59 protein-coding genes, 5 tRNA genes and 1 riboswitch (1 of these 65 only partly in view) are annotated in these 55,324 nt (G+C 44.0%); of the genes, 30 read left to right on the top strand and 34 right to left on the bottom strand.

Going from position 1 to position 55,324, the window contains the following annotated elements:
- Nucleotides 1-200, top strand: the 3' end of a protein-coding gene (locus tag C7457_RS06605) for a hypothetical protein (RefSeq protein WP_121171291.1). 271 nt of this gene lie to the left of the window's left edge; the window shows 200 of its 471 coding nt (coding positions 272-471); its start codon lies beyond the left edge, outside the window; its stop codon occupies nucleotides 198-200.
- A gap of 100 nt (nucleotides 201-300) precedes the next feature.
- On the top strand, nucleotides 301-1,092 hold the full coding sequence (locus tag C7457_RS06600) for a DNA adenine methylase (RefSeq protein WP_170137379.1): 792 nt from the start codon (nucleotides 301-303) through the stop codon (nucleotides 1,090-1,092).
- Between the two features lie 310 nt (nucleotides 1,093-1,402).
- Here C7457_RS06600 and C7457_RS06595 read toward each other — a convergent pair.
- Both C7457_RS06595 and C7457_RS06590 read right to left on the bottom strand, forming a co-directional pair.
- A tRNA-Asn gene (locus tag C7457_RS06595) sits at nucleotides 1,403-1,478 on the bottom strand.
- Nucleotides 1,479-1,553: 75 nt separating this feature from the next.
- Nucleotides 1,554-1,648: transfer RNA gene (locus tag C7457_RS06590), tRNA-Ser, on the bottom strand.
- A gap of 122 nt (nucleotides 1,649-1,770) precedes the next feature.
- On the opposite strand from C7457_RS06590, the gene rplM reads away from it, so the two are divergent.
- The 5 genes from rplM to C7457_RS06565 all read left to right on the top strand — a co-directional run bounded on the left by rplM (nucleotide 1,771) and on the right by C7457_RS06565 (nucleotide 3,856).
- On the top strand, nucleotides 1,771-2,199 hold the full coding sequence (rplM, locus tag C7457_RS06585) for a 50S ribosomal protein L13 (protein WP_121171287.1): 429 nt from the start codon (nucleotides 1,771-1,773) through the stop codon (nucleotides 2,197-2,199).
- A 12-nt stretch (nucleotides 2,200-2,211) separates the two neighbouring features.
- Nucleotides 2,212-2,622 (top strand): 30S ribosomal protein S9, encoded by a 411-nt coding sequence (gene rpsI, locus C7457_RS06580; protein ID WP_121171285.1) that lies wholly within the window; start codon nucleotides 2,212-2,214, stop codon nucleotides 2,620-2,622.
- Entirely contained in the window at nucleotides 2,594-3,643 is a 1,050-nt protein-coding gene (argC, locus tag C7457_RS06575) for an N-acetyl-gamma-glutamyl-phosphate reductase (RefSeq protein ID WP_211321824.1), read from the top strand. The genes rpsI and argC overlap by 29 nt, the downstream gene beginning before the upstream one ends.
- A 54-nt stretch (nucleotides 3,644-3,697) precedes the next feature.
- Nucleotides 3,698-3,773 (top strand) — tRNA-Val (locus C7457_RS06570).
- A 4-nt stretch (nucleotides 3,774-3,777) separates the two neighbouring features.
- Nucleotides 3,778-3,856 (top strand) — tRNA-Asp (locus C7457_RS06565).
- A 129-nt stretch (nucleotides 3,857-3,985) separates the two neighbouring features.
- On the opposite strand, the gene C7457_RS06560 is transcribed toward C7457_RS06565, so the two are convergent.
- Nucleotides 3,986-4,273: a hypothetical protein gene (locus tag C7457_RS06560; protein ID WP_121171281.1), complete on the bottom strand. Its 288-nt coding sequence runs from the start codon at nucleotides 4,271-4,273 to the stop codon at nucleotides 3,986-3,988.
- 62 nt (nucleotides 4,274-4,335) lie between these two features.
- Here C7457_RS06560 and guaA point away from each other — a divergent pair, with 62 nt between their 5' ends.
- The 4 genes from guaA to C7457_RS06540 are packed head-to-tail and all read left to right on the top strand — an operon-like array spanning nucleotide 4,336 to nucleotide 7,715.
- Nucleotides 4,336-5,892 carry a glutamine-hydrolyzing GMP synthase gene (gene guaA / locus C7457_RS06555; protein ID WP_121171279.1) on the top strand — a complete coding sequence of 519 codons (1,557 nt, stop codon included), beginning with the start codon at nucleotides 4,336-4,338 and terminating at the stop codon, nucleotides 5,890-5,892.
- A gap of 3 nt (nucleotides 5,893-5,895) precedes the next feature.
- Complete coding sequence (nadA, locus tag C7457_RS06550) at nucleotides 5,896-6,807, top strand: quinolinate synthase NadA (RefSeq protein ID WP_121171277.1); 912 nt, start codon at nucleotides 5,896-5,898, stop codon at nucleotides 6,805-6,807.
- Between the two features lie 2 nt (nucleotides 6,808-6,809).
- Nucleotides 6,810-7,262, top strand: a complete 453-nt coding sequence (locus tag C7457_RS06545; RefSeq protein ID WP_170137378.1) for a hypothetical protein — start codon at nucleotides 6,810-6,812, stop codon at nucleotides 7,260-7,262.
- 36 nt (nucleotides 7,263-7,298) lie between these two features.
- On the top strand, nucleotides 7,299-7,715 hold the full coding sequence (locus C7457_RS06540) for an NIL domain-containing protein (RefSeq protein ID WP_121171273.1): 417 nt from the start codon (nucleotides 7,299-7,301) through the stop codon (nucleotides 7,713-7,715).
- Nucleotides 7,716-7,737: 22 nt separating this feature from the next.
- Here C7457_RS06540 and C7457_RS06535 read toward each other — a convergent pair whose 3' ends face one another.
- The 7 genes from C7457_RS06535 to C7457_RS06500 all read right to left on the bottom strand — a co-directional run bounded on the left by C7457_RS06535 (nucleotide 7,738) and on the right by C7457_RS06500 (nucleotide 15,263).
- Entirely contained in the window at nucleotides 7,738-9,027 is a 1,290-nt protein-coding gene (locus C7457_RS06535; RefSeq protein WP_121171271.1) for a carbohydrate porin, read from the bottom strand.
- Between the two features lie 302 nt (nucleotides 9,028-9,329).
- Nucleotides 9,330-11,441, bottom strand: a complete 2,112-nt coding sequence (gene feoB, locus C7457_RS06525) for a ferrous iron transport protein B (RefSeq protein WP_121171267.1) — start codon at nucleotides 11,439-11,441, stop codon at nucleotides 9,330-9,332.
- A 1-nt stretch (nucleotide 11,442) separates the two neighbouring features.
- A complete protein-coding gene (locus C7457_RS06520) occupies nucleotides 11,443-11,667 on the bottom strand; it encodes a FeoA family protein (RefSeq protein ID WP_121171265.1) in 225 nt (74 codons plus the stop codon).
- Nucleotides 11,664-11,888, bottom strand: a complete 225-nt coding sequence (locus C7457_RS06515; protein WP_170137377.1) for a FeoA family protein — start codon at nucleotides 11,886-11,888, stop codon at nucleotides 11,664-11,666. Before C7457_RS06515 ends, C7457_RS06520 begins: the two co-directional genes overlap by 4 nt.
- A 149-nt stretch (nucleotides 11,889-12,037) precedes the next feature.
- Nucleotides 12,038-12,733 carry an orotidine-5'-phosphate decarboxylase gene (gene pyrF / locus C7457_RS06510; RefSeq protein ID WP_121171261.1) on the bottom strand — a complete coding sequence of 232 codons (696 nt, stop codon included), beginning with the start codon at nucleotides 12,731-12,733 and terminating at the stop codon, nucleotides 12,038-12,040.
- Between the two features lie 15 nt (nucleotides 12,734-12,748).
- Nucleotides 12,749-14,032 (bottom strand): homoserine dehydrogenase, encoded by a 1,284-nt coding sequence (locus C7457_RS06505; protein ID WP_121171259.1) that lies wholly within the window; start codon nucleotides 14,030-14,032, stop codon nucleotides 12,749-12,751.
- A gap of 10 nt (nucleotides 14,033-14,042) precedes the next feature.
- Nucleotides 14,043-15,263 (bottom strand): aminotransferase class I/II-fold pyridoxal phosphate-dependent enzyme, encoded by a 1,221-nt coding sequence (locus tag C7457_RS06500; protein WP_121171257.1) that lies wholly within the window; start codon nucleotides 15,261-15,263, stop codon nucleotides 14,043-14,045.
- Between the two features lie 54 nt (nucleotides 15,264-15,317).
- Nucleotides 15,318-15,501: riboswitch (cobalamin riboswitch) on the top strand.
- A 32-nt stretch (nucleotides 15,502-15,533) separates the two neighbouring features.
- Here C7457_RS06500 and C7457_RS08730 point away from each other — a divergent pair.
- Genes C7457_RS08730 through C7457_RS06475 form a run of 7 tightly spaced genes read left to right on the top strand, consistent with a single transcriptional unit; the run spans nucleotide 15,534 to nucleotide 21,431 of the window.
- A complete protein-coding gene (locus C7457_RS08730) occupies nucleotides 15,534-16,283 on the top strand; it encodes an ABC transporter substrate-binding protein (RefSeq protein ID WP_147422187.1) in 750 nt (249 codons plus the stop codon).
- Complete coding sequence (locus tag C7457_RS06495; RefSeq protein WP_121171255.1) at nucleotides 16,271-17,176, top strand: FecCD family ABC transporter permease; 906 nt, start codon at nucleotides 16,271-16,273, stop codon at nucleotides 17,174-17,176. The genes C7457_RS08730 and C7457_RS06495 overlap by 13 nt, the downstream gene beginning before the upstream one ends.
- Entirely contained in the window at nucleotides 17,163-17,864 is a 702-nt protein-coding gene (locus C7457_RS06490; protein ID WP_170137376.1) for an ABC transporter ATP-binding protein, read from the top strand. Before C7457_RS06495 ends, C7457_RS06490 begins: the two co-directional genes overlap by 14 nt.
- A 2-nt stretch (nucleotides 17,865-17,866) precedes the next feature.
- Entirely contained in the window at nucleotides 17,867-19,657 is a 1,791-nt protein-coding gene (locus C7457_RS06485) for a TonB-dependent receptor plug domain-containing protein (protein WP_121171251.1), read from the top strand.
- A 37-nt stretch (nucleotides 19,658-19,694) separates the two neighbouring features.
- Entirely contained in the window at nucleotides 19,695-20,291 is a 597-nt protein-coding gene (locus tag C7457_RS06480) for an NAD-dependent epimerase/dehydratase family protein (protein WP_121171249.1), read from the top strand.
- Nucleotides 20,291-20,467, top strand: a complete 177-nt coding sequence (locus C7457_RS08785; protein ID WP_170137375.1) for a hypothetical protein — start codon at nucleotides 20,291-20,293, stop codon at nucleotides 20,465-20,467. Before C7457_RS06480 ends, C7457_RS08785 begins: the two co-directional genes overlap by 1 nt.
- Nucleotides 20,460-21,431: an HpcH/HpaI aldolase/citrate lyase family protein gene (locus C7457_RS06475; protein WP_121171247.1), complete on the top strand. Its 972-nt coding sequence runs from the start codon at nucleotides 20,460-20,462 to the stop codon at nucleotides 21,429-21,431. The genes C7457_RS08785 and C7457_RS06475 overlap by 8 nt, the downstream gene beginning before the upstream one ends.
- Here the strand turns inward: C7457_RS06475 and C7457_RS06470 are convergent.
- The 7 genes from C7457_RS06470 to argH are packed head-to-tail and all read right to left on the bottom strand — an operon-like array spanning nucleotide 21,406 to nucleotide 27,809.
- Nucleotides 21,406-22,317, bottom strand: coding sequence for a selenium metabolism-associated LysR family transcriptional regulator (locus tag C7457_RS06470; RefSeq protein WP_121171245.1), 912 nt, complete (start codon nucleotides 22,315-22,317; stop codon nucleotides 21,406-21,408). The genes C7457_RS06475 and C7457_RS06470 overlap by 26 nt on opposite strands.
- 13 nt (nucleotides 22,318-22,330) lie before the next feature.
- Nucleotides 22,331-22,657: a hypothetical protein gene (locus C7457_RS06465; protein WP_121171243.1), complete on the bottom strand. Its 327-nt coding sequence runs from the start codon at nucleotides 22,655-22,657 to the stop codon at nucleotides 22,331-22,333.
- Between the two features lie 32 nt (nucleotides 22,658-22,689).
- On the bottom strand, nucleotides 22,690-23,307 hold the full coding sequence (locus tag C7457_RS06460) for an alpha/beta fold hydrolase (protein WP_121171241.1): 618 nt from the start codon (nucleotides 23,305-23,307) through the stop codon (nucleotides 22,690-22,692).
- Nucleotides 23,304-24,602, bottom strand: a complete 1,299-nt coding sequence (locus C7457_RS06455) for a S41 family peptidase (RefSeq protein WP_121171239.1) — start codon at nucleotides 24,600-24,602, stop codon at nucleotides 23,304-23,306. The genes C7457_RS06460 and C7457_RS06455 overlap by 4 nt, the downstream gene beginning before the upstream one ends.
- Entirely contained in the window at nucleotides 24,599-25,543 is a 945-nt protein-coding gene (locus C7457_RS06450; RefSeq protein WP_121171237.1) for a transketolase family protein, read from the bottom strand. The genes C7457_RS06455 and C7457_RS06450 overlap by 4 nt, the downstream gene beginning before the upstream one ends.
- Before the next feature lie 10 nt (nucleotides 25,544-25,553).
- Nucleotides 25,554-26,417 carry a transketolase gene (locus tag C7457_RS06445; protein WP_121171235.1) on the bottom strand — a complete coding sequence of 288 codons (864 nt, stop codon included), beginning with the start codon at nucleotides 26,415-26,417 and terminating at the stop codon, nucleotides 25,554-25,556.
- A 9-nt stretch (nucleotides 26,418-26,426) separates the two neighbouring features.
- Nucleotides 26,427-27,809 carry an argininosuccinate lyase gene (argH, locus tag C7457_RS06440; protein WP_121171233.1) on the bottom strand — a complete coding sequence of 461 codons (1,383 nt, stop codon included), beginning with the start codon at nucleotides 27,807-27,809 and terminating at the stop codon, nucleotides 26,427-26,429.
- Nucleotides 27,810-27,883: 74 nt separating this feature from the next.
- Between argH and guaB the strand changes: the two genes are divergently transcribed.
- Entirely contained in the window at nucleotides 27,884-29,350 is a 1,467-nt protein-coding gene (guaB, locus tag C7457_RS06435) for an IMP dehydrogenase (RefSeq protein WP_121171231.1), read from the top strand.
- 12 nt (nucleotides 29,351-29,362) lie between these two features.
- On the opposite strand, the gene C7457_RS06430 is transcribed toward guaB, so the two are convergent.
- Together C7457_RS06430 and C7457_RS06425 are read right to left on the bottom strand one after the other, a co-directional pair.
- On the bottom strand, nucleotides 29,363-29,914 hold the full coding sequence (locus tag C7457_RS06430; protein ID WP_245939604.1) for an HNH endonuclease: 552 nt from the start codon (nucleotides 29,912-29,914) through the stop codon (nucleotides 29,363-29,365).
- Nucleotides 29,915-29,951: 37 nt separating this feature from the next.
- Complete coding sequence (locus tag C7457_RS06425) at nucleotides 29,952-30,176, bottom strand: hypothetical protein (RefSeq protein WP_121171229.1); 225 nt, start codon at nucleotides 30,174-30,176, stop codon at nucleotides 29,952-29,954.
- A 56-nt stretch (nucleotides 30,177-30,232) separates the two neighbouring features.
- Between C7457_RS06425 and truD the strand changes: the two genes are divergently transcribed.
- The 8 genes from truD to C7457_RS06385 all read left to right on the top strand — a co-directional run bounded on the left by truD (nucleotide 30,233) and on the right by C7457_RS06385 (nucleotide 40,423).
- Nucleotides 30,233-31,294, top strand: a complete 1,062-nt coding sequence (gene truD / locus C7457_RS06420; RefSeq protein ID WP_170137374.1) for a tRNA pseudouridine(13) synthase TruD — start codon at nucleotides 30,233-30,235, stop codon at nucleotides 31,292-31,294.
- 43 nt (nucleotides 31,295-31,337) lie between these two features.
- Nucleotides 31,338-32,939, top strand: a complete 1,602-nt coding sequence (gene serA, locus C7457_RS06415) for a phosphoglycerate dehydrogenase (protein ID WP_121171224.1) — start codon at nucleotides 31,338-31,340, stop codon at nucleotides 32,937-32,939.
- 420 nt (nucleotides 32,940-33,359) lie between these two features.
- Nucleotides 33,360-35,132: an autotransporter outer membrane beta-barrel domain-containing protein gene (locus tag C7457_RS06410; protein ID WP_170137373.1), complete on the top strand. Its 1,773-nt coding sequence runs from the start codon at nucleotides 33,360-33,362 to the stop codon at nucleotides 35,130-35,132.
- Nucleotides 35,116-35,577, top strand: coding sequence for a curli production assembly/transport protein CsgE (locus C7457_RS06405; protein ID WP_245939609.1), 462 nt, complete (start codon nucleotides 35,116-35,118; stop codon nucleotides 35,575-35,577). Before C7457_RS06410 ends, C7457_RS06405 begins: the two co-directional genes overlap by 17 nt.
- A gap of 14 nt (nucleotides 35,578-35,591) precedes the next feature.
- Entirely contained in the window at nucleotides 35,592-36,008 is a 417-nt protein-coding gene (locus tag C7457_RS06400) for a curli assembly protein CsgF (RefSeq protein WP_170137371.1), read from the top strand.
- Between the two features lie 53 nt (nucleotides 36,009-36,061).
- Complete coding sequence (locus tag C7457_RS06395; protein ID WP_121171215.1) at nucleotides 36,062-37,066, top strand: CsgG/HfaB family protein; 1,005 nt, start codon at nucleotides 36,062-36,064, stop codon at nucleotides 37,064-37,066.
- 161 nt (nucleotides 37,067-37,227) lie between these two features.
- Nucleotides 37,228-39,798 carry an ankyrin repeat domain-containing protein gene (locus tag C7457_RS06390; protein WP_121171213.1) on the top strand — a complete coding sequence of 857 codons (2,571 nt, stop codon included), beginning with the start codon at nucleotides 37,228-37,230 and terminating at the stop codon, nucleotides 39,796-39,798.
- A gap of 103 nt (nucleotides 39,799-39,901) precedes the next feature.
- A complete protein-coding gene (locus C7457_RS06385) occupies nucleotides 39,902-40,423 on the top strand; it encodes a hypothetical protein (RefSeq protein ID WP_121171211.1) in 522 nt (173 codons plus the stop codon).
- Here the strand turns inward: C7457_RS06385 and C7457_RS06380 are convergent.
- The 13 genes from C7457_RS06380 to mazG form a co-directional block, all read right to left on the bottom strand.
- A complete protein-coding gene (locus tag C7457_RS06380) occupies nucleotides 40,392-41,432 on the bottom strand; it encodes a tetratricopeptide repeat protein (RefSeq protein ID WP_121171209.1) in 1,041 nt (346 codons plus the stop codon). The two genes, C7457_RS06385 and C7457_RS06380, sit on opposite strands and share 32 nt — an antisense overlap.
- Nucleotides 41,413-42,879, bottom strand: coding sequence for an SPOR domain-containing protein (locus C7457_RS06375; RefSeq protein WP_121171207.1), 1,467 nt, complete (start codon nucleotides 42,877-42,879; stop codon nucleotides 41,413-41,415). Before C7457_RS06375 ends, C7457_RS06380 begins: the two co-directional genes overlap by 20 nt.
- Nucleotides 42,864-43,490 carry a helix-turn-helix domain-containing protein gene (locus tag C7457_RS06370; protein WP_121171205.1) on the bottom strand — a complete coding sequence of 209 codons (627 nt, stop codon included), beginning with the start codon at nucleotides 43,488-43,490 and terminating at the stop codon, nucleotides 42,864-42,866. Before C7457_RS06370 ends, C7457_RS06375 begins: the two co-directional genes overlap by 16 nt.
- A gap of 27 nt (nucleotides 43,491-43,517) precedes the next feature.
- Nucleotides 43,518-44,294: a porin family protein gene (locus tag C7457_RS06365; protein WP_147422185.1), complete on the bottom strand. Its 777-nt coding sequence runs from the start codon at nucleotides 44,292-44,294 to the stop codon at nucleotides 43,518-43,520.
- An 86-nt stretch (nucleotides 44,295-44,380) separates the two neighbouring features.
- Nucleotides 44,381-45,304: a Holliday junction branch migration DNA helicase RuvB gene (ruvB, locus tag C7457_RS06360; protein ID WP_121171201.1), complete on the bottom strand. Its 924-nt coding sequence runs from the start codon at nucleotides 45,302-45,304 to the stop codon at nucleotides 44,381-44,383.
- Nucleotides 45,301-45,849, bottom strand: a complete 549-nt coding sequence (gene ruvA / locus C7457_RS06355; RefSeq protein ID WP_121171199.1) for a Holliday junction branch migration protein RuvA — start codon at nucleotides 45,847-45,849, stop codon at nucleotides 45,301-45,303. The genes ruvB and ruvA overlap by 4 nt, the downstream gene beginning before the upstream one ends.
- The gene (gspN, locus tag C7457_RS06350; RefSeq protein WP_121171197.1) at nucleotides 45,849-46,577 is read right to left on the bottom strand and encodes a type II secretion system protein GspN; all 729 of its coding nucleotides are present in this window, start codon (nucleotides 46,575-46,577) and stop codon (nucleotides 45,849-45,851) included. The genes ruvA and gspN overlap by 1 nt, the downstream gene beginning before the upstream one ends.
- The gene (gspM, locus tag C7457_RS06345; RefSeq protein WP_121171195.1) at nucleotides 46,574-47,128 is read right to left on the bottom strand and encodes a type II secretion system protein GspM; all 555 of its coding nucleotides are present in this window, start codon (nucleotides 47,126-47,128) and stop codon (nucleotides 46,574-46,576) included. The genes gspN and gspM overlap by 4 nt, the downstream gene beginning before the upstream one ends.
- Nucleotides 47,118-48,332, bottom strand: a complete 1,215-nt coding sequence (locus C7457_RS06340) for a hypothetical protein (RefSeq protein WP_121171193.1) — start codon at nucleotides 48,330-48,332, stop codon at nucleotides 47,118-47,120. Before C7457_RS06340 ends, gspM begins: the two co-directional genes overlap by 11 nt.
- A complete protein-coding gene (gspK, locus tag C7457_RS06335; protein ID WP_121171191.1) occupies nucleotides 48,329-49,201 on the bottom strand; it encodes a type II secretion system minor pseudopilin GspK in 873 nt (290 codons plus the stop codon). The genes C7457_RS06340 and gspK overlap by 4 nt, the downstream gene beginning before the upstream one ends.
- The gene (gene mtnA, locus C7457_RS06330; protein ID WP_121171189.1) at nucleotides 49,179-50,240 is read right to left on the bottom strand and encodes an S-methyl-5-thioribose-1-phosphate isomerase; all 1,062 of its coding nucleotides are present in this window, start codon (nucleotides 50,238-50,240) and stop codon (nucleotides 49,179-49,181) included. Before mtnA ends, gspK begins: the two co-directional genes overlap by 23 nt.
- Complete coding sequence (locus tag C7457_RS06325) at nucleotides 50,240-50,722, bottom strand: universal stress protein (RefSeq protein WP_121171187.1); 483 nt, start codon at nucleotides 50,720-50,722, stop codon at nucleotides 50,240-50,242. The genes mtnA and C7457_RS06325 overlap by 1 nt, the downstream gene beginning before the upstream one ends.
- A gap of 27 nt (nucleotides 50,723-50,749) precedes the next feature.
- Nucleotides 50,750-51,544 (bottom strand): nucleoside triphosphate pyrophosphohydrolase, encoded by a 795-nt coding sequence (gene mazG / locus C7457_RS06320; RefSeq protein ID WP_121171185.1) that lies wholly within the window; start codon nucleotides 51,542-51,544, stop codon nucleotides 50,750-50,752.
- Between the two features lie 66 nt (nucleotides 51,545-51,610).
- Here mazG and cysS point away from each other — a divergent pair, with 66 nt between their 5' ends.
- From cysS to radA, 3 genes are read left to right on the top strand one after another with little or no spacing between them, the layout of a single operon-like run.
- Entirely contained in the window at nucleotides 51,611-53,026 is a 1,416-nt protein-coding gene (gene cysS / locus C7457_RS06315) for a cysteine--tRNA ligase (protein ID WP_121171183.1), read from the top strand.
- 2 nt (nucleotides 53,027-53,028) lie between these two features.
- Nucleotides 53,029-53,178 (top strand): hypothetical protein, encoded by a 150-nt coding sequence (locus tag C7457_RS08780; protein WP_170137370.1) that lies wholly within the window; start codon nucleotides 53,029-53,031, stop codon nucleotides 53,176-53,178.
- 34 nt (nucleotides 53,179-53,212) lie between these two features.
- Nucleotides 53,213-54,529, top strand: a complete 1,317-nt coding sequence (gene radA / locus C7457_RS06310; RefSeq protein WP_121171389.1) for a DNA repair protein RadA — start codon at nucleotides 53,213-53,215, stop codon at nucleotides 54,527-54,529.
- Here the strand turns inward: radA and C7457_RS06305 are convergent.
- Together C7457_RS06305 and C7457_RS06300 are read right to left on the bottom strand one after the other, a co-directional pair.
- Nucleotides 54,530-54,624: transfer RNA gene (locus C7457_RS06305), tRNA-Sec, on the bottom strand.
- Between the two features lie 12 nt (nucleotides 54,625-54,636).
- Nucleotides 54,637-55,299 (bottom strand): histidinol phosphate phosphatase domain-containing protein, encoded by a 663-nt coding sequence (locus tag C7457_RS06300; RefSeq protein ID WP_121171181.1) that lies wholly within the window; start codon nucleotides 55,297-55,299, stop codon nucleotides 54,637-54,639.
- Nucleotides 55,300-55,324 lie beyond the last annotated feature (25 nt).

The following is a 55,324-nucleotide window of genomic DNA, read 5'->3' as shown; positions in this document are numbered from 1 at the left end:
TTACCACAGTGATTTTAACTTTCATACTCTTTTTCTACTTTGCGAAGGGAGAATTCACAGGAAGTCAGAAAGACATCGTGATTTACATCCTTGGGGTTCTCTCTACCATAACCACACAAGTTTTCGCTTTCTATTTCGGGTCTTCTGCTGGCTCAAAAGAGAAGACGGAAATACTCAAAAAGTTAAACACTAAGCCCTAAGGAGACCTCCCCCTTGTCTTCCTGTCGCTCTCCTCCCGCCTTAGCTCCCTTTTCCCCTATGCCTTTTTTTCACCAGCAAAACCCAGAAGGAGGTTGTATTATGCTCCCATGGATTGGCGGCAAAAATAGGCTTGCGAAATGGATAATCTCTCACTTCCCGCCAGATTACCGAAGGATGACTTATGTGGAGGCTTTCGGAGGAGCAGGCTGGGTTCTATTCAAGAAAGAACCTTCCCTTGTAGAGATTTACAACGACAATGATGAACTCCTTGTCAATCTTTTCGTTGTTTTAAGAGACCATTTCCAAGAGTTTAGAAGAAGAGCATACAGAACCCTCCACTCAGGACGCCTTTTCCAGATGGCAACTCAACAGATTAAGGAAGGGTATTTCAAAGACAACATAGACAAGGCAGTCTGTTACGCCATTGTGGTAGTGCAATCTTTCTCCGGAACCCAAAACAGCTGGGGATACTACATCTCTGCAAACATGAGAAAAAGCAGTAGTACAAGATGGTTACCGTTCTTAAGAAGGCTAAATCAAATCAGATACAGACTTTCTACCGTTCAAATAGAGTGTTTGGATTTCCGAAAGGTCATAGAGAAATACGACACTCCTAATACTCTCTTCTACCTTGACTCACCATACGTCCAAAAAGAACATTACTACCGGACAGGCTTTACAGAGAGGGACCACAGAGACCTTGCAGAAATCCTGAAAGACATCAAGGGAAAGTTTGTTCTTTCTTACTATCCTTGCGACCTTGTAGAAGAGTTGTATAAAGACTTCAATTGGCACACAAAAGAAGTTTCCAAGTCAAGTTATGGAATTACTGAATTTTCAAAGGCGAGGAGCCGCCCACAAGGGACGGAACTCCTCATAAAAAACTTTTGAAGAACCTCCGCTGTCCCCTTTTTTGTTGTGACAAGAAAAGTCGTTTATAGTTATAATCTAACTTTACCTATCCTTCAAAGATTGACTAAGTCAAAGCCTTTCTCGAGAGTGGTTGCAGGATATATAACCTGCTTAGATTAAAATATCACGTTTCATCACAGGACACAGGGGAAATGGAACAGGTATCTTTTGTAATGTGCTAATATTAATTGATGGATTTGATTTTGCTGGAAAATAATATGCCATGATATATTATGATACGTTGTTTCATTTTTTCTTGCAAATATAATAATGATAACAAAAATGAAAATGGCTCCCCGGGCCGGGCTCGAACCAGCGACCTGGTGGTTAACAGCCACCCGCTCTACCAGCTGAGCTACCGGGGAGCTTTGCTATGGAGTAATATAGGCAACCCCTTCTATCTTGTCAAGGGGTTTTTAACTTTCCTTATTCACTTTTTATGGCGGAGGGGGCGGGATTCGAACCCGCGGTACCCCTTGTGGGGGTACACACGATTTCCAATCGTGCCCCTTCAGCCAGGCTCGGGCACCCCTCCTTGCACAGAGAAATATAAGGAATTTATTCGTGGTTGACAAGATAGTTTTCCTTTAGTAAATTTCCGCTGCCCGCTACATTTTCGGCGTTTTCACCAAAACGCCACTAACGGAGGAAGTTAAAATGAAGACCTTTATGCAGAGGAAGGAGGACGTCCAGAGGGATTGGTACCTGGTAGATGCCACAGGTAAAACTCTCGGTAGGCTTGCATCTGAAATTGCAAAAATCTTAATGGGTAAGCACAAGCCTACTTACACTCCTCACGTTGATGGAGGAGACTTTGTCGTAGTTGTTAACGCTGAAAAGATCTTTGTAACCGGTAAAAAGCTGGATAAGAAGATCTACTACAAGCACACTCTTTACCCTGGAGGTCTTAAGGAGACTCCTTTAAGGAAGATGCTCCAGGAAAAGCCTGAAGAGGTTATAAGGCTAGCAGTTAGAGGTATGCTTCCAAAGAACAAACTTAGAGATAGAAGAATGAGGAGGCTCAAGGTTTATGCTGGTCCTGAACATCCCCACAAAGCCCAGAACCCTAAACCTATTGAGCTTTAATGGAGGAGTGTAATGGCCGAGGTTAGATATTACGGAACGGGAAAGAGGAAAACTGCTGTTGCAAGGGTTTGGCTTATTCCAAACGGTGAGGGAAAGATCATCGTTAGGCTTTCTAAGAAAAAAGAGGTTCCTGCTGAAGAGTACTTTGGAAGACTTGCCCTCTTGAAGATTATGCAGCAGCCTTTTGATGTTACTGGAACAAACGGAAGGTTTGACGTTCTCTGTACAGTTAAGGGCGGTGGGAAGTCAGCTCAGGCTGATGCCGTTAAGTACGGTATTGCTAAGGCTCTTCTTGCCTTTAACCCTGAGTTAAGGCCTACCCTTAAGAAGGCTGGATTCCTTACTAGGGATGCTAGGATTAAAGAAAGGAAGAAGTACGGTCAAAGGGGAGCACGTGCAAGGTACCAGTGGTCCAAGCGTTAAAGTTGGAATTATCGGTGGTTCAGGGTATACGGGGGCGGAACTTCTCCGCCTCCTTTTGTTTCACCCTTATGTGCAAGTTGTTTCGGTTACTTCCCGCCAGTATGAAGGAAGGCTGGTTACAGAGGTTTTCCCCCACTTTTTAAAGAGTCCCTACGAGGAACTTTCCTTTGAGTCTTACAACCCTGAAAAAATCTCATCTGAGTGTGACGTAGTGTTCTGCTGTCTTCCCCATAGGGCTTCGTTTCCCGTTGTAAAGGAGCTCTTCCACCTAAACCCAAGCCTTAAGGTTATAGACTTTAGTGCCGATTTTAGGTTTAAAAATCCTGAAACTTATGAGGAAGTTTACGGGGTTAAGCACGAGGCAAAGGGGCTCTTCACAGAGGCAGTTTATGGGCTTCCTGAACTCTTCAGGGAAGAGATTAGGGGAAAGAGGTTAGTTGCTAATCCTGGGTGTTACCCTACGAGCATAATTCTTGCCCTCTATCCGGCGGTTAGAGAGAGAGTCTTAGATACAGGTTTTCCAGTTATTGCTGATAGTAAGTCTGGAGTTTCAGGAGCAGGTAGAAAGGCAACCGTTGATTTTACGTTCTGTGAGGTGAATGAGACCTTTAAAGCATATGCACTTAATGGCCATAGACACGGTCCAGAGGTAGCCGAGAAGCTTAGTCTTTCTTCATTTAGGTTTACTCCCCATCTAGTTCCTATGAACAGAGGAATCCTCTCTACCGTTTACTTTAAATCTAAGGTAGGACTTAATGAGCTAAGGGAAATATACAGGAAAGTTTATGAAGGGGAGTACTTTGTAAGGCTAAGGACTACTCCTCCTAAAACTTCAGACGTTGCCGGGACGAACTTCTGCGATATTTACGTTGCCTACGATGAGTCTGCAGATTTAGCAGTTGTTGTTTCTGTTATAGATAACATCGGGAAAGGTGCTTCCTCTCAAGCAGTTCAGAATATGAATATACTGTTTAACTTCCCTGAAAATACGGGTCTTAAACTTTTTAGTCAGTGGATTTAATAAAAAACTATTGACACTTCCCGATTGATGGCCTATATTTTCCAGCGTCAGGTTGGGCGGATAGCTCAGCTGGGAGAGCGCCAGCCTTACAAGCTGGAGGTCACAGGTTCGATCCCTGTTCCGCCCACCACTGCGGGGACGTAGTTCAGTTCTGGTTAGAACGCCGGCCTGTCACGCCGGAGGTCGCGGGTTCGAGTCCCGTCGTCCCCGCCACTTTAAAATCAAAATTAAAAAGTCCTACAATCCCCTTCTTAGGAGACCTTTTTGGATACAAAGCTCCTTGAGTTAATAGTAGTATTTCTGATAGGTTTTATAACTTCAATGATTTTTCTCTATTTTGTTTTAAAGAAACTTTAAGGCTTTTATTTCCAAGCTTACTACAGCTACAGTTAGAAGTTGAATCCCTACCGCAAAAAGAACTTCGTAGTATTTGATTTTCTTTGCAACTGGAATAGTTACTGAGGCTACTGGAATAACCGTAAGTGCCACTAATATTGGTTCTTTGAAGTTTTCCTCACAGGTTATGTATGAAAATCCAGCAAACCAGCATATTATAAATGATTCCAGCTTTACTGCTTTGCAAATGAGAATTACTGTTAGCAAAGTTAACAGAAGCAGCAAAAATTCCATATGTTCTTCTCTGTTTAACTTCTTATAATACAATTTACCAAACCATAGATTCTGGAGAGGTTATGACTGTTAAGGACATTCACGAAAGTAAGATTCTAATTTTAGACTTTGGTTCACAGTACACTCAGCTTATAGCAAGGAGATTGAGGGAGAAGCACGTTTACTGTGAGATTCACCCCTACAATACTCCTATTGAAAAGATTAAGGAGTTTAAGCCTAGAGGAATTATCCTTTCTGGAGGACCTGCAAGCGTTTACGCTCCCGATTCTCCAAAGGTAAGTAAGGAGCTCTTTGAGCTTGGAGTTCCCGTCTTAGGAATTTGCTACGGTATGCAGTTAATTACTTACCTCTTTGGTGGAGAGGTTGTAAGGGCTGAAAGGCACGAGTATGGAAGGGCGGAGCTCCAAGTTCTTGACCATTCAGACCTCTTTAAAGGCCTTCCAGATAAATTTACAGTTTGGATGAGCCACGGAGATAGGGTCTTGAGGATTCCTGAAGGTTTTGAACCGATAGCTAAAACAGAGAACGCCCCTTATGCTGCAATAAGGAACAGGGAGAGAAAAATCTACGGGGTTCAGTTTCACCCTGAGGTAAAGCACACCCAGTATGGAGACAAAATTCTTGAGAACTTTGCAATTGAGATATGTGGATGTGAGCCAACTTGGACTATGGAGAACTTTATTGATTATGAAATTAAAAAGATTAGAGAAACTGTTGGAGATAAGAACGTAATCTGTGCCCTATCTGGAGGAGTTGATTCTTCAGTTGTTGCAGCTCTCCTTCACAGGGCAATAGGCGACCAGCTTTATCCGATTTTCGTTGATACGGGGCTTTTAAGGAAAGGAGAGAGGGAGAGCGTAGAGAGGACTTTTAAAGAGAAGTTCCACATGAAGAACTTTAAGGTTGTTGATGCATCTGAGCTCTTCCTTGAGAGGTTAAAGGGAGTTACAGACCCTGAGCAGAAGAGGAAGATAATCGGCCACACCTTTATAGAGGTCTTTGAAAAAGCTGCTAAAGAGATACCCAACGCCGAGTTCCTAGCCCAAGGGACCCTCTACCCAGACGTAATTGAGAGCGTTTCAGTTAAAGGTCCTTCAGCCACTATAAAGTCCCACCACAACGTTGGAGGTCTTCCAGAGAGGTTAAACTTTAAGCTGATTGAGCCTCTGAGGGAGCTCTTTAAAGACGAAGTGAGGGAGCTTGGAAGGGAGCTCGGGCTTCCGGAGGAAATCATTAAGCGCCAGCCATTCCCCGGCCCCGGCCTAGCAATAAGGATTATCGGAGAAGTTAAGCCTGAGTACCTGAAAATCTTAAGGGAGGCTGATGCAATAGTCCTAGAGGAGATTAAGAAGGCAGGCCTTTACGATAAGATCTGGCAGTCTTTTGCTGTTTTCCTTCCAATTCAGACAGTTGGAGTTATGGGAGACGTTAGGACTTACGATTACGTGATTGCCGTAAGGGCTGTTGAGAGCGTTGATGGAATGACTGCCGACTGGGTTAAACTCCCTTACGACCTTCTTGAGAGGATCTCTAACAGGATTATTAATGAAGTTGAGGGAGTTAATAGGGTTGTCTACGATATTACTTCTAAGCCTCCAGGTACTATTGAGTGGGAGTAGAGAATGGAAAGAGAAGTTTTTATTGATAGGGTAAGTGAGCTAAAAAAGGAGAAGAAGGCAGTAATCCTTGCCCACTACTACGTTGATGGTCTTATTCAGGACGTTGCCGATTTCGTTGGTGATTCCCTGGAACTTGCAAGGAAGGCTAAAGAGGTTGATGGAGAGATTATCCTCTTCTGCGGTGTTTACTTTATGGCTGAAACTGCAAAGGTTTTAAACCCTGATAGGAAAGTTCTAATTCCCTACTATAAGGCCGGCTGTTTAATGGCAGATATGGCAATAGCCGAAGAGCTGAAAGAATTTAGGGAGAATAACCCTGATTATACGGTTGTTACTTACGTTAACAGCTCAGCAGGCGTTAAGGCCCTTTCAGATGTATGCTGTACCTCTGCAAATGCCGTTAAAATCGTTGAGAGTTTAGAGGGTGATAAGATCCTCTTCGTTCCCGACAGAAACCTTGGCTCTTTCGTAGCTGAGAAGATAAAGGGTAAAGAGGTAAAACTCTGGGAAGGTTACTGCCCGGTTCACCAGAAACTTAACCCTGAGCAGGCGAGGAGGGTTAAGGAGGAAAACCCTGATGCCGTTTTCGTAGTTCACCCTGAGTGTAGGAAAGAGGTTAGGGATATTGCAGACTTTGTTGGCAGTACGTCTCAAATTGTAAAGTTCGTTAAAGGTACTGATGCAAAGAAAGTTATAGTTGGAACTGAAATGGGAACGATTCACCAGCTTAAGAAACTTAGACCTGACGTTGAGTTTATCCCTGCCTATCCCGATTTTATCTGTGATCAGATGAAGATGATTACTCCTGAGAGAGTTCTGAGAGCTCTTGAAAGGGAACAGTTTGAGGTTTCCGTTCCGGAGGAGGTAGCTGAAGGGGCAAGGAGGGCGATAGAGAGGATGCTTGAAAGGAGCTGAGGATGAAAGAGTTTAGAGTTAAGCAAGACTTAATGTTCGTTTTTGTTCCGTTAGCTTTTGACCTTCTTTTGTTTGTTGGAGCTCTCGTCTTCACCGGCGGTTTCTGGAGAGTTTCCCTAGTTCTACTATCTCTCATCTTTGCCGGTATAGTCCTTTGGCAGTCAAGACCGATCCTTAAGGCCTTTGAGCTGATAGTTACTCCGAAGGAGGTAATTGTAAAGGACTTTAGGGGGAATATCGTTAGAAGATTGGAGTGGAAAAGGATTGAAGCAGCCGTTGCAGGCTATAAAAAGACCTGGCTTCTCTATACCTACAGTTTTTACTTTAGAGTTAAGGGAGATGAGGACCTGCTCTTTGCTTTAATCTCGAGAGTTCCTGGGTTGGCCGGGAAGTTCCAACAGTTTGTAAGGGTATTTGTGAGGAAAAAAGTTCCCGTTCAGGTTGTAAAGGCTTAGTTTTAAGGAACATTCCTATTTAAAAGGAGTTGGAAATTGAAGGAGACCTCTACAAGGCTCGTTCTCCACTTTCCAAAGGAAACATGGGATAAACCAGTTATCTATAAGCTCGTTAAAGATTACGACTTAATTGTTAATATCCTTAGAGCAGAAATACTCCCTAAAATGGAAGGTTCGGCGGTTATAGAGCTTCGTGGAGACAGGAAGAAAATCGGTGAGGCCGTTAAGTTCCTAAGGAGTTTAAAGATAAAAATTAAGCCTTTGGAGCTTGACATCTTCAGGGAAGATGAAAAGTGCGTTCACTGTGGAGCCTGTATAGCCCCATGCCCCACAAATGCCTTTTACCTTGATAAAAAGACCTTCAGAGTTGAATTTGACAAGGATAAGTGTGTAGGGTGTGGCCACTGTATTCCTGCCTGCCCGCTCAGGATTATCTACTCAGCTGAGTTTTAAAGGGGCCGGAGGCCCCAAAAGTTTAGAATGAGAATTCGGCCCTTACCATTCCGGCAAAGATGTTGTCATTATCAGAGTTTCCGTGAGGGTTTGTTACAAACTGAAAATCCGGAGTAACTGCAAAGTTTTCTGAAATCTGGAGCCTGTAGTAGCCTTCAAAGTGGTATTCAATATCGTCGTTCTCTAACTTATCGTTTGGAACAACTGCAGCTAATCCAAGGCCTAAAGTATCGTTCGGCCTTGATTTTATAAGCCCTGTAATACTGATTCCTGCCGAGTAGAACTGTTCAACTTCGTAAACGTCATCGTTTGCCCATGAAGCCCTTGCAAACACCCCTAAGTTCTCTGTAACCATCTGGTCAACTGAAATTCCAACTCCCCAGCCGTCATCTGTTGAGGGTTTCTTTGCTTGATTATCTGTAGGTTGGCCAATCTTTATGTGATCTGCAGAGTCGTCCCAGAAGTATAGCCTGTAGTTTCCAGGAAGTCCGTTAAATTCGGCTGAGTATTTCAGTTGAACTGCGTAGAATGGATTATCAAATACGTCATCGTAAACGCTCTTTTCCTTCGTTACCCATTCTCTTCCATCCCATTTGATCTTAGTTGATTGATTGCTCTGAATAAGGGCTGAAATCTCAAAGTTTTCAGCTGGAGAGAAGGTTAAGGCAATTAGTGGTGCGTACTCATCTTCACCGTCAACTATAGGGTTGTTTACGAAGGGTTTTCCTACAAACTGAGCAGCCTCATCGTTTGCAAACTCGTTATCGTCAATAAAGGCAAGGGGTTCTGTTTTACCGACTGTTAAAGAGAGCTTTCCGTTGAAGAGCTCGTGGGTGTAGTAAGCTTCAAGTAAGTTAAAGGTGTTATCCTCCGGGTTATCGTCTGCAATTGTGTTGAGATTTGCAAAGAGATTTTCTGCTAAGTCTTTGTCTGCTCCCGTTCCCTCTCCGGCGTGGAGCCTCATGTAGAACTCTCCGTTCTCGTGAGGTTTAAATGAGAGTTCAAGGTCTGCAACATAGCCACTTCCGGATGGATTTGAGAAGTTCTGATTATCTATTTCATCAACGTCTGCTCCCTGATAGTAGACTACAGCTCCTCCGTGGATCTCAAGACTTCCGAGCTTCTCCTTTAGCTCTTCTACTTCATTTGCGATCTTTTCCTCATTTTCGGACTTTTCCTTTAACTTCTTCTCAAGGAGCTCTACCCTCTGCTTTAGAGTTTCCAGCTCCTCTAAGAGTTTCTGGTCTGAGGGAAAAGCCGGAGCTGAGAAAGTAATCAGTGAGAGGGTTGTTAAGGTTAGTAGTTTCTTCATTCTGCTTACCTCCTTAGTGTGTTTTTATACTCAAGATGGATTTTCCTCTTAAAAGGGAGAGGAAACCTGTCGGTTTCCTCAGGAGAAGAGCATGAAGGGGAAGTGGGGAGGTGCCCGCTTTTACAGTGCAGACAGTTACCGTTGCAAGTTTTGTTAGACTTAATTTGCTTAAGTATTAGTAATCCCGAAGTTATCCCGATGAGTAGTATGAAGATCGTTTCCATAATCAGCTCCTAATAATACTAGTTATTTACTAAGTATGAATAAACCGCGCTAATTTTACTAAATGTGTAATAACCTGATTACTGAACTCCTATTAATCTGCCAAGTGTATACAGGATTGTTGAAACTGAGTAAGGGATCAGAGTAGTAAGAATTATTGAGGTAACCGTTAGCTTTAAGCCAAACTCTTGGTAAATTGCTCCTAAGGTAACTATGCAGGGTATCCACAGGAGGCACAGAACCATGTAGGAAAAGGCCGATAGGGGAGTGAAGGCCTTGGATATGGCCTTTGTAACCGGTCCTTCTTCACTTTCAATTTCAAAGACTCCGGTTTTAAAGCTGCCGAACATTGCAACAAAAGAGTCTTTTATAGCCTGGACAAGGCCTACTACTTGTTCCTTTAGGTCTTGAGTGAAGGATATTTTTTCCTCTTCTACCTCTCCCTCCTCTCCTACCCCATAGAGCTGTCCAAGGGCGCCTACTACAACTTCTTTTGCTATGGTTCCGGGAATAAGGGCTGCAACAGGCTCCCAGCTTTTAATTCCTGTCGAGTAGAAAAGGGGAGCAATTGCTGAGGCCGTTTTGCCCAAAACCGTATCCTTTGGAGGAGCCCCGTATGGAACGTTTATTAGAGTCCAGAGTAGAACCATTGCCGCTGCAATTACCGTTCCTGCCTTCTTTAAGAAGGCTCCAAGCCTTACAGATATTGATGTCCAGAGCATCTTTAAAGTTGGGATTCTGTAAGGGGGGAGCTCCATAACGAAGGTTTCAGCGCTACCCTTAAAGAAGAACTTCTTAAGGAAAATACCAACTATGGTAGCAACAACAATTCCGATTATGTACATTGAGAAGACGACTTCTGCCTGATACTTCTTAAAGAAAACTGCCGTAAATAGGGCGTATATTGGAAGTCTTGCCCCGCAGGACATAAATGGAATAAGGAGAGCTGTTAGCTTTCTGTCCCTTTCGTTTTCAAGTGTCCTCGTTGCATAAACTGCAGGAACGTTGCACCCAAAACCGATTATCATGGGAACGAAAGATTTACCGGGAAGCCCTATTACTCTCATTAGCCTGTCCATTACAAAGGCTGCTCTTGCCATGTATCCACTTTCCTCTAAGAGGGCGAGGAAGAAGTAGAGGAAGAGTAATAGTGGAACAAACGTTAGTACTGTTCCAACTCCTCCAATTATCCCGTCAATAATTAGTGACTGAAGCCAATCTGGAAACCCTGAAATAGCGGCAGAAACCCACTTTGCAATAAAATCGTTTACAAATCCGTCGGTCCAGTCAATTAAAGGTCCGCTGCCGTCAAAGGTCAGCTTGAAGACGAGATACATAATAAAAAGAAAGATAGGAATTCCTAATAATCGGTTTAAAAAAATAGCGTCCAAGATATCTGTTAAGGTCCTCTTCTTTTCAACTGGTTCCTTCAGAGTCTGTTTTAAAACTCCCCTTATAAAGCCGTACCTTTCCTCTGCTACCACAGAGTCTCCACTCTCTCCAAAGAACTCCTCAAGTTCCTGTAAAACTCTTTCCACTGCTTTTGCAGATTCAGAACTTAACTCCTTGAAAATAAGCTCGTCTCCCTCAAGGAGTTTAAGGCTGGCCCACCTCTTCGGCATGCCTTTTGGAACAAATGGTTCAACTTTCTTAACGAACTTTTCAAGGTCTTCACTGTAAATCGGTGGTCTTGGAAGTGAAACTTCACCTTGGGTAATTAGCCTAAGGAGCTCCTTTGTTCCCTCTCCTTTTGTAGCAACAGTTGGTACTGCTTTAACTCCAAGGAGTTCCTCAAACTTATCCAAGTTTAGGCTATAACCAAGTGATCTAAACTCATCCCAGACGTTTAAGGCGATAACTGTAGGAATTCCAAGCTCTAAAATCTGGGTTGTTAAGTATAAATTCCTTTCAAGGTTTGTGGAGTCAACCACGTTAACTATTACGTCAGGCCTTTCTTTAAGGAGGAACTCTCTTGTTATCCTCTCCTCTATCGTAAAAGGGCTTAAGCTGTAAACTCCGGGAAGGTCAACGAGGTAGAGCTCCTTTCCATCTACCTTAACTGTTGCCTCCTTCTTTTCAACTGTAACCCCCGGCCAGTTTCCGACCTTTAACTTCGTTCCCGCAATTGCGTTTATAAGTGCTGTTTTTCCGACGTTCGGGTTTCCTACGAAGGCAACCTTTAACTTATCCATCTTAAATTACCTCCACCTCTACGTTTTCTGCTTCTTTCTTCCTTAATGAGAGCTTTGTGCCCTTTACTCTTATCTCTATGGGATCTCCAAGGGGAGCTACCTTTTCGACGGTTATTACCTCTTCCTTAATCAGCCCCATAGCTCTTAACCTTCTTGAGAGTTCTTGACTTGATTTAACCCTAACTACTTTTGCCCTTTGGCCTACTTTTAACTGGGATAGCTTCATCTTTCCTCCTCCACAAAAACTTTACTTGCTATTCCAAATCCAAGACCTATCCTTGACTCTCCTACCCTTACTAAGACCGGTCCTCCTTTAGTGTTTAAAACTTTCAACTTCGCTCCGGGGTAAATTCCAAGGGAGCTTAACCTTTCAAGAGCTCTCCTCCCTCCTTTGATTTCCTTTACCCTTACTTCTTTACCGTCTTTGCAGAAGGGGAGCGGAACCAATCTTTCCTCCTTTGTTAGGATAAACTAACTTTTCTTGGTAAGTTGAATATTAATAGTATCTCTTTACTCTGTCAAGGTTTTAAAAAAAGACAATAGCATGTAGGAAGAAAAGGCGCTTTGGAAGGTAATTAAGAAGAGAGTTTTTATTTTTACTGGAGCTCCTCTAAAATCCTTTCTGCGGCTTCTTTAGGATTCTCTGCTCTCGTTATTGGCCTTCCAACTACTATAAAGTCTGTTCCGAGCTCTTTGGCCATTTTCGGAGTTACTACCCTCTTCTGGTCATCCTTCGCCGCCCACAGAGGGCGAATTCCTGGAGTTACGGTTATAAAGTCCTCCCCTAAGTTGTTTTTTATTAACCTTACCTCTTTAGCCGAACATACTACTCCATCAAGGCCTGCTCTTTTAGCAAGCTCCGCAAGTCTTAAAACTTCCTCGTTCAGGGGTTTTTCTATCCCAACTTCCCTTAAATCCTCCTCCTTCATGCTGGTTAGAACCGTTACGGCAATTAGAAGGGGCTTTTCTACTCCGAGTTTTTCTGCATACTCTCTGTTAAACTCGGCCACTTCCCTCATAAGCTCAAAGCCCCCGAGGGCGTGGAGGTTGTACATAAATACTCCAGCCTCAACTGCGACCCTTGCAGCCGACTTTACAGTGTTTGGAATGTCGTGGTACTTTAGGTCAAGGAAAACCTTTTTACCCGTTGAGGAAATTTCTCTTACAACGTCAATTCCAGCCCTTGAAAAGAGCTCCAGCCCAACTTTGTAGTATTTGACAGAATCTCCCAGCTCCTTAACGAGTTTAAGTGCTTTCTCTTTACTATCAAAATCAAGGGCTACTATGAGCATTTTCCTCTCCTTCTATTAGAGCTCCTCTATCATGCAGACAAAAGTTGGCTTTAAAATTACGTCAAGCTGGTCTATCTCTTTAACTGCAAGGTCAATGTCCCTCTTCTTTGCCGGGTGGGTTGTCATTACTACCGGAACTCCACCGTTAAAGTCAATACTCCTTTGAAGGGCCATCTTTATGCTTATCTGGTATTTACCGAGTATTAGGGCAATCTTGGCTAAAACCCCGGGTCTATCAACTGCGGTAAACCTTAAATAAAAACTTGAGACAAACTGGTCCGGCTCCTTGATCGGTAAAGAACCATCTCTAAAGAGACACTCAGGAATGGAGAAGCTATTACCCACTGCTAAATCAACTATGTCGCTTACAACGGCGCTTGCAGTTGGTTTCTGGCCTGCTCCCTTTCCGTAGTAGAGGGTTTCTCCGACAAAGTCCCCCTCTATTAAGCAGGCATTGAAGACTCCGTTAACGCTTGAGAGGATGTGTTCTTCAGGTATCATTGTCGGGTGAACTCTCACCTCTAAGGAGCCGTCAACTTCCTTTGCTACTGCAAGGAGCTTAACAGAGTATCCGAACTCTTCTTTTGCTATTTCAATGTCAAGGGGAGTAAGTTTGCTAATTCCGTCTACGAATACGTTTTCTGTTTTAACCCAGCGGCAGAATGCAAGGCTTGAGAGGATTGCTATTTTGTGGGCTGCGTCAAAGCCTTCAACGTCAAGTGTCGGGTCTGCTTCAGCGTACCCGTTCTCTTGAGCTAGCTTAAGCGCTTCCTCAAAGGAGAGACCTTTCTGGGTCATCTGGGTAAGGATAAAGTTTGCAGTACCGTTTATTATCCCGTAGATTCTCTCTATCCTGTTCCCGACGAGGCCTTCCCTTAGGGCCTTTATTACTGGAATTCCCCCTCCGACGCTTGCTTCAAACTTAAGGGAAACTCCCTTTTCCTTTGCCATCTTAAACAGTTCGTTTCCGTAATCTGCAAGGAGGGCTTTATTTGCAGTTACTACGTGCCTTTTATTACTTAAAGCTTCCTCAATAATCCTCTTAGCGGTTGTCGTTCCTCCTATAAGCTCAACTACAGTGTCGCACTCAACTTCTTTAATCGCTTTAAAGGCGTCCGTATATACTTTTTCCTTTGGAACTCCTAAAGAGATAACTTTTTCCGGATTAAGGTCTGAAACGAATGCTATTTCAACTTTCCTACCTATCCTCTTTTCAATGAATGGGCCGTTTTCAAGTAATAGCTTTACTACGCCGCTGCCTACAGTTCCGCAGCCGACAATTCCAACTTTAAAGCTCACCCTTCCTCCCTCAAACGTTAATATTCCTTAATCCATACTTTTCAAATGCTCTCTTTATTCCCCTAACTGCCTGTTTTATCCTAAGTTCGTTTTCAACGAGGGCAAACCTTACGTATTTATCTCCGTACTCCCCAAAACCTATTCCCGGTGAAACTGCTACTTTTCCGTCAAGTAGGAGCATCTTTGCAAACTCCAGAGAGCCCATTGACTGGAACTTCTCTGGGATTTTTGCCCAAACAAACATAGTCGCCTTTGGCTTTTCAACCTTCCAGCCTATCCTGTTTAGGCCCTCAACCAGGACATCCCTCCTCCTTTCGTAAATCTTCCTGTACTCTTCAACGCAGGACTGGTCGCTCTTAAGTGCAATGATTGCGGCAATCTGGATAGGTTGGAACATGCCGTAGTCAAGGTAGCTCTTCATCCTGTAGAGGGCGTGGATTATCTCCTTATTTCCGGCGGCAAACCCTACCCTCCAGCCGGCCATTGAGTAGGTTTTTGATAGGGAGTAGAACTCAACGGCTATCTCTTTAGCTCCCTTAACCTGAAGGATACTCGGAGGAACGTATCCGTCAAAGGATATTTCAGCGTATGCTATATCCTGAATTACTATCAGGTTGTTCTCTTTTGCAAAGTCAACGATTTTCTCAAAGAAGGGAAGTTCAACGGTTGCAGTTGTGGGGTTGTGTGGGAAGTTGAGTATTAGTACCTTTGGCCTTGGCCAGCTCTCCTTGTAGGCCTTAATCAGTGATTCAAGGAAGACTTCAGAGTCAAAAGTTCCTTCATCGGTTAAGAGTGGAATACTCCTTACGTCTCCACCGGCAATGATTATTGAGTAGGGGTGAATCGGGTAGGCCGGTGTGGGAACTAGGGCTACGTCCCCCGGGTTGATGAGGGTGAGGGCAAGGTGTGCAAGCCCCTCCTTTGAGCCGATTGTGGTTATAACTTCGCTTTCTGGGTCAAGCTCAACTCCGTACTTCCTCTGATACCAGAGGGCTAGAGCCTCCCTAAGCTTGTAGAGACCTTTTGTTTGAGAATACCTGTGGTTTTTTGGGTTCTGGGCAGCTTCACAGAGTTTATCAACTATGTGCTTTGGGGTCGGAAGGTCTGGGTTTCCCATACCTAAGTCAACTATGTCCTCTCCTGCACGCCTCAACTTCATTTTAAGGTCGTTGACCACTGCAAAGACGTAAGGAGGAAGCCTATCTATTCTTGCAAACTGGAACTTTGACATCTCCTTCTCCAGGTTACTCTTTGAGTGAAAAGTTATTATACACCTTCAATTTGTTAGAATTTGGCTGCCGCAGGTGAACGGGAAGTCCGGTGAGAGTCCGGCGCTGTCCCCGCAACCGTGAGCAGGCAATAAAAAGGCTGAAACCACTGGGGGAGGAAGGTTAAGAGCCTCTCCTCTGGGAAGGTTCAGCCTTAAAAAGCCTGCGAGCCGGGAGACCGGCCTGCGGTAAAAACTTTCTGCCCTGCGGGGGTTCAGGGCAGGGAGGGTGAGGTGATAAGGAGTTTTATTTTATTTTTTCTGGTTCTTTTCCCTTTGGCCTCATTCTGTGGTGAGAGGATCGTTTCCCTTTCCCCAGCCCTTAGCGAAGTTGTCCATTACCTGGGGAAGGACTCAGAGCTCCTTGGGGTGACCAACTTCTGCGATGAGGACTTCTGTAAAGTTAAAGAGAGAGTCGGGGGTATAGTTAACCCTAACCTAGAAAAGACAGTTTCCCTTAAGCCTACTCTGGTTATATGCACAACGATGACCCCTGAAAGGTTCTGTGATGCTTTAGAGAGGTTGGGAATTAAAACAGAGAGGTTCAGACTCGTTTCTATTGAGGATTTGTTTAGCGTTTCAGAGCTCCTATCCAGAGAGCTTAACGTCCCTTCTAATAAAGTGGAAGTTTTAAAGAGGCGTTTAGAAGAAGAGGCTCAAGGGCTAAGTAGGTGCTTAAGGGGTAAGAAGGTCTTTATAGCCCTTTCGTCTAAGCCCCTTTACTGTGCAGGGAGCTCCACCTACCTTGGGCAGCTAATTGAGATGTCAGGTGGGAAGGTCGTTCCGGAAGGAAGCTTTAGGGCGGTTTCTCTGGAAGTCCTTTACTCCTTGAAACCTAACCTTGTCATATCGTTCTCCGGATGCTCTTCCTTTAAAGGTTTTAAGTGTTACGACCTTTCCCCCTATAAGTCGGACTTCCTCCACCCAAGTCCGAGGCTCTTGAGGGGACTGGATAAGTTAAGGGAGGAGATGTGTCAAGAGTAGGGCTTATCCTCCTTTTCCTCATACTTTCATCTCTTCTCTTTCTAACTTGGAGAGTTCCATCTTCTGAGATTCTAGTTTCCTTCAGGTTTCCAGAGCTTCTATCAGCCCTCTCCTTTGGCTCAACCCTTGCAGTTTCAGGAGCCGTCTTTCAAAACACTTTGAGAAATCCACTTGCCGAACCTTACACTTTGGGGGTCGCCTCGGCAAGTGCCCTTGGAGCCGTTCTCTCTCTCCTGATTAACTTAAGGCCTGAACTTGGGGCTGTTTTATTCTCTTCCCTATCGGTTTTGATAATTTGGTTTGCAGGAAAGCTCTTTAAGAACACCTTTTCCATTCTCCTTTTTGGAGTTGGAATAAATGCCCTCTTTTCTGCATTAATCCTCTTTTCCTACGCCCTCATTCCCTCCTACACACTCACAGATGCCATCTACGTTACACTCGGTTTTATAACTCCTCCTTCTTTAAAGGTTTCTCTCCTTTTAGTTCTCCTATCCCTTTTAACTTTGGTTTTAGGTCTTTACTTTAAGAGGGAAGTTGAGCTCCTTCCCCTTGGAAGTGAGATTGCCTACTTTTCCGGAGTAGACTCTGAAGGAGCCCTTTTAAAGCTCCTCGTCCTGTTCAGCCTTCCGGTTGCAGTTTTTATCTCCCTCTTTGGGATTGTTGGTTTTGTCGGAATCGTTGTTCCCCACCTTGTAAGATTGCTCGGTTTTAGGGTCGGAAAAGCCTTTATCCTCCTTAACTACCTTTTGGGTGGGGCTCTCCTTATCTTTTCCCAGTTCCTCTCAAGGGAGGTTCTCTACCCAACTCTCCTCCCGGTTGGAGTTGTAACTGCCCTCTTTGGAGCTCCTGCATTTATCTACCTTCTCTGGAGGTACTCCGGTGCTAGAGGTTAGGGAGCTCTCCTTTAGGGTTTTAAAGGGAATCTCCTTTAAGGTGGAACCTGGGGATGTTGTTGGAGTTGTCGGTAAAAACGGTGCCGGTAAGAGTACTCTGTTAAAGTGTTTAGGTGGCTATTACAGATACAGGGGACAGGTCTTCTTAAAGGGGAAGGAGCTCCTTTCATACCCTTTAAACAGGAGGGTTTTACTTGTTAACTACCTTCCTCAGGAGCTCTCCCTTCCCTTTGACTACACGGTTAAGGAGTTCCTCTGGGTAACAACGGGGGTAAAGGGTTTTGAACTGGCCGTTGAAAAGTTCGGTATTTCAGCTCTTTTAGATAGGAACTTTAACAGTTTAAGCGGTGGAGAGAAGGTTAAAGTTTTGCTTTCAAGGCTCTACCTATTAAAGCCTTCAGTTTTCCTCCTTGATGAGCCTTCAGCCTACCTTGATTTAGCGGTTATCTCCCTCCTTTCCTCCTTCGTTAAGGAGATGTCTTATGACCGGAAGAGCCTTTTAATCGTTTCCCACGACGTCTCCTTCCTCTACTCAGTATGTAAAAAGTTCATCGGTTTAAAGGATGGAAAACTCCTCTTTTTTGGGGGAAAGGAGGAGCTGGTTGAAAACCTTGAGACCCTCTTTGACTGCCCTTTAAGTGTGAAACTGATAGATGGAGAGCTCTTTATAAAAAATAAGGAGGTGTAGAGGTGAGAAGAGAACTCTTAGCCCTTAGTTTTGCTCTGCTTTTAACTTCTACTGTTAAGGCTGAAGACGTTTTAGTTACTGCAAACAGGATTGAAGTACCTGAAGAATCTGTTTCTGAGGACTTTGAGGTAATTACAAAAGAAGACATTAAAAAGTACGGATTTACCTCTATCTCCGATGTTTTAGCCTACATTTCAGGAATTCACCTTTCATCAAACGGAGGTTTAGGACAAGTTACTAACGTTTATACACTGGGCCTTCCCTCAAAGCACATCCTCGTTATGGTTAACGGAGTTCCCGTTTACGACCCTTCAAGGATCGGCGGAGAGGCCAACTTTGAGTGGATAGACCTATCAAACGTTGAGAGAATTGAGGTGATTAAGGGACCTCAGGGAGCCCTATACGGCTCAGATGCAGTTGCTGGAGTCATAAACATAATTACTAAAAAGCCTAAAGAAAGGGAGTTTAAACTAACTACGGAAGGGGGGAAGTATAAGACCTTCAAGGAGAGATTCTACGCGGGGCTTCCCCTAGAAAAGGGTTTCCTCTCTCTATCATTTGAGAACTTTAAGACAAATGGCTTCAGCGCAACAAACTCAGATAGCCCCTACTATGAGAGTGACAACGACGGCTTTAGGTATAAGGCAGGCTGGTTCTCTTACGGGTACAGCCCCAGCGATAGGGTTAGGATTACAGGAGACTTGAAAGTTAGGGGAGGAAGCGTTGACTACGATTCCCTTCCCTACAACCCTAAAGCAAAGGCTAACTACGACAACTTCTTTACAGATTTAAAGGGAGAGTTCTTAATTTCAGACGACCTTTCAGTTTCAGCCAAGTTCGGCCACAACAGGGAAGAGAGGGAGTATCCTTACGGCAACTATACTGGAGTAGTAAGGTACTTCTCCCTTCAGCCTGTTTACTATTTAAGTGAGAATACCTTCTTAACGGGAGGCTTAAACTACAGACAGGAGAAAGCTCAAACCCCAAGTAAGTCTTCTGCTCACACAAGGTCTGCCTTTGTGGAGCTCCACGGCGAAATCTTTGGAGTAACTTACACTGGAGCTCTAAGGAGAGATTGGCACAGCCAGTTTGGAGGGAAAACCACTTACAAGTTATCTGCAGGCTACAAGATTAGGCTGACAGGTACAAAACTTAGAGCCCAGTACGGAACCGGATTTAAGGCTCCCTCCCTCTATCAGCTCTACGGCCCCGGGGTAGGCAATGAAAAGCTAAAGGCCGAAACTAGCGAAGGCTGGAACGTAGGGTTTGACCAGAGAATTCCGTACCTAAAGGGGAGTTTCTCCGTGACCTACTTTAAGAACCACGTCTGGAACCTTATAGATATGCCCTGGTGGCAGGGAGTTTACAAGTACACTAACTACAATAAAGCCCTAACTGAGGGAGTAGAGATAAAGGGTAAGGTAGAGGTAATTGAAAACCTCTCTTTATTTGGAAGTTATACCCACTTAAGGGCAGAGGACTATAAGCCGGGTAGCGGTTGGGAGAAGCTTGCAAGGAGGCCTGAATTCAGCTATACGGTAGGAGTTGAGGGGAAATTTAAGGGAGTTAAAACTTCCCTATGGGCCCTCCACTACTCAGACAGGGAAGATTCAAACGGTAAAACCCTTGGAGGGTTTACAACTGTTAACTGTTACGTCTCCTACGAGTTTAAGGGAGGCCTTGAGCTCTACGCCAAAGGTATTAACCTTACAGATGAGGACTACCAGCTTGCCTACGGGTACAACACTATGGGAAGGGCCCTCTTTGTCGGCCTAAACTACGCCTTTAAGTAATTTTGGGGGCTTTTGCCCCTTTTGTTAAACTTCTCCTATGAGTAAAAGAGTCTTAATAACAGGAGCCTCTGGTTTTATAGCCGGCCATATAGTAAGGGAACTTTCAAAAGAATACCCACTCATTTTGGTCTCAAGGAAAGAGTTGGCCTATCCATTCCCTGTTTACCATCCATCAGATTTAAGGAGGGCCTTTGAAGTTGAACGGCCTGATGTTGTTATTAATACCGTTGGTATTCTCAAGGAAACTAAAGGAACAACTTATGGGGAAGCCCACGTTGAGTTTACAGGGAGTTTAGTTGAACTAGCAAAGGAGTTTGGAGTAAGGAAGTTTATTCAGATTTCTGCACTTGGGACTAGGAAAGGAGCTCCCTCCATCTACCACAGGACTAAGTGGGAAGCCGAAGAGTTAGTAAGGAGTTCTGGAATTCCCTACCTTATACTTAGGCCTTCAATAGTTCTGGGGAAAGGACAGAAGCTCTACGATGATCTTAAGAGGCTTTCAAGGTTCCTTCCGGTTATCTTTGCTCCAAGGATGAAGGTTCAGCCGGTTAGGGTTGAAAGGGTTGTTGAGGCCGTTAAGGAAGGGTTGAGTGTAAACTTAGCGGAACTTTTGAGCTCTGCGGAGAGAGGGTAATGAGTATGGGAGAACTCTTTAGGGAAGTCCTTAAAGAGCTCCGAATAAAAAGGCCTGTATTTGAGGTTCCGAAGTTCTTTCTCCTCCCTGCAGCCCTTATCGGCCTCTTTGAGTTTGATATTGACCAGTACAGGATGATTGAGGATAACCTCTGTAAGGGGGAGGAAAATGGTTGAAGAACTCTTTAAGGTCTCTCAGGAAGTTTTGGAGGGGAAGAGAAGTTTTAAGGAGCTCTTAGACTTTCCGGAAGGTAAACCTGAGAGGAGAGAAGTTCAGAACCCATTTAAAAGGTCTGCTCTAATCGTCTCAGCCGATAGGTTGGAGCACGTTAAAAAAGCCCTCAGCAGAGAAGCTGACGTAATCATTTTTAACTTAGAGGACGGAGTAAGTGATACTAGAAAGGAGTTTGGAAGGATATTTTTGAGGAAGTTCCTATTGAACACGCCCCTTTTAGGGGAGAAGGAGGTTGTTGTTAGAGTAAACCCGATTGATTCTCCCTACTTCTTTGAGGACGTTTATCAAATTCTTCCTGCTCTTCCTCACGCTATCAGGATTAGTAAAGTTCGTTCTCCAGAGGACGTTGTTACCCTTGACAGGTTAATCTCCTCCTTTGAAAGGAGCAGGGGAGTTGAGGAGGGGTTCATAAGAGTTCAGCTTTCAATAGAGACTCCTCAGGCGATTTCAAACCTGAAGGAGATCCTTTCGGCCTCAGAGAGGATAGATGCAGCTTACCTTGGGATTCTTGATCTGTTTGCAGAGCTTGGAGTTTCTCAGAAATTTCAGGGTGAGAGGTTGGGTTCTTACTTAAGGGAAAAGTTTTCCTTAGAGTGCCGTCTAGCTGGGGTCTGTCCAATAGGTCCTGCCTATCAGGACTATCAGGACCTTGAAGGTTTTAAGAGAGAAGCAGAGTTTGAGAGGGAGCTTGGTTTTTGCGGAAAGATGGCAATCTCTGTAAGGCAGTCAAAGATTGCCCTTGAAGTTTTCTCTCCCTCTGAGGAAGAGGTAGAGGAAGCAAAGGAGATAGTTGAGCTCTACGAAAGAGCCCTGAAGGGGGGGAAAGGAGGGATAACTTACAAGGGCAAGTTTATTGACCAGCCCATCTATAAGGACGCCCTTAACACTCTCCGTTTCTGTTCTTAAACAGCTTTTCCAGTTTATCCCATATGGTTCTTACTGCAGGAATGGGAGTGATGTCGTTTCTCTTAACGGCGAAAAAGCACCTTCTTATTGAAAGGCCTCTAATTTCTACTACTTTTACCTTTTTGCACTCAACCTCGTCCTTAACCGAGTACCTTGATACGAGGCCAAAGCCGGCTCCCCTTTTTACTGCCTCCTTTATCGCCGTATTACTTCCAAGGTAGGCAATTACGTTTAATTTGGCCGCCGGAATTCCGGCCTTTCTCAGTGCTTTCTCAACAGTTTTCCTCGTTCCAGAGTCCTCCTCCCTGAAAATGAGGGGAAGTTTTAGTAGCTCTTCAAGAGTAATTGAGTCCCTTTTAAAGTAGGGAGGGGAGATTAGGACGATTTCGTCGTTGTGGACTTTCTTTACTTCAAATTTAGGGTCAAACACTTCAAGGCCGACGAACCCTAAGTCAAAGTTTGGAATGTTCTCTCTTAGGAGGTTTAATACCTTACTTGAGTCGTAGATTTCGACCTGGAAAGTCACTTCTGGAAGGAGTTCTTTGAGTTTTATTAGGAGGTGGGGGATTAGGTAATCCCCCGGAATGTTACTTGCTGCAATTCTCACTTTTCCTGAAACCTTTGAGCTGTCAAGGGAGAGGAGTTCTGCAAGGGCTTCGTCTCTCTTCTTTAGTATCTCAACTGCGTGTTTGTAGAGTATCTTTGCCTCTTCAGTAGGAACTACTCTTCTGCCCAGCCTATCAAAGAGCTTCTTACCTAGAGAATCCTCTAGGTGTTGAATGTGGGTACTTACCGTAGGCTGGGAGAGGCCGAGCTGTTTAGCGGCTTTTGAGAAGCTCCTGTTCTCAAAAACCTTTGCAAATACTTCAAGCTGTTTTATGTCCATTTTTAGTTTTTGCTTACTCTAGGCCGGCTATTTTTAGAACAATATCAACAACAACAACGAAGAGGACTCCTGACATTATTATTGAAATCATTGTTCCAAATCCCCAGACAATCGGGGGGAGTTTAAGGCGTTTTACGTATTTAACGTAGTACGTAAAGGTTATGAGTGAGAATACAGCTGCCAGGCTGAACTTTAGGCCCAAGTAGTGTTTAAGGTCAAGGAGCTGGGAGAATATTCCGAGAGGTAAGAGGGAGAACATTACCATCATATAGAGGCCAACTATTGTTGCTCCTATTCCAAGGCTTTTAGCAAGACCGTCGCTGAAGCTCTTTGTAGCCATGGTAACCCTCCTTTAAATTCACGTAAGATTAATTATATAGCATATTGCAAAATAGTTAAGTGATCCTCTTCAGGAACTACTTTAAGCTGTGAGCGAGGGGCCCTTTCAAAGACCCTGTAGGCTCCTTCTATTTTTGTTATCTCGTCCTTGTCTCCCACCAGAATTTTGATGGGAACTTTCAGTTTTCCAACTAAGCCGTTACAGTTAAATTGGGTAAAGTTTTTTAGGAGCTCTATACCGACTTCGGGATTTAGAGGAGGAACCTTTTCTCTCCTTCTAGAGGAGATTTCCCTGAAGAAGTTTACTCCCCCTTTAAAGTCTCTCCTTAACCTTTTAAGGAACCTTTTAACGACGACTTCAGGTTGGGATAATCCAGTAAATGAAGTGGTCGGTGCGTAGAGTATGAGTTCTCTAACCTTTTCAGGGTGTCTGTATGCTATAAGGATTGAGACCGTTGCTCCCAGCGACCATCCAACCAGAGTAGAGTTTGGTTTGAGTTTTTCAGAGATTTCGTCTGAGAGCTCTTCTAGATTTGTTGATTTAAATGGAGACTCCCCGTGGCCGGGGAGCTCCAGGTGAACTGCACGCTCAAAGGGCGTTCCCCTCCAGACCTCCCTACTGAAACTCCAGCCGTGGAGGGTGTATATCATGCTGCCTTCTTCTCCTTCTTAACCTCTAAAGCCTTAAAGAGGTGGTACTCTTTAATAGCTTCAATCGCCCTCTTAATCTGGTTGTCTAACCTCTTCTCCCTCTCCTTCCTGATCTCTTCAGTCTTCTCGGGGTGTTCCTCAATCTCTTTAAATTCCTTCTTTAACTTCTCTATGTCCTCCTTAGAGAGCTTAACCTCTATGTCGGGGATGATCCCCTTACCGTCAATGCACTTGTGGTTTGGCATGTAGTACTTGGCTGTCGTTATCTTCACGGCGTATCCCATGTCCAGAGGGTAGAGGGTCTGAACTGATCCTTTACCGAAGGTCTTTTCTCCAACTACTACTGCCCTGTTGTTATACCTGAGGGCCCCGGTTAGAATCTCTGCAGCGCTTGCAGTTCCTCCGTTTACGAGCATTACTACTGGAACGTCCGTAGGAATTATCGGGTCGTGGAGCGAGTAGTACTTTTTGATACTTTCAGGAATCCTTCCCTTAGTGTAGACGATGAGAGCTCCCTTTGGCAGGAAGTAGTCGCTTATCGCAACTGCAGAGTCAAGGAGGCCTCCGGGGTTGTTCCTCACGTCAACTATTATTCCTTGAAGTTTCTTATCCTTCCTAATTTCCTCAAGGGCTTTCTTAAACTCGTCTACCGAGTTCCTCTGGAACATTGTAAACCTTATGTATCCGATGTCTCCCTGGAGGATTCTGTACTTAACGCTCTTAATCTTGATTATTGCCCTTGTTATTGTGAATGGCTTAGGCTCCGGCCAGCCCTTCCTCCAGACCCAGATTGTAATCTTCGTTCCGGGCTTACCCCTCATTAGCTTTACAGCTTCCATTAGAGTCATGTCGGGGGTAACTTCCTTGTCCTCAATCTTTACTATTATGTCTCCCGGTTTAAGGCCGGCCTTGTAGGCCGGTGTATCCTCAATAGGGGCAATGATCATTAGTTTTCCGTCCTTAGTCTTCGTTATCTGGATTCCAAGCCCTCCAAACTCACCGCTTGTTTCAACCTGAAACTCCTTCAGCTGGTCGGGTGTGAAGAGGTTTGAGTGGGGGTCAAGTTTGTTCAGCATTCCCTGAATAGCCCCCTCATAGAGCTCCTTAGGCTTCTTCTCCTCTACGTACTTCTCCTTTACCAGCTGGTAGGCTTCCATAAAGAGCCTTATGTACTTGAGTTCCTCCTGCTGGGTGTTTTGCTCCTTCATAACGGCAGAAATGGAGCTCTTACCTACCAAAGCTAGAAAAGTGAACAGGAGAACTGCTAAAAGAGAGGTCTTAAAACCTTTTTTCATCTTCTCTTCCTCTCAAGGACTTTTTTAACCTTTTCAATTATCCCTTTATCGTCAAGGCCGAAGTAGTGAAGGAGCTCCCAACCTTTCCCCGACCTACCGAATACGTCAGGTGTTCCGAGCCTTTCCATGGAAACCGGGTAGTTTTCAACTAAAACCTCTGCAACTGCTGAACCGAGTCCGCCTACTATTGAGTGTTCTTCTGCAGTTACTACTGCCTTTGTCTTCTGTGCCGATTTTACTATAAGCTCTGCGTCTATAGGCTTAACTGAAGACATGTGTATAACTTCAACTGAGATGCCCTCCCTTTCAAGCTCTGTGGCTGCAAGGAGAGCAAAGGAGGTCATAACTCCGTTTGAGATTACAGTAACGTCCTCTCCCTCCTTTAAAACGTGTCCCTTTCCAACTTCAAACCTGAAAGTCTCCTCATCAAATATCCTTGGAAACTTTTCCCTTGAAAGCCTCACGTAGAACGGCCCGTCGGTGTAGGCTATCTTCTTTATTACCGCTCTGGTTTCAACGTCATCTGCAGGAACGATCACTCTCATGTTGGGAATGTTCCTCATATTTGCAACGTCCTCAAGGGCCTGGTGGGTAGCCCCGTCCTCTCCTACGGTGATTCCTCCGTGGGTGCACACTATCTTAACGTTAAGGTTCGGGTAGCAGATGGTTTGCCTTACTGCCTCCCAAGCCCTTCCGGTTCCAAAGATTGCAAAGGTACTGACAAACGGAATTTTTCCAGTTGTAGCAAGCCCTGCAGCCGCGTTCATCATGTTTGTCTCTGCAATTCCCATATTGAAAAACCTATCGGGGAAGCGCTTTGCAAACTTTGCAGTTTTTGTTGAACCGGAAAGGTCTGCATCTAAAACGACAATCCTTTCGTCCTTCTCTCCAAGCTCAACGAGGGTTTCTCCGTAAGCGTCCCTTAAACTCACCTTTTCCATTGTTTCCTCCTTAGATAATCTCTCCCAGCTCTTTTAGGGCCTCTTTGAGTAGGTCAGGAGGTAGAGCCTTTCCGTGCCACTCAGCCCTGTTTTCCATAAAGGAGACTCCCTTACCCTTTACAGTTTTCGCGATAATCATTGTCGGTTTAAACTTTGACTCATCTGCCCTGTCAAGGGCTTCCTTTATCTCTTTAAAGTCGTGTCCGTTTATCTCCATCACGTTCCAGCCGAAGGCCTTCCACTTTTCAGCTGCAGGGTAGATTGACATGACCTCGTCAACAGGGCCGTCTATCTGGAGGTTGTTGTTGTCAAGTATTACAACCAGGTTGTTTAAGTTGTAGTGGGAGGCTGCCATTGAGGCTTCCCACACGCTTCCTTCCTGGGCCTCTCCGTCTCCAATCATACAGTAGACTTTACTGTCTGAGCCTGAGAGTTTAAGGCCTATTGCCATTCCAACTGCTGCACCGATTCCGTGGCCTAAACTACCAGTGCTTATCTCAATTCCCGGAGTCTTATGCATGTCCGGGTGTCCCTGAAGGTCCCCGTCAACCTTTCTAAACTCCATCAACTTCTCAAGGGGGAAGTAACCTGTTCTGGCTAAAACCGAGTAGAGGGCAGGACAGACGTGTCCCTTTGAGAGGACGAACCTGTCCCTCTCTTCCCACTTAGGGTTTAACGGGTTATGCCTCATTTTGTAGTAGTAGAGGGTAACTATTATGTCTGTTGCAGACATTGCTCCGCCCGGGTGACCTGATTGAGCGTTTGAAGTCATCTTTAGGATGTCCTTCCTCACCTCCCTTGCTATTGCCCTTAGGGTAACTTCATCTATATCCCTGTTGCGCTTAAGGAAGAACTCCGGTTCAAAACTTACCATATCTACCTCCTAAAATCCCTCTTCCTCTTTAATTCTCTCTATTTCCTCTTTAACCCTTTCGGGGGAGGTTCCCCCTATTACTTTCCTACTTGCTACCGAACCTTCAAGACTCATTAGGTCCAAAACGTCTTCTTCAAACTTATCTGAGAATTTTTTAAACTCATTAACAGTTAACTGGCTTAGGTCTTTACCTTTGTCTAAACAGTAGGCTACAAGCTGGCCGACTATCCTGTGGGCCTCTCTGAAGGGAACTCCCTTCTTTGCCAGGTAGTCTGCAAGATCGGTTGCAAGGGAGAAGCCCTTTGATGCCTGCTGCCTCATCCTCTCTGCCTTCGGCTTCATTCCCTCAACTATGAGTGTGTTGACCTTAAGGGCGATCTTTACCGTATCTATTGCATCAAAGAGAGGCTCTTTGTCTTCCTGAAGGTCCCTGTTGTAGGTAAGGGGAAGGCCTTTAAGGGTAGTTAGAATTGAGACTAAGTCTCCGTAAACCCTTCCAGTCTTTCCTCTTGTAAGCTCTGAAACGTCTGGGTTTTTCTTCTGGGGCATTATTGAACTTCCTGTGCAGAAAGCGTCGGGGAGCTCTATAAAGTTGAACTCCTGGGTTGACCAGAGGATTAACTCCTCTGAGAGCCTTGAAAGGTGCATCATGACCATTGCACAGTCAAATATGGTCTCAGCCACAAAGTCCCTGTCGCTTACAGCGTCCATGCTGTTCCTCGTAACCTGGCTAAAACCGAGTAGCTTTGCCGTAAACTCCCTATCAAGTGGATAGCTCGTTCCTGCTAAGGCTGCAGAGCCAAGGGGAGAAACGTTAACCCTCTTTAGGGTATCCTCAAACCTCTCTGCGTCCCTCTTGAACATCTGGTAGTAGGCGAGCATGTGGTGGGAGTAGAGGACAGGCTGGGCTATCTGTAGGTGGGTATACCCGGGCATTATTACTCCCAGGTTTTCCTCAGCCTGCTTTACAAAGGCCCTCCTCAGACCTTTAAGGAGGTCCAAAATCTCCTTAATCTCCTTCCTTACGTAGAGGCGGACGTCAGTTGCAACTTGGTCGTTCCTTGAGCGGCCCGTGTGGAGCTTCCCTCCGACCGGTCCTACCTTATCGGTTAACCTTTTTTCAATGTTCATGTGGACGTCTTCAAGTTCCTTCTTCCACTTAAACTCTCCTCTCTCTATCTCTTCTAAAATCTCGTTCAGGCCTTTGATTATCTTATCGGCCTCTTCGGAGGTTAAAATTCCCTGCTTTTCAAGCATCTTAACGTGGGCTACACTTCCTGCTATGTCGTAGGGAGCAAGACGCTTATCGTAGGAGACGGACTCTGTAAACTCCTCAACGAGCTCGTTCGTACCCTCTTTAAACCTTCCGCCCCAGAGCTTATTCTCAGCCAACTTTCACCTCCAAATGTACTTGCCCAATTCTATCAGCAAAACTATAATTCCCTAAAGTTTTCAAGGAGGAAAATATGCTTGGCAAAGAGGTGAAGGAAGCCCTTACTTTTGACGACGTTCTCCTGGTTCCAAACTACTCTGAAGTTCTTCCAACTCAGGTTGACGTTAGGACTAAGCTCACTAAGAAAATAACCCTCAATATCCCCATAATGAGTGCCGCTATGGACACGGTTACTGAGTCTGAACTGGCAATTGCAATTGCCAGGGAAGGGGGAATCGGGATTATCCATAAGAACATGACTATTGAGGAGCAGGCTGAGGAGGTTGACAGGGTAAAGAGAAGCGAAAGCGGGATGATAGTTAAGCCTGTAACCGTAAAGCCTGAACAGACGATAGCGGAAGCTGAAGCCCTCATGAGGAAGTACAAGATTTCAGGCCTTCCCGTTGTTGATGATGAAGGGAAGCTTGTAGGAATAATAACTAACAGGGATATAAGGTTCGTAAAGGACTTTTCAAAGAAGATCTCAGAAGTTATGACCAGGGAAAACCTTAAAACCGTTCCTGTAGGGACTACGCTTGAAGAGGCAAAGGAGATCCTCCACAAGTACAAGATTGAGAAGTTGCCGGTTGTTGATGAGAAAGGTTACCTCAAGGGCTTAATAACTATTAAGGATATAGAGAAGAGGGAGAAGTACCCAAATGCCTGTAAGGATGAGCTTGGCCGTTTAATGGTAGGAGCTGCAATTGGAGTCGGAGACGAGGCTCTAAGGAGGGCCGAGGCTCTAATAGAAGCTGGAGTTGACGTTATAGTTATTGATACTGCCCACGGCCACTCAAAGGGCGTTATTCAGATGGTAGAGAAGATTAAAGGTCTCTATCCTGACGTTGACGTTATCGCTGGAAACGTTGCAACTCCTGAAGGGACAGAAGCCCTCATAAAGGCTGGAGCCGATGCTGTTAAGGTTGGAATCGGTCCCGGTTCAATCTGTACAACTAGGGTCGTTGCAGGAGTTGGAGTTCCCCAGCTTACCGCCGTTGCCCAGTGTGCAGAGGTTGCTGATAAGTACGATATCTCAATAATTGCCGACGGTGGAATTAAGTTCTCCGGCGACATAGCAAAGGCCATAGGGGCAGGTGCAAGGGTTGTAATGATTGGAAGTCTGTTTGCAGGAACTAAGGAGAGCCCCGGTGAGCTAATCCTCTACCAGGGAAGGAGTTACAAAGTTTACAGGGGAATGGGATCCCTTGGGGCAATGAAGAAGGGAAGTAAGGATAGGTACTTCCAGAGCGACGTTGAGGAGAAGAAGCTGGTTCCCGAGGGAATAGAGGGAATGGTTCCGTACAGGGGACCCCTTGCAGATACGATTCACCAGCTGGTCGGCGGTTTAAGGGCTGGTATGGGATACTGCGGTGCAGCTAACATTGAGGAGATGAGGAAGAAGGCAAGGTTTGTAAAGATTACCTCTGCAGGTCTCAAAGAGTCCCACGTTCACGACGTCATTATTACAAAGGAAGCTCCAAACTACTGGATAGAGAGGTAGGGGCTTTTGCCTCTACCCTATTTTCTCCTTCCAGTTAACTCCAAATCGACTTAGAGCTCCCAAGAACTCCTGGTTAAACCTCTTCTTCCACCTGTTAAGGTCAATCTGAAAGTTTGAGGGTCTTTTAGGCTTAAACATGAGCTTCATTCCGGCCTCTTGAGGAGTCCTTCCACCTTTTTTCTGGTTACACTCAGAGCAGCAGGTTACCAGGTTCTCCCAGCTCCACTTTCCTCCCCTACTTTTAGGGATAATGTGATCTATTGTTGCCTCGTTGTCCTTTACGAGTTTTCCACAGTAAGCACAGGTAAAGTTGTCCCTTATGAAGATTGCTCTCCTGGTTGGAGCTGAAGTTTGCCAGTGGCGAAGGAGGACTGGAATCCTGATAGTTAGGGGAGCCAGGTACTTCATTGAGGGAGATGTAAGAAAGACGTTTTGGTAGTGTTCAAGGACCTCGCACTTGTTTAGGAGCTCCAGGAGAAAGGCTTTCTTATGGCTGAAAATGGCCACCGGATAGTAAGTCTTGTCAAGGACTAAAACGGGGTGGAGAACCATCTGTTTTCCCAAATAGGTTCCCCTATATTATATGCCCTCTACCCCCAGTTTAAACTTCAAGCTCTTCAATGAAGTTGTAGGAGCTCTGGGGAATTATCAGGGTTCTCCTCTTTGCCCCTTCCTCTTTCAGCCTTCTGTACTCGGAGATATCCTCTTTGTATGAGAAGTAGCCGGAAGCTTTAACGTGGGCGTCGTTTATAAACTCAAGCTCCTCTGCAAACATAAAGGTTCCCTCTGCACAGTTTGGAGAAAATACGATTAGGTAAACCTTCATCCTTCCTCCTACTTTAGTATAGATTTTCTCTAATCTTAACCGATTTGGGAGATACTTTGAAAGTTAAGAGTAAACCTGGTGACTTTAAAGTATTTGAGGTTTTAAAAGAAAAGCCCTCCAAAAGGGATGGAAAGTACAGGTACTACACCCTCTTTAAAAGGGGAATTGAGACGAAGGAGGCCATAGGGAGAGTTGCAAAACTCTCCCGAGTTTCTCCTAAGGAGATCCTCTACGGCGGTCTAAAGGATAAGAACGCTGAAACTACTCAGTTTATTGCTGTTAGGAGACCTTTAAAATTAAAGGAAATTAAAGATGAGAACCTTAGGCTCTGTTTTGTAGGTTACCTTGATAGACCTCCGAAGGAGTTGATAGAGGGAAACAGGTTTGAAGTTTTAGTGAGGGGAGTAAGGAAAGTTCCTGAGGAGAGGTTTAGGGTTTTAGAGGATGTAGGAATTCCTAACTACTACGGAGAACAGAGGTTTACACCGGTTAGGGGTGGAAGGTTCTTCGTTCAGGAGCTCCTAAAGGGCCCAAAGTGTGCACTTGTTTCCCTCTTTGCTCCTGCAGGCTGGGAGAGCTCCCTCTCAAGGAGGGCAAAGAAGTTATTCATTCAGGGGAAGTTTAAGGAGGCCTCTTCCCTTTTTAGAGGCTGGAGGAGGAAGGTTTCAGATTTCCTTTCAAGGGGCGGAAGTTTTGAAGAAGCCCTAAAGCTGGTTCCGAAGGAAGAGATTGAGTTTCAGTTAAACGTCTTCCAGTCTTACCTCTTTAATAGGCTTCTATCGGATTTAATTAAAGGAAAAACTCCCAATTTAGTTAAGTTTAAGTATAAACTCGGTTACCTGTACTATCCCCTTGAAAGTGTTTCTGTTCCTGTGGAGCTCCCCGCTTTCACCCCTAAACTGGACCTCTACGATTCTTTAATTAGCCAAATCGGAGTTGATAGGAAGTCCCTATTTCACCTTTCAGATTACTTCCATTCCTTTAAAAGGAAAACCTTTGTAAAGCCTAAGGATTTTGAAATTGAAGAGGTTAATAAAGGTTCTTACCTTCTAAAGTTTTTCCTCCCTTCAGGTTCCTACGCTACAAATCTTCTAAGGTTTCTCTTTAGTGCAGTTTGAGGGGTGTATAATCTCCAACCACAAGGAGATTTGGAGGTAAAGTATGGAAAAGTTTAAAGTTCTTATAACCGAGCACATAGCAGAGCCGGGAATAGAGCTCCTTAAGAAACAGCCCGACGTTGAAGTTACCTACGACCCGGAGCTCTTTAGGAACTTTGACAGAATCCTTGAAATTATCCCTGAGTACCACGCCCTTATAACAAGGAGCGGAACTCCCGTTACTGAGGAGCTCCTTGAGAGGGGAAAGAAGTTAAAGGTCGTTGGAAGGGCAGGAGTTGGAGTTGACAACATAGACCTTGAGGCAGCTTCAAGGAGGGGAATCCTCGTAGTTAACGCTCCGACGGGGAACACTCTAGCTGCAACCGAACACACTATGGGAATGATGTTGGCAGCTGCAAGGTTAATTCCCTACGCCCACAAGTCCTTGAAAGAGGAGAGGAAGTGGGAGAGGAAAAAGTTTATGGGGGTTGAGCTTGCAGGTAAGACCCTCGGAATAATAGGTTTTGGAAGGATAGGTTCAAGGGTTGGTATAAGGGCAAAGGCCTTTGACATGAAGGTAATAGCCTACGACCCCTACATAAAGAAGGAAAAGGCCGAGAGGTTGGGAGTTGAGCTTGTTGACGAGCTTGAGGAGCTCTTGAGGCGCTCAGACATAATAACCGTCCACACTCCTTTAACCGAAGAGACCAGAAATATGATTACAAAGAGAGAAATTGAGAAGATGAAGGATGGCGTAATCCTCCTAAACATAGCTAGGGGAGGGATAATAAACGAGAAAGACCTCTATGAGGCCTTAGTTAGCGGTAAAGTTAGGGCTGCAGCCGTTGACGTTTTCTCAAAAGAGCCTTCAACCGACAACATCCTTCTTGACGCTCCGAACATAGTTGTTACTCCCCACATAGGTGCAAACACCTTTGAGTCCCAGACAAACGTTGCAGTAATAATTGCAAATCAGGTCCTTGCAGCCTTAAGGGGAGAGGAGGTTGAATTTGCCGTAAACGCTCCCTTTGAGGATATTGCAGCGGCTAAGGTCTTAAAGCCCTTCATGGAGCTTTCTGAAAAGCTTGGCCTCTTTGCAGTTCAGGTTGCCTGCTCAAGGGCTAAGGAGATTATCCTAGAGTTCAGGGGAGACCTTGGAGAGGACACAAAGCCTCTCACAACAGCCTTCCTTAAGGGTTTCCTTGAGAAGGTAGTTGACATTCCAGTCAACCTGATTAACGCTCCTTTCCTTGCAAAGGAAAAGGGTATAAAGATTACCGAGGTTAAAAGGCCTGAGGGAATCAACTTTAAGAAATTGATTAGGGTAGTCTGCAGGGGAGAGAACGGAGAGGAGTTCACGCTTGCCGGAACTGTAATGGACGACAAGTTCCCGAAGATTGTTGAGATAAACGGTTTCCTCTTTGACCTTACCCCCGAAGGAAAGCTCCTCCTGATAAGGAACTACGACGTTCCGGGGGTTATTGGTAAGCTAGGCTCTATCCTAGGTAAGTATAAGGTTAACATTGCAGGCTTCCAGCTTGGCAGGAAGGAAAAGGGTAGGGAGGCCAAGGGAGTTATCCTGGTTGACGACGACGTTCCCCAGCAGGCAATTGAGGAAATTAAAGAGATTCCTGAAATCTTAGAGGTTAAGCAGGTTAACCTATAGACTCCTTTCTCACTTCCAGCATAAAAGGGGCCTTTTAGGCCCCCTTTTTATTTTCTTTTTTTTCTTCAGAGTCAGAGGTTGACAATTAAGTAATGAGAACTATTATTATGAACATCACAGTTGCTGCTGTTAGCCATACTTACTTGACAGATTGAGAAAAAAATTGTATAATTACTGCCAACAAAATTGAATAGGTAAAAAAGAACAAACTTTAGGTTAAAGAAAAAGAAACTATCGGTTAAAACAAAAATTTTCCTCAACTTAAACTGAAAAAGTAACTCCTCCCTCTACCTCCTCCCTATACTTAATCACAGAAGCTAAATCATAAAACCAACCAAAGGAGGAGGTATCATGGGAGTCAGGAAGCTACTCAAAACATCACTAGCGCTCCTAGCGGTAGGAGGAGTATCCTACGCAGGATTGGCCAATGCGGCAACTCAGGATGAGCTTGTTGTAGAACAGCACTACTCAGGAGAAGCTAATGTAGCTAAGAGCGAAAATGAATCAGATAAGAAGTTTGAGCAAAAGAGTGCAAAAGACAGCCCAAACAAAGCTTATGTTATTGAAGCCGGTAAGAACACTTACCTCTACGGTTTTCAGCACGATGGTAACAACCAGATTGGTGCTAATAATGCTAAGTTAGTCTTCAAGACTGCAGATGAGAGCGATTACTCAAAATTTGAAAACAACGCTAAGGGAACTGTTAAGGTTACTATTAAGCAGTCCGGTGGAGATAACAAGTTCGTTAAGGAGACACTTTCAGATGCTCCTGCAGGTTCTCCAAGCGTGATCTCTAATAATGGAGATATTACTGTAAGCCTTTCACAAGATGGAAAAGATGAGACTTACCTCGGTCTCGTGAAGAGCACGAAGGATGGTGCATCAATAACAATCAATCTTTCTCAGGATGATGGAGTTAACAAAACTCACTTCTCCAAGATTGAAGCGGACGGTTCTATTTCAATTAATATGTGGCAACACGGAGGTGGTAACGAAGCTTACTTCGGTTCAGACTCAACAGGTGTTGACTCAACAGGTGTTGATGTTGGAGGAGATTTAAGCGTTCACGCTTATAATGATGATTCTAAAGCTATGGAGCAGAACGGAGCTGATAAGCTCATAGTTAACAGGCTTGTAACTGGAGCTAATGCCGACTTAGGTATTACTCAGACCGGAACAGAAGGAACTATTGAAATTAAGAACGTTAACAGTAACTCAGCCTTTACTCTAAATGCTGATCAAGAGGGTAATAAGGACACAATTACTCTAGGTGTGGATGATTCAACAGCCTTCAAGTCAACAAGTGGTGATATTACCCTTGACATTACTCAGAAAGGTGACGGTACTAACAGCGTTGTAATAGCAAACTCTCAAGAAGTTAGCGTAGGAGAAGCTAATATTACAATTACTCAGGATAACGACAAGGCCTCAGGAGCTAACAAAGTTATTATTGATGACCTTACTGTAGATGGAAAACTTACGGCTAAGATTAACATGGACAATAATGGGGATGGAACAAACGTCTTCCAGATTTTAGGTGGAAGTGTTGATGGTAACTTAACAGTTAAGGGTTACAGCGATGATACCCTTGACATTGTAGGAACATCAAACACTGTAACCTTTAAGGATGTTGATTCAGAGAAAGATGCTACTCTTGCTATGGACATTTCGGGAGATGAAAACAAAGTTATTGTTGAGAAGATTGACAATACTAAAGATAGCGAAACCCTTAGCTTTAAGACTTCCATTACAGGAAATAAGAACCTAATTCGTGTTGACGAGATTAAGGGACAGGGAGTTGATACTGATATCTTCATCCACGGTGACAGCAACAAGATCGTTGCTCTTGATAATCCAAGTTCTGTCTCCGGCGTTGATGACCTAAAATTTGATGCTGATGAAGGTTTAACTCAGATTGCAAGTGCCGGAGCAGCTAAAATGGATATAGACATTGGAACTTCCAGTGATCCTGCCAGCAATAACCAGATTGCACTATACCAAGAGGCTGATCTGACTGCCACATTTAAGCTCAGCATCGCAGCTGGTGCTAACAACAACCAGGTTCTTGTATACCAGAAAGGATCTGATACTGCCTTTGCTGACATCTCTATCTCTTCTAGCGATAATGTTGTTAAAATATACCAGAAGACAGTATCTGGTACGAATGCTAGTGTTCATGTTGATGTTAACTAATTATTGTTCGGCTGTAAGGATAAAGAGGAAGGGGGTAGTAGCTCCCTTCCTCTTTATTTTATTTTCTTTATTTGTTCTTTTTTCTTTTTCTTTACCCTCTTTTGGAAGTTCCAGTAACAGTGATATAGACTATTTAATAATAGATAAAACTAAAACTCCGTGGGGACATAAGTTTTACAAAACCTTCAGTGAGGTTTGGAAACCCCCTAAGGGAATAGACAGCTATTTTATTATAATAGAGGAGAAAAAACCTTCTTTTCGCCAAAGTTGGATTTACATTAAAGTAGGAGACAATATATATATGAGAATAGTATATTACTCCATGTTGAAACCGACTACTTCAAATTTTGACATGCAAAGACAGGCAGTAGTTGCCTCAAAGAGGGTACTTAAATACTTGCTTACAGATTTTTTAAAGTTTAAAGCAGAGAATGAAAAATTCTAATTTTTGGAGGGAAAGTGAGGAAAGTATTATTATCAGGACTTATATTGTTTTTTCTTTCTTCAACTTCTTACTCCTCAACTATGACCTACAAGTTCTTAATTCCCGATTTTGGCGGAGATCCTGACTACTGGTATGGTTTCTTTAATGAGGCAGAAAAGCAGAATATATACCATCCTCCTACTAAAAGGGAGGAACAGAAAGAATCAGAGCTGGAAGATTTTAAAAACCGTTTGAAGTATTTAATTCTAAGCAGACTGGCATCTAAAATAGCTGATGCTGCTTTTGGTGAAGAAGAACTTAAACCTGGAACTTACGAAATAGGAAACTTTCAAGTTCAAGTGAAGCCCACAGGAACGGATATTCAAGTTATTTTAGTGGATACTACTACTGGAAATCAAACTACCGTTGAAGTTCCAATGTATAACAAGTAGAAAACGAAAGTTTAACTTGATAAAATACCCCTACCATTTGAGGGGGTGATTTTATGTCCAAATTTAAGTTTACTGCTGCCTTTGGGCTACTTGTCCTTTTGACTTCCGGCTGTGCCTACAACTCTATAGCTCCCTCAACTCCAGTCTCAGTTAAACCCCCGGTTGTCAATGAGGAACCTCCGGCCCACAGTCTCCTTCAGTTCCTTCCTCCCCCTAAAGAGCTTATTCCGGTTGCCATTTACAACTTCAGGGACCAGACCGGTCAGTACAAGGTCTATAACAATATAAGTACTTTTTCAACTGCAGTTACTCAGGGAGCAGCATCTATTCTAATTAAAGCAGCTTACGATAGTGGCTGGTTCCTCCCGCTGGAGAGGGAGAGCCTTGCGGACCTGCTGACTGAGAGGAGGATAATAAGGAGCTCCATAGAACAGGAGCTTAAGAAGAAAGGTTTAAAGCCTAAAGGGGATGTACTTCCACCCCTTAAGTTTGCTCCTATTATCTTAACTGGCGGGATAATCGGTTATGACACTGATGTAGTTACAGGAGGCTTTGGAGCCAAGTACTTCGGAGTTGGCGGTTCTACTCAGCTCAGGAGAGATAGGGTTACAGTTTACCTTAGGGCAATTGCCGCTAAAACCGGAGAGGTTCTCTTAACCGTGACTGCTACCAAAACTCTCCTTTCTAGAGAGCTTGACGTTCACGCCTTTAAGTACGTAAAGTGGAAGAGGCTCTTCCAGCTTGAGACTGGGGTAACAACTAACGAACCCGGGCTTTATGCCCTTCAAGGGGCTATAGAGAAGGCTCTCTACGCTTTAATAGTTGAGGGAATGGTAAAGGGGTATTGGCAGCCTAAGAACCCTTCAGATATTTACTCTCCCGTTGTTCAAAAGTACTTTAAGTGGAAAACAGAAGAGCTTAAAAAGGAAGAGGATAACCTCAGGAGAATACTGGGAAGGGACTTTACGGAGAAGGAACTGGCACAGTACTTAAAGAGGGTAAAAGAGGAGAGAAACCTTATTCAGTGGTATGAAAAATCAAAGAAAAACAGGAAATAAAAAGTTTGTTTAAAGTTTAAATAAAGAGATCCTTTGGTTTAATTTTTTTTTGAAACTTTTGTTTCCTAATGGGTAACCAAAAGTTTGTCCATTTTCTGTAAAGTATGTTGTATTATTTAGTATTTGTAAAATAATTTGTAAAATAACTAATGAGGTAATAGATGGATAGCGTTAAACAAAAGAGCTCTCTCCTATTGAGCGGAATCCTTTCAAAGGACATAAACCTCTTTTCAGAAGGAGTTCGTAAGGGAGAAAACCCGTTTACAGTTAACGAAAAGGGACAGTCTTTCCTCCACCTTGCAGCCAAGTCTAACGCTGCTGAAATCGTTGAACTCCTCGTTAAGCTGGGCCTCTCACTTGACGAAAGGGATAAGAAGGGCAGAACTCCTCTTCACTACGCTGCAGCCGCCAACTCTGTTGAGGCAGCCCAGAAGTTACTCTCCCTCGGAGCTCAACCCGATTCTGTTGATGAGGAGGGAAGGACTCCCCTCCACTACGCTGCAAGTGCAGGGAGCTTAGAGGTTCTTAAGCTCTTAATCGGTAAGGTAGAGAACCCTGATATACCCGATAAGAAGGGTAGGACTCCCCTCTTTTACGCTGCTGCTAAGTCAAAACCGGAAACTATGACCCTGCTTATTTCATCAGGCGCAGACCTAAACTATAAGGATTCTCTTGGGTACACACCTTTAATCTTTGCGGCTGAAAAGGACGCGCAGAGCTCAGTTCTCTTCTTAATTGAAAAGGGAGCAGAAGTAAAGGAGAGGGACTTAAGGGGGCAAACTGCCCTGCACAAAGCGGTTAATAACAGGAACCTTTTTCTGGTTAAGGAGCTGTTTTTTCTTAAGGACATTCCGGATAACGATAACCTCTACCCGATTCACTATGCTGTAAACGTTGGAGACCTTGACGTTGTCAGAGCCCTCCTTGATTTGGGAGCTGATCCTGGAAGTAAGGATAAGCTAGGAAAGACGCCACTCCACTATGCAGTTTCAAGGAACTTTAAGGACTTGGTTGAACTCCTCATCTCTTATGGAGCTTCGGTTTCTGAAGTTGACAGCTTAGGCAGGACTCCGGCCCATTACGCAGTAGCCAACGACAACGTTGAAATCCTTCAGCTCCTCCTTAAAGGGGATTCAAAAGGTGAGCTGAAGGATAAGGGGCTTTTAATTGAGGCTGCAGTTTCAAAGTCAGTCAACTCCCTTAAGCTCTTGATTGGGGAAGGTTTTAATCCCAATGAGAGGGGAGGAGAAGGGAAGACTCCGCTTCACCACGCTGCTGCCATTAACGCAGTTGAAGTGGTTAAGGCCCTCCTTGAGGCTGGAGCACAGATTGAGGCGGAAGATGTGTTTGGAGGAACTCCTCTTCACTACGCTGCTGCAAACGGTAGTTTAGAGGTTCTGCAGTTTCTCTTGAGCAGCGGGGCTGACGTAAACAGGGAGAATAAGAAGGGAAGGACTCCACTCCACTATGCCGTCTTGAAGAACCAGCCTGAGAGCGTTAGGAAGCTTATACTTTCAGGTGCTGACATTAAAAGGGCCGATGAAGTTGGAAGAACTCCCTTACACTACGCCTGTGAGCTTAACAGTCCGGAATTGGTGGAGATTCTCCTAAAGGCAGGAGCAGACCCTAACGTTTTAGACCCTCACATGGTTTCTCCCCTTCACATTTCTGCTTTTATCAACGGCCCTGAAGTTTCACAGATGTTGATTGATAGCGGAGCTGACGTTAACCTTAAGGATAAGGGAGGGAAAACTCCTCTTCACCTTTGCGCTCCGAAGGACAGTTTTGAGGTTGCCAACATTCTGGTTGAGAGAGGGGCCGATTTAAACGTTACGGATAACCAGGGGCAAACTCCCCTCCACCTTGCCGTTATCTCAAAGAGCAGTAAAGTATTAAATTTGCTCCTTGAAAAAGGAGCTGACGTTAGTTTAAAGGATGTTGAGGGCAGGACTCCCCTTCATCTTGCCGTTATGTCGGGAAACAGGGATGCAGTTTCGTCTCTCATGGAGTCTTCTCCTGACCTTATCAGCGAAGCCGACTCTTCGGGAAAGACCCCCCTTGACTACGTAATGGAAGTTGGAGATGAGGAGCTCTTTTCCACCTTTACAGATTACATTGGCTCAGGTTTTACTCCTGAAAGTCCTCTTGTTAAGTCAATTTTGAAGTCGGACAGGGTAGGTTTTCTAAAGGCTCTAATTGAAAGTGGCCGTCTTTCTTTAAACCAGTTAGGGAAGGAGGGGCAGACGTTGCTTCACTATGCTGCGGCCCTTGGAGCTCCAAAGTGCGCCGCTTTCCTGGTAGAAAAGGGAGTTCCTGTAAACCAGAAAGATAACTTTGGAAGGCTTCCTATCCACCTTGTTTCAAAGAGTGATGATATTGAAACTGCCAAAGTTTTAGTTGAAGCGGGAGCCTATCTTGATTTTAAGGATAACTTTGGAAAAACGCCACTCCACTTCTGCGGTATGTTTGGCGCATCAAAGTTTGCCCGTTTTCTCATAGAGGCCGGAGTTAATCCGTCTCCTGAGGATATACTTAAGAAGACACCCCTTCACTATGCCGCCTCAAGCGATTCTGCCAAGGTAGTTAGGGTTCTGCTGGAAGCAGGTGCAAGTCTTGATGAGAAGGATTCCCAAGGCATTACGCCTCTGGTTGAGGCAGCTAAGAGTGGTAAGTTTCATGTACTTAAAGAGATGGTTGATTTTGTACTTTCGGGGAATGAAAAGCAACTGTAAGTTTAAAACTGATTTCTCTTTGAAGTTTTTAAAAGGTTTAAAGGTAAGGTTTCTGTTCTTCTATACAATGAAAGAGTGTACGATACTTTTTTAGGAGGGAGAGATGGAGGCTTTGAGGGATCATCTGTTTAAGGATAGAAGGGATTCCTACCCTTTTTTGTTCAAGTTTGAGGATCCGAGCAACAGGATAATAAGGAGTTCAGAGGAATTCCTAAAGAGCTTATCAAGGGAAGTTGTAAAGTGTGTAAGGGAGAGGGAAAAGATAGTTCTTGTTTTCTTCAGAGTTCTTTATCTGTCTGAGGAGAAGAGAAAGAATTTTGAGGTAGACTTGGTTAAAAGCTTTAGATCCTATGACCTTGTAGCCAGTTTGTCTGAGAACATCTATTCTGTTGCGGTTGTTACTTCTAAGCCTCCTGCGGAAGGGGTGAACATTCAGAAAATTCTTTCAAGAATAAGGTATGTTATGAGGAAAAATGGTTTGATTGTCGGCAGTTTAAATTACTCTTTTAAGATTATCCCTTATGACGGGGTAAACCTAAAGGCACTTATGAAGATTAGTGTCAGAGAACTTAAAGGTGAATTTAAATTGCCCTTTATCTTCCCTCAAGGTAAGCTGGATAGTTAAATAGCTTTTCGTAAAGGATAGAGGCGGCCTTTGAAGTGGGGGTTTTTATCCTCTGGGATAGTAAGTATTCTGCCCAGAAGTTTCCCTTTCTGCACAGCCTCTTTAGTTCTTGAACTGTGAAGTTTCCTCTGGGGAGGGGAGCCCTTTTTTTCAGAGAGTAAACTTCGTACAGGTAAAAGCTCTCTTTGGCTTTCCTTCTATTGTTTGCTTTTATAAACCAGCTATACGCTTCCTTATATAACCTGGCTTTTTCCTTAATTTGTTTAATTCTCCTTCTTAAGAACTCCTCCGGGTCCGATTCGCTTATTAGTAAACAATTTCCCTTACCTACAGAGGATGCTTCCTCAAGTAAAAGTTCTCCCAGTACGTTGGCAGCCTCTTTTTTACCCTTTCTAAACTCTTCTTTAAGGATTGAAACTGCAAGTTTTCTGTTTCCTAACTTAAAGAGGCTAACGGCTGAACCGATTCTTGCTTCCTTTATCCCGTACCTTATTGCAAGCTGATAGTAAAAGAGAGCTCCTTTGTAGAGCTCATTCTCCCTTAGGTAGTCTCCCAAGTATAAGTAAAGTATCGGCTCTTCCTTACCAAGTTCCTCAATCTCCTTTAGTTCTTTAAGGCTTAAGTAGTGGCTTGTTTTAAAGAATTCCCTGTTTGGGTAACCGTTCTCTATCGCTTTAAAGAACCAGCTTCTTCCTCTATTTACCTTTTTCTCCATTAGATAGGTTTTACCTACTAGGTAGGCTGCCTCTCCCCTTTTCCTGCCGGAGAGCTGTTTAAACGCTTTAAGGAGATATTTCCTTGCTTTAGTGCTCTTTCCTTCTTTTAAAAGGAGTTTTCCTGCACATAGTTGTGCTTCACCAAAGCCTTTATCTGCTAGCTTCTCAACTTCGTTTAGCCTTTTAGCTTCAACACTGCAGGTTGAAATTTGCTGGTAGGTTAAAGGAGGGCTTGAACACGAAAATAAAAGTAAAGGAAGGAGGGTAAGAGCTTTACCAGCTAACCTTGACATCAAGGTATCCACCCGTCCTCGGTTTTCTGTCCTCAAATGCACTTCCGGGTAAAAATATTCCGCCTCCAAAATTTAAATTCTCTCTGAACACTTTTAGTCTGTACTTAAGGGAAAAGTCCAGTCCTACAAATTTGCCTTTGCTTTTAAACTTCTTTTCTCCAAGTATAAGCCTTTTTCCTTTACCGTCTGTTAAATAGATTGAGCTTATGAATGAGAAGTTCTTAACCGGGAGAGTTACCCTTGCGCCGGTTAGATTCATGGGGTCTATACTGAAGAAAGTAATCCACCTTCCAAAGTAAAGATTTCCTTTAGCCTGTGGTGGAAAACTCAGCGATTTATCGGTGAAGACATTTAGGTTTATACCCTTAAACTCCTTCCCCAGTTGCAGGAAGTAAGAGTTCCCTCTCAAAGAGACAAAGGAGGAAAAACTCTCCTTCCAACCCTTTAAGTTGAACCTGCTACCTGTTGAAAAGATGGACTTTCTCCCGTTTGTGAACTTAGTATAGAGGTAAGAAACGGTAATGCCTGAAGTGTTTGTGAAGTAGTAATTTAATTTGCTGTTAAACGCTAGGAGTCCTCTGAGGTTTAACTGGTTTTTGTAATTCCTGAAGCCCTGATATGACAGGGAAATAGAGAACTTCTTATCAACAAAGTCTGTTGAAGCTTCAAGTGAAATAGGGCTCCAGGCTTCAAGGAAGTTCTCTCTTCTAATAATTCCTCCTTTTAGTAAGACCGTATCCTTTATCCACTTTTCTTTAAAGAACTCTTTTACTGCTACTCCTAGTTTGTTTTCTTCTCCTTTCCTTAAAACTCTTAGTCCTACTCCTTTGTAGGATAGTTGGGTAAATGTGTAGCTTTTAGAAAGTTCTCTATTGATTGAAGTTCCAACGGATAGTTTTACATTCTTTTCCTTCCTTTTTCCCTTTCTCGTTTCCGGGAAATTGACTTTGTATGTCTCTTCCTCTGTTACTCCATTTTCGTTTTTGTTAATGTCCTTTGTAAGGGACTCTACTAGGCTATAGAGTCTCCTACTTTCATAAGGCTTTTCTTTGAGAGCTTTAATAGGTCGTTGTTTATTTCTTCCTTCCTGTTTGCTTGGATGGGAAACTTCCTTTTTAGGCAGAATCCACCTCTTAGGGTAGAAGTAGCACTTTCTTAAGAAAGCTTTCTTAAAACCTAACTTTCTTAGTTTGTTTAGAGCTTTCCTCGCTTTTCCAATTTCGTCCCAAAAACCGACTCTAAGAGTATAGTACTTTCCAATTTTTTCAATCCTTACCTCATTAAAAGTTCTGCTGAGTTCTCTAAATGTGATTTTTTCCTTTTCTGTTACCCTTACGCTGGATAGAACTTGAACGCAGTAGTAGGAATTACCTACTACTGCCCCCTCTGTTCCTTTCATTGAAAGTAGAATTAAAACGTGAGCTAGTAAGGTTACGCGTTTAAGCATTCCATCTGCTCTCTTTGGTTTATGAGAGCTTGAATTAATTTTCTAAATTTAATTAGTTTTATTATTAACTGTGTTCTATTTTCACATTGAAGCTTCTTTAGTAATTGATTAATGTGGTATTTAATGCTTTGTTCTGTTAAACCAAGCTGTTTTCCAATCTCTTTATTGGTATATCCTTTAAGTAAGTAGTGAATAATTTGCAGTTCTTTTGTTGAAAAGGTTTTTAATGAGAGGTTTTCTCTAAGTATATACTGAAACATAGAACGTTTAATCCAGATTTCACCGTTTTTAACTGAGTAAAGAAGTTTTTTAAGGAGTTTAGGATCCATATCTTTATAAATTATCCCCTTTATTGGAAAGAGTTTGAGGAAAACAGCAATATCATCTTCGGAAAGTTCGTAGTCCAATAGAACGAGGATTTTATTCTCATCTATGATTTTATTGACTTCTGATAAGTTATTTAAGAGGAAATTATCGTCAACTATTACTATATCTGCGTTCTGCCAGTAGGAAACGAACTTTATCTCCTCTCCTAAACTATTTACCTTATCCTTGATAAGCCCAGAGATAAACTTACTGGTTAAAGCACAGGAAACCCTCATTTTCTCCATATTTTACTCCTACTCTTTTTGTTAAAATTACCAAAGTAAACCAAGACCAAAAGATACGCCTCTAGAGGTCGTTTTAAAGTCAAAACCGTTTATATCATGGGCTTTAGTGTAGCTGTAGTTGTAGGAGCTGAAAAGGTAGAGCTGTGGGTTTAGGAAGTATTCCGCCTCACACTCAAACTCTCTGTCTGTTTTATTTCCTATGGGTAGTGCCCCCTTGATTGATAATTTTAGGTAGTAAGTTGGATTTAGCGACACTTTTAAGTGTAAGCTCGGGATCATTGTTGAGAGGGTATCCGTTTCTTTGCTGTATCCACCTTTGTACTCAAAGGTATTTTCTAATTTGTAGTCTATGAATAGGAGATTAGCTCCAAGTTCAAGGTTTATAAAATCGTAGTTGAACCTGTCAAGAGGCTGGTAGTAGAAGGTAAGTTTTATGTTGTCGCCTGTAATTTTGGAGTGGAGTTCCGTTCCCGACTTGAAATTTAAATCTGCATACGAGAAATCCCGATCTAACGTTTTTTTGCCGGAAGAATGAAGGTGTACGTATTTAACTCTTATATCTGGAATTACCGGCATATTTTCCACTGAGTAAGATATCCCGTAGGATTCCTCGTTCCCCGTTGGAAGGCCAATTTTATCTGGATTTTTTATATCCATTGTTATTGAAGGTTTTTCTTTGAAGAACTTTAACTCTTCAAGGGGAAAAGCTTTTAAAGTTTGGCATAAGGGAATAACTGCTATGGGTATGGCTAACAACGATACTCTACAGATTTGATAGTATTTTCCTGACTTTAGCTTAAACATACTTAGTTACCCCTTAATTGTAAAATTAATTATAGATGGTAACTTGATATCTATCAATAGGACTTATATCTCAAATATTAATAATCTTATCTTTTAATGATAGCCCAAGCTTTCTCAGTTAGCATCCTTCCCCTTGGGGTCTTTACGATAAATCCCATCTCTATTAAGTAGGGTTCGTGGACGTTCTCTATCGTTTCCGGGTCCTCCTTTAAAACAGTTGCGAGGGTTGTTAGTCCTACAGGCCCTCCTTTAAAGACCTTTGCGATAGTTTCAAGTATCTTCCTGTCAAGCCTATCAAGCCCGTAAGAGTCAATGCCTAGTTCACCTAATACCTTCTCAACCTCCTTCTTCCCTACCTTTTCCCAGTTGTGGACTGTTGCGTAGTCCCTGACTCTCTTTAGGATCTGGTTGAGGATCCTAGGGGTTCCCCTTGAACACCTGCCGAGAAGTTCAAGGGCCTCCTCGTCAAGGTTTAGTTTCAGCTTCTCTCCACCCCTCCTGGCTACCTCCTTCATCTCATCAGGTGTGTAGAGCTCCAGCCTGCAAACTATCCCGAACCTGCTCCTTAGAGGAGGAGTTAAAAGGTTTAACCTTGTAGTTGCACCTATTAAGGTGAAGGGAGGAATCTCTATTGAAACTGTCCTCTTACCCCCCATTACGACGTCAACTCTAAAGTCCTCCATTGCACTGTAGAGGGTTTCTTCAACTGCCCTGTTGAGTCTGTGTATCTCATCAATAAAGAGGACGTCCCCCTCCTTTAAGCTCGTGAGTATTCCAAGGAGGTCTCCCTTCCTCTCTATGGTTGGGGCTGAAACCATTTTAATTTCTCTATCAAGCTCCTTTGCTATTATCGTTGAAAGTGTAGTCTTTCCGGTTCCCGGCGGTCCGTAAAAGAGAACGTGGTCCAGGGGTTCTTCCCTCCTCCTTGCAGACTCTACTGCTACTTTCAAAACCCTCTTTACTCTCTCCTGACCGATAAACTCTGAGAATCTCTTTGGTCTTTCTATCAAGCCTTACTCCCTGAAAGGCGTTTGACGGCCTCCTTGACGGCTTCCTCTAAGGAGAGCCCTTCTAAATTTATTCCTTTCAGGGCCGACTTAACTTCACTCCTTTTATAGCCTAAGGCCTTTAAAACCTGGTAGAGCTCCTCTGGAATTTCCCCTTCTTCTTTGATTTTTCCTTTTAATTCAAGGACAATTCTTTGAGAGAGTTTCCTCCCGAGTCCCGGAACTTTTGTTAGCTTTTCGTAGTCTCCAGATAGAACGATGTTTTTAAGTTCTTCAGGGTTAAAGTTTGAAAGGATGGAGAGGGCAACCTTTGTTCCTACTTTAGGGATCTTTTGAAGCAGTCTAAATATTTCCCTCTCTTCCTTTGTTCTGAAACCGTAAAGGGTTGGGCTACCTTCAGCGGGTAAAATTAGCTGGGTAAATAGGGTTATTTGGCCTGAGAGCTCCTTTGAAGAGGGGGTAAGGACCTTAATGCCAAAGTTTCCACACTTTAGAACTACGAAGTTTTCTCCCCTTTCTACAACCTCACCTGTGATGAATTCAACCATTACCAGAGCCTCAGGTTGTTTAGAGAGCCCCTTAAGTTAAAGGTAAACCTCTTCCCCTTTAGAGGTTCTTTCTTGACTCTAACAGATACTTTCAGGTTAACGTAGGAGTTTGAAGGTCTTTTAGGATTAATGTTAATACTTCCCGAAACTGTGTAGTAGGCGTCCTTCCCTTCCCCCTTCCCTTTAACTTCAACTAAGTTCTTCCCGATGGTTCTATAACTTCCCTTAAACTCTCCAAGGTCGAGGAGCTTAGCCTGGAAGAGGCCAAATTTAACTTCCCTTAACTTCAGTTTACTTCCCCTTAACTCTCCTCTTCCTGAGGTAAGGTTCCCCGATTTAAACTTTAAGGACCCTTTTCCGTAAAGCTCCCCTTCAAGTTTACCCTTATTGCACCTGTTTAGTTTGATTCCTCTTGCATTAAAGGTTACTTCTCCAGGCGGGTAGGTGAAATTGCCCTCAACTTCACCTCTACAGACCTTACAGTAATATTTAAAGTCCTTTAGGTTTAGGGAGGGAGTTAACTTTAAGGTTTCAATTTTAAAAGGGAGCTCTCTCTTTTTCACCCCCTTTAAGATCACTTCAGGAGGAAACCTATTTACTTCAACCTCTTGGGCTGTTATCCCTTTCTGACATATTAGACTTTCGGCAAACCTTTCAAAGGGGAAGTTAATGTAGAGGAAAAGGAGGAAGGAGACTAAAAAGAGCAGAAGGTACGTTAGTTTTCTCATTTCTCTCCCCTGAAGAAGTAAAGGGTGGCTTTTCCGGATACTAAACCGTTCTCGTCGTAGTCTGAGAGCTTGACCGTGTTCGTCTTAAAGTAGTAGCTGGAGGTTTCAAGCTTAAAGAGTAACCTGGAGACTTTATTTAGGGGCTGTTCCTTAAAGGAGACGGAAACTGTGTCTACCTCTATTCCGTTTTCGGTTGTTCCAGGGAGAAGCTTTATTCTCTTTAGTTCAAGTCCAACCATCCTTGCAACCGTTTTAACGTAAGATACTACATCAAGTTCGCTTCCCCTTTTAACTTTTCTTAGAACCGGCTTTATCTCCTCCTGGAGGAGGATTAACTCTTCCACTTGGGGTTTTAACTTCTCTACTTTCTTGATTAAGAGCTCCTCCTTCTCTCTGTACCTCTCTTTAGTTTCTAGGATTGGAAGGATTATAACGATTAAGTAGAGGGAAATTAGGAGAATCGGAATTCCAAAAAGTATAATCTTCCTCTCCCTGTCGCTTATTGAAGAGAGGTAGTGAACTATAACTTCCCTTATCCTGTTAGCCTCCAACCTTAAGTCCCCAGATAGTTATTTTGAACTTTCTGTTCTTTGCTAGTGAGATTGAGACTTTTTCAAACCTGTTTTTCAGGTTTTCTGAGAACTTCCTTAAACTCTCTTCCTGAGAGCTCCTCCCAACGACCGTAAACTGACCTGAGGATGCACTTCCGCTTACTTCAATTACCCTTATTCCCTCTACGACGCTATCAGAGATACCCTTGAGGTATAGGAGTGCCGAAGGCTGGTCTAACTTTAGGATCTCCTTTAGTTCCTTTAACTCTTTTAACTTCTGGGGTATCTGGACCTCAGGTAGGAGGATTTTCTCCCCCATTACCTTAGAGAGCTCCTCGTTTATCTCCTTCTTAACCTGTTGGTATTCTTTTTTGGCATACTGAAGCTGTAGAACTTGAGCAGTGGTAATGAGAATGAGTGAAGCTATAGTTAGAACCGAAGTCCTTATTAAGAGACTCCTGTTCTTTTCAAAGAGCTCAGATGAGAAGAGGGAAGGCTGGCTGAAAATCGCCCTACACGGAGATTCCTTGAAGTTGTAAAGGCCGTAAGCGTTAAAGTAGAGGGGAGTCTCACTTCCGAAGGGTTCAAACTCCGGTATTTCTACATTGAAGGGTTTTAGAATCTTCCTGACCTCCTTAGAAAGAGCTCCTCCACCTATGAGGATTACTTTCTCTGAACCTTCAAGTTTTGGGAGAATCTCCCTCCAAGGTCCTTCTTTCCTGAAACCTCCCCTGAAAATTTCAGCCTTCTTTATTACTCCCGCTTCAAACTTTAAAAGTGATAGTTTCCCCTCTCCGGCGTCTAAGACGTCAACTCTTTCCCCTTTATAGTGGAGGTTAACTGCTGCGGCTGTTCCGATTAAGTCAAGAGTTATTAAAGAAGTTTCCCTCAACCATTCAGGTAGCGAATCTATCACTTCCTTCTTTTCAACGAAAATTAAGAACCTGCACCCCTTTTCTAACTTCTCAACTGGACAGTAGGCTACCGAAAGGAGGGAAGGGTCAACGGGAATGTCCGCTGTAACCTCGTTAATAACAAGCTTTTCAAGCTGTCTCCCTCTACACAGGGGGAAAGAGGTCTCCTTAATCAAGGTGTTTACTGATGAAAGGCCTACGGTAAGTCCTCTCTTTTCTGGTAGGCCCTTTCCGAACCTTTTACCGTCAAACCACTTAACCTCTTTACTGCCGTAGTCAACTCCGATCATTGAATTACCTTCCACTCAAGGAGCTTTCCCCTTTCTGAGAAAGCCCTAATCTGTGCAGTTGTATCTCCGTAAGATGCTGTCACGTCTATTCTAAAGTAGTTACACCTGTTCGTTATCAACGGGCGAATCTCAAAGTAGAGCTCTTTGGTAATTCCCGGGAGCTCCCTAATAACCGTTATGTCCTCTATCGGCCTGGCCCCAATTATACTATCGGCTGCCTCTTGGCTCATGTTGGGAGACAGCGAAAGTAGAACCTCTTTAGGGGCTGAATTGACGTTTACCTTTCCACTTCCGTAGATGGTAAGGTATCTCTCTAACTTTTTAAAGGTTTTCTCGTCCATTCCTTTAACGTAGAGGAGTTCTCCCAAGCTCTTTAACTGTCCGTTTGTAGGTCTATAACCTAACCCCATGTAGTAGTTTTCCTCAGCCCCTTCAGGTTCGGGGAAGTTATCCCTGTCAATCCAGTCCTTAATTGAGTCTGCAACGGGCTGTTCTACGTTTATCCTGTCAAAAAGCCTTTTTAGAACTTCAAAGAGGCGTCTATCGTCAAGTTTATTTACGTTAACTTTTCCGCATTCATCGTTAATGTTTATTAAGATTGATATTCCCCTGTAGTTGTAGGCTATCGGCTTTGACCACTCGTCTCCTTCTCCGTCAAAATTGTTCCTGTCCTCTTTTAAGAACTTAAGGGCGATCTTTAAAGCCGAAACCGCAGCGTGGTAGGCAACTGTGTAGTCTTTAAGCTCTTCAGTCTTCCTGTAGGTCAGCTGGGAGAGGTAGTATATTGAGAAGAGGAAGGAGGCCAGGGCGGAAACTATAAAGAGGACTACGAAGAGGACAAAGCCCTTACGCCTCTTTGAAGAACTCAACTATTTTCTCCTCGTTGGGAGCGTTTATTACACCCTTTTCTGTTATTATCCCTGTGATGTTCTCGTGGGGAGTAACGTCAAAGGCCGGGTTCTTTACCTTAGCTCCGTAGGGGGCAATTCTACAGTCCTTACAGTGGCAGTAGAGAACCTCCTCTTCACTCCTTTCCTCAATCGGGATTTCCGAACCGCTCCTGATTGATAGGTCAAAGGTTGATGTTGGAGCGGCTATGTAAAATGGTATTCCATGTTCCTTTGCAAGGACAGATAGGGAGTAGGTCCCTATCTTGTTTGCAGTGTCTCCGTTCCTTGCTATCCTATCTGCTCCAACTATTACGCACGTTATTTCTCCAAGGGACATAAAGTATCCGGCCATGTTGTCGGTTATCAGGTAGTAGGGGATTCCTTCCTCTTGGAGCTCCCACGCAGTTAGCCTTGCACCCTGAAGGTAAGGCCTTGTTTCATCAACGAATACTGTAACCTCCTTTCCCATCTCTACTGCAGCCCTGATTACTCCAAGGGCCGTTCCGTAACCTGCAGTTGCAAGGGCTCCTGTGTTACAGTGGGTAAGTATTACCTCCCTTGAGGATAGGAGCTCCGCTCCGAAGAAGCCTATCTTCCTGTTTGTTTCAACGTCCTGCCTTTCAATGTTTACTGCTTCAGTTTCAAGGGCTGCAACTATGTCTTCTATGCTCTTTCCAGCTTCTACTATCCTCCTCATTCTCTTAAGGGCCCAGAAGAGGTTAACTGCGGTAGGTCTCGTTGCTGCCAACCTGTTTATAATGAGCTCAACTTTTGCCTTAAAGTCAACGTAGCTCTTTGCTTTCTCGGCAACCTCCTTTGCTCCGAGCACTACTCCGTAGGCTGCAACAACGCCGATTGCGGGAGCTCCCCTAACGACCATATTTTCAATTGCCCTTGCTACACACTCATAATCTCTGCACTCTATCCACTCCTCTTTAAGGGGAAGTTTCCTCTGGTCAAGGAGAAGTAAACTCTCTCCAGTCCACTTGAGAGGCCTTATATCCTTAATCCTTCCCATTAACCTTCCTCCTTTTTCTTTACTACGAGAACTGGACAGCTGGCTTCCTTAATTACCGCCTTTGCGGTACTTCCAATCTCAAGTATTCTCTCTATAAGGCTCTTTCCGTGGTAGCCTATCACTATAACATTCACCTTCTCCTCTTCTGCTACTCTTACGATCTCCCTCTTAGGTTCTCCAACAGTAAGGATAGTTTTAACTCTGTACCCTAAAGCTTCCAGTTCTCTTTTTATCTCTTCTAACCTCTCCTCGTGGCCCTTTAAAATGGCCTTTTCAATTTCCGGCAGGTGCGCATATAGAGTTGCAACGTCAAGGGCAAATGGATCGTCAAACTGGGGGATTGAGAACTCAAGGGGATGAATCACGTGGAGGACTACAACCTCTTTAGCGTTGGCCTCTTTCAACTTCTTTACGTAATCCTTTGCTATCTCTGCAAGCTCTGAAAAGTCTGTAGGGTATAGAACTTTCCTAAATAGTGGCATTTTCCCTCCAAGTTGGCCGTTTGGTCTTTAAATATTACCAACTTCCTCCTTCTCCTTGGCCTCCTTCCAGAGTTCCTCCATCTGGTCAGTATCCATCTCCTTGAGTTCCTTCCCCATCTCCTTGGCCCTCTTTTCCATATACCTAAACCTCCTCTCAAACTTCTGGTTTGCCTTTCTGAGGGCCACTTCCGGGTGAACCTTTAGGAACCTAGCAAGGTTTACCGCCATAAAGAGGAGGTCTCCAACTTCCTCTTCAAGTTTTTCCCTGTTTCCCCTCTCTATCTCCTGCTCAATTTCGTCTAGCTCTTCAACTATTTTCTCTTTAATTCCTTTAAAGTCCTTCCAGTCAAATCCTACCTTCTCAGCTCTCTTCTGAATTTTGTATGCCCTCTCCAGTGCCGGCATACTCTCTGGAATTCCATCTAAGATACTCTCCCTCTTCTTTCCCTCCTTCTCCTTTAACTTTTCCCACTCCCTACTTACGTCCTCCGGAGTCTCTATTCCCTCCTTTCCCTTAAATACGTGGGGATGGCGGAAAATTAGCTTTCTCGTTATTCGGTCAATAACGTCATCAACAGTGAAAGCTCCCCTTTCCTTGGCGATCTGTGAGTGGAAGACAACCTGAAGTAGGAGGTCTCCCAGCTCCTCTTTAAGCTCTTCGTCCTTATTCTTTAATATTGCGTCAACGACTTCGTAGGCCTCTTCCAGTAGGTATTTAATTAAGCTCTTGTGGGTCTGCTCCCTATCCCACGGACATCCTTCCTCTGAGCGGAGTTTCTCCATGACCTTAACTAGGTCGTTAAATGTATACTTCTCCTTCAAGGTTACCTCCCTTTTACTTTTTCAAAGTGAAATATATTTAAAGACCAAAACGAAAAGGGAGCAGAGATGATAAGGCTAACGGATACTCTGAGAGGAGAGAAGGTAGAGTTTAAGCCCCTTGAGGATAGAACGGTAAAGATGTACGTTTGCGGTCCTACGGTTTACGACCACGCCCACATAGGCCATGCAAGGAGTGCTGTTGTCTTTGACGTTATAAGGAGGTGGTTTGAGTACAGGGGCTATAAAGTTATCTTCGTTAGGAACTATACAGACATTGACGACAAGATAATAAGGAGGTCTAGGGAAGAGGGAATTCCTTGGTATGAGGTTGCAAATAAGTATATAGCCTCTTACGAAGAGGACATGAAAGCCCTTAACGTGAAAGAGCCTACCTATAAGCCGAGGGTTACAGAACACATAAGGGAAATCATTGAGCTGATAGACGGTTTGATAGAGAAAGGGTACGCCTACCATGTTGACGGCGACGTTTACTTCAGCGTTGAGAAGTTCCCAGAGTACGGAAAGCTTTCAAAGAGGAAGGTTGATGAGCTGTTAGCCGGTGCGAGGATAGAGCCCGGGGAGAAGAAGAGGAATCCCCTTGACTTTGCCCTCTGGAAGGCAAGCAAAGAGGGTGAGCCGGGCTGGGAATCTCCTTGGGGTTACGGAAGGCCGGGCTGGCACATTGAGTGTTCTGCAATGTCTATGAAGTACCTCGGTGAGACAATGGACATCCACGGAGGAGGACTTGACCTGATCTTTCCCCACCACGAGAACGAGATAGCTCAAAGTGAGGCTTACACGGGGAAAATCTTTGCCCGCTACTGGGTTCACAACGGCTTTGTAATGGTAAATAAGGAAAAGATGAGTAAGAGTTTGGGCAATTTCTTTACCATAAAGGATATCCTGAAGAAGTACAGGCCGGACGTTTTAAGGTTATTCCTCCTTTCTACCCACTACAGGAGCCCAATTGACTTCTCATTTGAGAGGTTGGAAGAGGCAAAGAGGACCTTTGACAGGTTGTTGAACTTCATTAGACTAAGGGAATCTATTGATGGGCTAGACGTTGTTGAAGGAGAGGGTTCTCCTGTTGATGTAGGAGCTTATAAGAGGGAATTTGAGTTTTCAATGGATGACGACTTTAACACAGCCAAAGCTCTCGGCGTTCTCTTTGAAGTTGTAAAGGAAGGTAACCTTTTAAGGGATAGGGCTTTAAAGGAAGGGAAGTTAACAAAAGAAGAGAAGCTATCCTTGATAGACGCTGTTAACTTCGTTGAAGGTTCTCTAAAAACTCTAGGTTTTAAGCTTGAAACAGGTGAAGTTAAGGGAATTGAGGAGGAGCTAATAAAGCTCTTAATTGAAGTCAGGGGGGAGCTCAGGAAGAAGAAGGAGTTTGCTCTTGCAGATTTAATCAGGGACAGGTTGAAAGGGCTTGGAATAGTCCTTGAAGACCTACCAACCGGAACAGTCTATAAGAGGTTATAACTATGGGAATTTACGACAGGGACTACTACAGGGAGAAGAAGAGAGAGAGGTGCCTTACGAAGAAAATCTTTAAGCTTTCCTGGTATTTAATTCTCTTTCTCTTTATTTTTGCCTTTATCGTTTACATGCTTGCAGTTTTCTCTGAGAAGTAGCCTATATTCTCTTTAAACCGATTTGGTCCCTTTTATGGCAAAGAGAAAAAGCGTATACGTGTGTCAGGAGTGTGGTTACAGAAGTCCGAAGTGGGCTGGAAGGTGTCCAGAATGTGGTGCTTGGGGCTCTTTAGTAGAGGAGGTTTTAAGGGAAGGCAGGTCTAATAAGAACCCTAGGAGCTCCTGGGTAACTCCTACCGTATCTAAACCTCTTCCGATAAGAGAAGTAGGTAAGGACAGGGAAGAGCGCTTCTTAACTGGAATAGGCGAGTTTGACAGGGTAACTGGAGGGGGAGTAGTTAAAGGTTCGGTAGCCCTTGTTTCCGGAGAACCGGGAATAGGGAAGTCAACTTTTTTACTTCAAATTTCCTCAATCTTTGCAAAGAGGGGTAAGGCCCTCTACGTTACCGCAGAAGAGTCTCCCCAGCAGGTTGCCCTGAGGGCCGATAGGCTCGGAATTGATGAGGATAACCTCCTGATTCTCTCTGAAAACAACCTTGAGGAGATTGAGAAGCACATAAAAGAGATTAAACCAAACTTCGTTGTATTTGACTCTATTCAGACCCTTTACCTTCCCTACATTGAGAGTTCTGCAGGTTCAGTCTCACAGGTTAGGGAGTCTACAGCATTCATAACAAACCTCTGTAAAGGAATGGGAATAACCGCCTTTATCGTAGGCCACGTTACGAAAGAGGGAAACATTGCAGGTCCTAAGGTTTTGGAACACATAGTTGATGCAGTCTTCCAGTTTGAGGGGGACAGGGGATACAACTTTAGGATCTTTAAGAGTTTAAAGAACAGATTTGGAAGTACCGGCGAGCTTGCAGTTTTTGAGATGACTGATAGGGGACTAAGGGAGGTTCCAAACCCTTCAGAGTTTTTCCTATCAGAAAGGCCTAAGGGAAAACCGGGTTCTGTTATCTTTGCAGGGATTGAGGGAAGTAGGCCGATACTCTTAGAAGTCCAAGCCCTCGTTACAAGGGCAATCTTCACGACTCCCCAAAGGAGGGCAAAGGGAATTAGCCCTAACAGGCTTTCAATAATTGTCGCAGTCCTTGAAAAGGAGCTTGGGATTCCCCTAAGGAACTTTGACGTTTTCGTTAACGTAGTTGGGGGCGTTAAGGTTGACGAACCTGCAGTTGACCTGCCCGTTGCAACTGCAATTGCTTCAAGTTACTACGAAAGGCCTGTTAAAGAGAGTATCGCAGTCTTTGGTGAAATTGGCCTAACTGGAGAAGTTAGGAGAGTAAAGCTTGAAGAGCTGAGGCTGAGAGAGGCTGAAAAAAACGGCCTTGAAGTGGTTAGTGACGTTAAGAGGGTGGAGGAGATACCTGAAAAGCTTTTAGTTTAGTGGCGGAGGCGGATGGGAATCGAACCCACCACCCCGCTCCTAGCGGGGCCACCGGATTTGAAGTCCGGGGGGGACACCAGCCCCCGTCCGCCTCCACAGGCTAAATTTTACCTTTTCAGTTTTTCAGTCAACCTCTTGACGATCCTTTCACTGTTTGAAAAACACTCTTCAACCTGAGCTACCGTAAGGCCTGCACCTATACCCACTTTGAGGGCAAAGCTCCTTGTAACTAGGTCTCCTGGAGAGTGGGAATCGGTGTTTATGACCATTGGAGCTCCAACCTCAGTTGCCAGCTTTGCAACGTGCCCGTTCGTTATGCTGTGGCCTCTCCTGGTTGTTATCTCAAGGAAGACTCCTCTTTCCTTTGCCAGTTCAGCCTCTTCCTTCGTTATGAGCCCTGGGTGGGCTAGTATGTCAGCCCTTCCCTCAATTGCTGCCCTGTTGGTTCCCGGTGAAACCGGTTCAACAATTGTCTCTCCGTGAACGACAACTATTAGAGCTCCCTCTTCCCTGCACTTCTCTATCAGCTCGGGAATCTTTAAGGGAGGAACGTGGGTTATCTCAACTCCGGGAATAACTAAAAGTGAAGTGTTTTCGTTCAGTATTTCAACAGTTTCCCACAGCCTTTCAAGGACGAACTTATAGTTTGAGTAGTCAACGTGGTCTGTCAGTGCAATTGCCCTGCAGCCAATGGCCTCTGCTCTTCTAACTAGCTCGCTGGGAAGGAGTTCTCCATCACTAAAGAGAGTATGGGTGTGAAGGTCTATCATCTCTCTACCTCCGATTTTTGTAGTT

The sequence above is a fragment of the Thermovibrio guaymasensis genome, from assembly GCF_003633715.1.
Taxonomy (GTDB): domain Bacteria; phylum Aquificota; class Aquificia; order Desulfurobacteriales; family Desulfurobacteriaceae; genus Thermovibrio; species Thermovibrio guaymasensis.
Note: the sequence above shows the minus strand (reverse complement) of the source record. Positions and strands in the feature narration are given on the sequence as shown.

Bases quoted from the DNA above. Each gene is read 5' to 3' on its own strand.
- C7457_RS06600 (WP_170137379.1), top strand. From the start codon at position 301: ATGCTCCCATGGATTGGCGGCAAAAATAGGCTTGCGAAATGGATAATC.
- rplM (WP_121171287.1), top strand. From the start codon at position 1,771: ATGAAGACCTTTATGCAGAGGAAGGAGGACGTCCAGAGGGATTGGTAC.
- rpsI (WP_121171285.1), top strand. From the start codon at position 2,212: ATGGCCGAGGTTAGATATTACGGAACGGGAAAGAGGAAAACTGCTGTT.
- C7457_RS06560 (WP_121171281.1), bottom strand. From the start codon at position 4,273: ATGGAATTTTTGCTGCTTCTGTTAACTTTGCTAACAGTAATTCTCATT.
- guaA (WP_121171279.1), top strand. From the start codon at position 4,336: ATGACTGTTAAGGACATTCACGAAAGTAAGATTCTAATTTTAGACTTT.
- nadA (WP_121171277.1), top strand. From the start codon at position 5,896: ATGGAAAGAGAAGTTTTTATTGATAGGGTAAGTGAGCTAAAAAAGGAG.
- C7457_RS06545 (WP_170137378.1), top strand. From the start codon at position 6,810: ATGAAAGAGTTTAGAGTTAAGCAAGACTTAATGTTCGTTTTTGTTCCG.
- C7457_RS06535 (WP_121171271.1), bottom strand. From the start codon at position 9,027: ATGAAGAAACTACTAACCTTAACAACCCTCTCACTGATTACTTTCTCA.
- feoB (WP_121171267.1), bottom strand. From the start codon at position 11,441: ATGGATAAGTTAAAGGTTGCCTTCGTAGGAAACCCGAACGTCGGAAAA.
- C7457_RS06520 (WP_121171265.1), bottom strand. From the start codon at position 11,667: ATGAAGCTATCCCAGTTAAAAGTAGGCCAAAGGGCAAAAGTAGTTAGG.
- pyrF (WP_121171261.1), bottom strand. From the start codon at position 12,733: ATGCTCATAGTAGCCCTTGATTTTGATAGTAAAGAGAAAGCACTTAAA.
- C7457_RS06500 (WP_121171257.1), bottom strand. From the start codon at position 15,263: ATGTCAAAGTTCCAGTTTGCAAGAATAGATAGGCTTCCTCCTTACGTC.
- C7457_RS06480 (WP_121171249.1), top strand. From the start codon at position 19,695: ATGAGTAAAAGAGTCTTAATAACAGGAGCCTCTGGTTTTATAGCCGGC.
- C7457_RS08785 (WP_170137375.1), top strand. From the start codon at position 20,291: ATGAGTATGGGAGAACTCTTTAGGGAAGTCCTTAAAGAGCTCCGAATA.
- C7457_RS06475 (WP_121171247.1), top strand. From the start codon at position 20,460: ATGGTTGAAGAACTCTTTAAGGTCTCTCAGGAAGTTTTGGAGGGGAAG.
- C7457_RS06470 (WP_121171245.1), bottom strand. From the start codon at position 22,317: ATGGACATAAAACAGCTTGAAGTATTTGCAAAGGTTTTTGAGAACAGG.
- C7457_RS06465 (WP_121171243.1), bottom strand. From the start codon at position 22,657: ATGGCTACAAAGAGCTTCAGCGACGGTCTTGCTAAAAGCCTTGGAATA.
- C7457_RS06460 (WP_121171241.1), bottom strand. From the start codon at position 23,307: ATGATATACACCCTCCACGGCTGGAGTTTCAGTAGGGAGGTCTGGAGG.
- C7457_RS06455 (WP_121171239.1), bottom strand. From the start codon at position 24,602: ATGAAAAAAGGTTTTAAGACCTCTCTTTTAGCAGTTCTCCTGTTCACT.
- C7457_RS06450 (WP_121171237.1), bottom strand. From the start codon at position 25,543: ATGGAAAAGGTGAGTTTAAGGGACGCTTACGGAGAAACCCTCGTTGAG.
- C7457_RS06445 (WP_121171235.1), bottom strand. From the start codon at position 26,417: ATGGTAAGTTTTGAACCGGAGTTCTTCCTTAAGCGCAACAGGGATATA.
- guaB (WP_121171231.1), top strand. From the start codon at position 27,884: ATGCTTGGCAAAGAGGTGAAGGAAGCCCTTACTTTTGACGACGTTCTC.
- C7457_RS06425 (WP_121171229.1), bottom strand. From the start codon at position 30,176: ATGAAGGTTTACCTAATCGTATTTTCTCCAAACTGTGCAGAGGGAACC.
- serA (WP_121171224.1), top strand. From the start codon at position 31,338: ATGGAAAAGTTTAAAGTTCTTATAACCGAGCACATAGCAGAGCCGGGA.
- C7457_RS06405 (WP_245939609.1), top strand. From the start codon at position 35,116: ATGTTGATGTTAACTAATTATTGTTCGGCTGTAAGGATAAAGAGGAAG.
- C7457_RS06395 (WP_121171215.1), top strand. From the start codon at position 36,062: ATGTCCAAATTTAAGTTTACTGCTGCCTTTGGGCTACTTGTCCTTTTG.
- C7457_RS06390 (WP_121171213.1), top strand. From the start codon at position 37,228: ATGGATAGCGTTAAACAAAAGAGCTCTCTCCTATTGAGCGGAATCCTT.
- C7457_RS06385 (WP_121171211.1), top strand. From the start codon at position 39,902: ATGGAGGCTTTGAGGGATCATCTGTTTAAGGATAGAAGGGATTCCTAC.
- C7457_RS06380 (WP_121171209.1), bottom strand. From the start codon at position 41,432: ATGTCAAGGTTAGCTGGTAAAGCTCTTACCCTCCTTCCTTTACTTTTA.
- C7457_RS06375 (WP_121171207.1), bottom strand. From the start codon at position 42,879: ATGCTTAAACGCGTAACCTTACTAGCTCACGTTTTAATTCTACTTTCA.
- C7457_RS06370 (WP_121171205.1), bottom strand. From the start codon at position 43,490: ATGGAGAAAATGAGGGTTTCCTGTGCTTTAACCAGTAAGTTTATCTCT.
- C7457_RS06365 (WP_147422185.1), bottom strand. From the start codon at position 44,294: ATGTTTAAGCTAAAGTCAGGAAAATACTATCAAATCTGTAGAGTATCG.
- ruvA (WP_121171199.1), bottom strand. From the start codon at position 45,849: ATGGTTGAATTCATCACAGGTGAGGTTGTAGAAAGGGGAGAAAACTTC.
- gspN (WP_121171197.1), bottom strand. From the start codon at position 46,577: ATGAGAAAACTAACGTACCTTCTGCTCTTTTTAGTCTCCTTCCTCCTT.
- C7457_RS06340 (WP_121171193.1), bottom strand. From the start codon at position 48,332: ATGATCGGAGTTGACTACGGCAGTAAAGAGGTTAAGTGGTTTGACGGT.
- mtnA (WP_121171189.1), bottom strand. From the start codon at position 50,240: ATGGGAAGGATTAAGGATATAAGGCCTCTCAAGTGGACTGGAGAGAGT.
- C7457_RS06325 (WP_121171187.1), bottom strand. From the start codon at position 50,722: ATGCCACTATTTAGGAAAGTTCTATACCCTACAGACTTTTCAGAGCTT.
- cysS (WP_121171183.1), top strand. From the start codon at position 51,611: ATGATAAGGCTAACGGATACTCTGAGAGGAGAGAAGGTAGAGTTTAAG.
- C7457_RS08780 (WP_170137370.1), top strand. From the start codon at position 53,029: ATGGGAATTTACGACAGGGACTACTACAGGGAGAAGAAGAGAGAGAGG.
- radA (WP_121171389.1), top strand. From the start codon at position 53,213: ATGGCAAAGAGAAAAAGCGTATACGTGTGTCAGGAGTGTGGTTACAGA.
- C7457_RS06300 (WP_121171181.1), bottom strand. From the start codon at position 55,299: ATGATAGACCTTCACACCCATACTCTCTTTAGTGATGGAGAACTCCTT.